Consider the following 57671-nt stretch of genomic DNA (forward strand, 5'->3'; position numbering starts at 1 on the left):
GAAAGCCAGGGAGGAATTGCTTTTATCATTTTATCCTATACCCAGAAGGATGAGATTTATTATCTCCCATTTGACCAGCTGAAACGGTTCTGGATACGGATGGAAGAGGGCGGGCGGAAAAGCTTTACCTACGAAGAGGTGGATAAAACCTGGCGGATAGGTCGGTTACGGGATATTTTCGTTCACTACCTGGAACTGATCCAGAAAGATTTGGATAGAAGAGATTGACAAGAACCGCTTTTTCCCCTATAATCGACTATACGTTATCAAATTATCACTTTACTACAAGAAAGTGATATAAAATGATAAACCGTGAAAATAATTTTCTTCACTGCATATTATAGCGGCTTATCATGGAAGATCGAAGCAGAAGACGGAGGTTATTATGGCAAATAAACTGTTACATACGCCGGATGGAGTCCGGGATATCTATGGAGTGGAGTGTACGAGAAAGGCTGCTGTACAGGAGAAGATGTTAAAGGTTTTTCATCTGTGCGGATATCAGGACATTGAAACTCCCACCTTCGAATTTTTTGATATTTTCAACGAATCCCGGGGAAGTGTCAAGGCAAAAGAGATGTTTAAGTTTTTTGACAGGGATAACCACACCTTGGTGCTGCGTCCGGATGAAACGCCTGCCATTGCCAGATGTGCGGCCAAATATTTTCTGGATGAGGATATGCCCATCCGTCTATGCTATATAGAGAGAACCTTTATCAATAATTCCAGCTATCAGGGCAGGCTTAAGGAAGCCAGCCAGACCGGAGTGGAGTTTATCGGAGACGATTCCGCAGATGCGGATGCAGAAATCCTTGCTATGGTGATCAGAGCTTTAAAGGCAGCAGGATTAACGGAATTCCAGGTGGAATTAGGTGAAGTGGACTTTTTTAAAGGGCTGATGGAAGAAGCCGGCATGGATGAGGAAATGGAGGAAGCCTTAAGACAGCTTATTGAAAATAAGAATTATTTTGGTGTAGAAGAACTGGTAATGGCCCAGCCTATTAACGCGGAGCTAAAACAGGTATTTTTAAAGCTTCCGGAATTGTTTGGCACCCTGGATCAGATCCAGGCAGCCAGGGAACTGACTTCCAATCCAAGGGCGCTAAAGGCGATTGAACGCCTGGAAGAGGTGAACCGGATTCTTGAATGCTATGGGCTTTCTGATTACGTTTCCTATGACCTTGGCATGCTGAGTCAGTATCAGTATTACACCGGAATTATTTTCAAAGCTTATACCTATGGGACCGGAGATTACGTGGTAAACGGCGGAAGATACGATAAGCTTTTGGAACAGTTTGGGAAAAATGCTCCTGCCGTGGGATTCGGAATCTCGGTGGATGAGCTTTTACTGGCCCTTTCCAGGCAGAAGATCGAGATGAAGGTTGATCTGGTGAACACCATGATCCTTTATGAGATAGAAGCCAGGGAAAATGCCGTCCGGCTTTCCAGCCATTTCCGGGAGTCCGGCATGGCGGTTCAGCTTCAGCGGAGGGATCAGGCCCGTTCCCTTGAGGACTATCAGGCTTACGCAAGGCGCCGGGATTTAAATAATCTGCTGTATCTGGACCAAAGCGGGTTTTCCGTAAAGGTCATGAACCTTATTCTGGACCGTACAGATGAGATACCTCTGTCGGAATATTTAAAATAATCGGGGGTACGTATGAGATATCTGACTTTTGCCCTGGCAAAGGGGCGGCTTGCAAAACAGTCACTTGAAATGTTTGAAAAAATCGGGATCACCTGTGAAGAGATGAAGGATAAGGATTCCCGGAAGCTGATTTTCACCAATGAGGAGCTGGGGATTCGCTTTTTTCTTGCGAAGGCCAGTGATGTGCCTACCTACGTAGAGTATGGGGCGGCTGACCTTGGCATAGTGGGAAAGGATACTATTTTAGAAGAAGGAAGAAAGCTTTATGAGGTCATGAACCTGGGGATTGGAACTTGCAGAATGTGCGTCTGCGGCCCACCATCGGCAGGAGAGCTTTTAAAGCATCATGAAAGGATCCGTGTAGCCACCAAATATCCGGCGATTGCCAAGGACTATTTTTACAATAAAAAACATCAGACCGTTGAAATCATAAAGCTTAACGGCTCCATTGAGCTGGCGCCGATTGTAGGGCTTTCCGAGGTCATAGTGGACATTGTGGAAACAGGTGCTACCCTTAAGGAAAACGGGCTTGCGGTATTGGAAGAAATCTGCCCCTTATCCGCCCGTATGGTGGTCAATCAGGTAAGTATGAAACGGGAGAATGACAGGATCACAAAGCTGATCCATGATCTGCGTACCTTGCTGCAGGAGGAGAACCGATGAGAATTGTAAAGCTTAACGAAACTTCCAGACAAAATATTCTCGGGGATCTGTTAAAAAGGGATCCTAATAATTACGGCGCATATGCCGACACGGTCCAGGAAATCGTGGAAACGGTGAAACGGGATGGAGATCAGGCAGTATTTGCCTATACAAAGGAATTTGATCAGGCGGAAATAAAGGCCGGAAACTTAAAGGTGACCAGGCAGGAAATTGAGGAAGCCATGAAAGAAGTGGATCCGGAACTTATAGAGATCCTTAAAAAATCCATGAAAAATATCCGCCAGTTTCACGAAAAGCAAAGGCAGTACAGTTGGTTTGACAGTAAACCGGACGGCACCATCCTGGGCCAGAAAATCACACCCCTAGAAAGTGTGGGCGTTTATGTCCCAGGAGGAAAGGCGGCTTATCCGTCTTCGGTCCTGATGAATATCATTCCGGCAGAAGTGGCAGGCGTGAGCCGCATTGCCATGGTGACTCCGCCCGGAAAGGATGGAAAGGTCAATCCTGTCACCTTAACGGCAGCTCATCTGGCAGGAGTTACCGAAGTTTATAAGGTGGGCGGAGCGCAGGCTGTGGCGGCCCTTGCCTTTGGTACGGAAACCATCCCTAAGGTCAACAAGATCGTAGGGCCTGGGAATATTTTTGTGGCTTTGGCGAAAAAGGCAGTTTACGGACATGTAAGCATTGACAGCATTGCCGGTCCAAGTGAGATTCTGGTGCTTGCAGATGAGGGCGCCAATCCCCGCTTTGTGGCGGCAGATTTATTGTCTCAGGCAGAACATGATGAGCTGGCTTCGGCTATTTTAGTAACTACCAGTATGGAGCTGGCTGAGAAGGTATCAGAGGAAATAGAAACCTTTACCCGGGAACTGTCCCGCAGAGAGATCATTGAAAAGTCCCTGGATAATTACGGCTATATCCTTGTTGCGGATACCATGAAGGAAGCCATCCAGGCTGTTAATGAGATCGCCCCGGAGCATTTGGAGATCATCACCAAAAATCCTTTTGAAGATATGACCAGGATTCATAATGCAGGCGCAATCTTCCTCGGAGAATACAGTTCTGAGCCTCTTGGAGACTATTTTGCAGGTCCAAACCACGTCCTTCCTACCAATGGAACGGCGAAATTTTTCTCAGCCTTAAGTGTGGATGATTTTATAAAGAAATCAAGCATTATTTATTACTCAAAGGAAGCGTTGGAAGAGATCCATGAAGATATCGAAGCCTTTGCCGAGGCAGAGCATTTAACCGCCCACGCAAACTCTGTGAAAGTACGCTTTTCCACGAAAGCAATGAGCAGTGCGGAATAGGACGGGCGAAAAATTTCGTCGTGCTTGCACGTAAGAAATTTCTCTTCCGGCCTATTCCATAGGGCGAATGCCCGTGAGCGAGTAAAACCGCAGGTTTTGCGAGCGCCACTGCGGACTCACCAAATTATAAAACATGAAAGAAGGTTAAATATGGGACGAAGTGCAGAGATTTCCCGTATAACCCGTGAGACAGATATCCGGCTGAGCCTTGATTTAGACGGCAGCGGAAAAGCTGACATCCAAACGGGGATTGGATTTTTTGATCACATGTTAAACAGCTTTGCCCGTCATGGCTTTTTTGACTTAACCTTGTCGGTAAAAGGAGATCTTGAGGTAGATACCCACCATACCGTTGAAGATACGGGCATTGTCCTGGGAACTGCCATCAAACAAGCCCTTGGTGATAAAAAATCCATCAGACGTTACGGCAGCATGATCCTTCCTATGGATGAAACCTTGGTCCTCTGTGCCATTGACCTATCCGGCAGGCCGTATTTAGGCTATGATGTTTTGCTTACAAGCGAACGGGTGGGGGAATTTGAGACAGAAATGCTGAAGGAATTTTTCTATGCTGTTTCATATGCCTCTGAAATGAACCTGCATATCAGAAAAATGGCAGGAGAGAATAACCACCATGTGATCGAGGGAACCTTCAAAGCATTTGCAAAGGCCTTGGATGAGGCAACATCCCCTGATCCGAGAATCACAGGGGTACTGTCTACAAAGGGAACATTATAAAGGAGAATCCATATGCAGCTTTATCCAGCAATTGACTTAAAAGACGGGCAGTGCGTCCGTTTGAAACAGGGAGAATTTAAGGAGATCACCGTATATTCCCAAAAGCCGGAGGAGGTAGCTGCCCTCTGGCAATCCCAGGGCGCCTCATTCCTTCATCTCGTAGATCTAGACGGGGCTTTGGCCGGCCGTTCTGTAAATGAAAAGGTGATCAAAAAAATAGCGGATACCGTTTCCATACCAATCGAAATAGGCGGCGGCATCCGAAGCGAAGAGGCAATCGAGTCCATGCTTTCCCTGGGAGTGGCCAGGGTAATTATCGGGACAAAAGCTGTTGAGAATCCGGAATTTATCCGGGACATGGTGAAAAAGTTCGGACAGGACCGGATCGTGGCGGGCGTTGACGCAAAGGATGGTATGGTAGCGGTGGAAGGCTGGGAAAAGATCAGCGGAATCACCGCATCAGAGCTTTGCAACAGGATGAAGGAATACGGCGTCTGCCATATCGTTTATACCGATATATCAAGGGATGGGATGCTGACGGGTCCTAATGTGGAGTACACGAAAAAGCTGACGGAAGAAACCGGAATGGATATCATTGCCTCCGGCGGAATGTCTTCCATGGAAGATTTAAGACAGCTTTATCATGCAGGTGTCCGCGGAGCCATCATCGGGAAGGCGTTGTATGAAAATCGGATCGATTTAAAGGAAGCCATAGAAGCCTTTGAAAAGCAGGATCATCAGGGGAGGATATGATGATGGAGTATAAAAAACTAATTGCAGGTTTTGGAATCCGGGAGGGGAAGGCAGTAAGGCTTGATGATCAAAAGACATGCTATGGGGAGAATCTTTTGACGCTGGCCTGTTTTTACGGTGACAGCGGAGCAGATGAGCTCTTTCTGCATGATCTGTCTGAGTCAGAGGAAGATCATGAACGGACAATCGGCCTTATGAAGGAGATTGCAAGGCTGTCTGATATTCCTGTGATTTTAGGGGGAAGAGTCAGACGGCTGGAGGATGTGAAGAAATACCTTTATGCAGGCGCAAAGGCAGCATTTCTAGACGTAAGCCTTGATGAAAATGTGGATTTGATGAAAGAGGCGGCGGACAGGTTCGGAGATGATAAAATTTATGCTTATCTACCGGACTGCTCGTATTTGGAGCGGACCAAGGAATACGCCCAGCTGGGTGCTTCCGTTATGATTCTGGGGGATGGGGTCACAGAGGAAAAACTCCAGGCTGTTTCAGCCTGTGAAGAGTCCTTTTTGATCACCGGCTGCGGGGAAGATGCAGATCTCTTTGCCTATGCCCTTGGAGTGGATAATGTGGAAGGCCTGGTGGGAAGCTTTGACGGAGAAGTGAACTGCATGGATTTGAAGCAGGATTTAAAAGCCCTGGGAATCGGAGTAGATACCTTTGAAAGCCCGGTAAGCTTTGACCAGTTTAAGCTGGGCGATGATGGTCTGATTCCTGTTATCACCCAGGATTACAGGACAGGAGAAGTGCTCATGCTGGCCTATATGAACGAAGAAGCCTTTCGCGAAACGCTTAAGACCGGCTGCATGACTTATTACAGCAGAAGCCGCAGAAGCCTTTGGCGGAAGGGAGAAACCTCCGGCCACTATCAGTATGTGAAGTCCCTGGACCTAGATTGCGACAATGATACGCTGTTAGCGAAAGTGAACCAGATCGGAGCCGCCTGCCATACAGGGGCTAGAAGCTGTTTTTATCAGAATCTGGTAAAGAAAGAGTATCAGGATATCAATCCCTTAAAGGTGTTTGAAGAAGTATTTCATGTAATCCTTGACAGAAAGACAAATCCAAAGGAAGGTTCCTATACCAACTATCTGTTTGACAAAGGTCTTGACAAGATATTAAAAAAGCTGGGAGAAGAGTCAACAGAAATTGTCATAGCAGCCAAAAATACAAATCCCGAGGAAGTTAAATACGAAATTTCAGATTTTCTTTATCATATGATGGTGCTCATGGCTTATAAAGGAGTATCCTGGGAAGATATAACCAGAGAACTGTCTAATCGCTAAGTAAAAAACGCTGGGAAGGCCGCTTGCTTTTCCAGCGTTTTTTGTGTACATAGAGCCATGGACAGCCTGATTGTTCCATGTTATAATTAAAAAATGGAAATTATGGGAGGCAATGGGTATGAAAGAACAGATGTCTGGCAGGATGAAACGGATGACGCGGATTTACCACTGGGTGTTACCGGTTATTTTCCTGTATATCACCGCCGTTTCCTTTTTTGGTGCAGGAATGGGCATGAAGCTTTTGGGAAATACGAAATCTGATGTGGAACCGATGGAGTTTCATGTGTATGATGGCGCAGATATTTACAGCAGCTTAAAGGCCCATATGATGACCTGGGAGTTTGCGTCGGATTTTAAGGAAACCAATCATTATTACTTTGCTTATGATGTAAACCTGCTTCCTTATATTGTACAGGTCCATGGGGACCTGCCTGAGAAATATTTACAGATCCAATCCTATTTGTACGATGAGTCCGAGGAAACACCGGAGCCTGCGGTATTTTACGGCATGTCGTCGCGCATTGAGGCTGATATCCGGGAGTATGCCATGGAAAGCTACAATGAGATGTGGGGAGAGAAACTTGTAACGGAGGATAATTTTTCGGATTATTTCGGAGAATACTATCTGGATACCACCAGAAAGCCGGCCTCCAATGCTTCGGAAACAATTTCTCTCATTTTTTCGTTCGGATTTCTGGCCTTCCTGGCAGGAACCTTGCTTTTGGTATGGAAGCTTAACAGCCGGAGGTTTAAGATAAGCCGCGCAACCTTAAAGTCATGGACGGGAGAAAGACTGCTTGCTTTAGACAGACAGCTTAATGGGGCCAGTACCTCCTCCTATGAAAAAGAACAGCTTTATTTGACCAATGATTATATCATTGCCAATGCAGAGGGATTTGATATTATCCCATATGATGCTGTTGTGCGGATTTATGATACCTCCTCTGCAACGGGAAAAAGGCTTATGGTTGAAACGAAGGATCAAAAATACCATACTCTTGCTATGGGGGGAAGAAAGAACAAGGATGGGTTCCAGGAACTCATCGGCCAGGTGAAAAGGAAAATTGAGGATAAAAAAGAGGAATTGCCGGAAAATATTCTGACAGGTGAATACCGCATGGATCCTGAACATGTGGATCCGGAAGCAATCCTTCAGATATCCGCCTCCCTTGATCAGAAGCCGTCCAATCCGTTCTTTGGCGTGATCGGGGCGCTGTTTGCCTCTCTTTTAGGAGTGGGGCTTTGGGTGCTCATCGGCCAGGTGGGGTTTGTTGCCGGAATAGCTGGGTTTATTATGCTTAAGCTTGCCTTAAGCGGCTATCAGAAGCTTGGAGGCTCACTGGATAAAAAGGGAGCCGTCATTTGTCTTATTGTAACAGCCGGAATGATCACCGGAGCCAATCTTCTGGATTATGCAGTATCCATGACAAGGGGATACTTCCAGTATGAAGCCAGTTTTGAAACCTTGTCCTATGTTTTCTCTAACTTTGGAAAGCTGATGTCCGATATGGATATGTGGAGAGGATTTTTCATTGACCTTGCCATTGGTTACGGCCTGTCCATATGGTCCGCGGCAGGAGCTATAAAATCCATTTTAAATATGGAAAAATAAATCTTAGAAAAAGAGGCGATTTGATTATGTTACAAGTATTAGATAATTTTTTAAAGTATATATCCTTTGACACACAGTCTAAGGAGGATATGGAGGCAGTTCCCAGTACGGAAAAGCAGCGGGTATTAGCCAGAGAACTGGCAGCCCAGCTTCAGACCATGAAGGCGGAGCATGTGATGGTGGATGAGCATAGCTACGTTTATGCCACCATACCTGCCACCATGGAAAAGCCAGTCCCTGTGCTTGGCTTTATTGCCCATATGGATACAGCACCTGCATATTCCGGGACGGAAGTGAAGCCGCAGATCGTGAAAAATTATGACGGCGGTGATATTCTGCTGAATAAAGAAACCGGACTGGTCATGAAAGCAAGTGATTTTCCGGATTTATTAAAGTACAAGGGGCAGGATATCATTACAACGGACGGAACCACCCTGCTGGGTGCGGATGACAAAGCCGGAGTTGCCGAGATCATGACTATGGCGGAGTATCTTTTATCCCATCCGGAGATTCCTCATGGAACCATCCGCATTGGCTTTACACCGGATGAAGAGGTTGGAAGAGGCGCAGATTTCTTTGATGTAAAGGGTTTTGGCGCAGATGTGGCTTATACCGTAGACGGCGGTGGCTTAGGAGAACTGGAGTATGAGAATTTCAATGCAGCTTCCGCAAAGGTCCGGGTGCACGGCTCCAGCATTCACCCAGGATCTTCTAAGGGAAGAATGAGGAATGCCCTGCTGATGGCTATGGAGTTCCACAATATGCTTCCAGCCTCTGAAAATCCTATGTATACGGAAGGATATGAGGGATTTTTCCACTTGGATTCTATGAGCGGAACGGTGGAAGAAGCCCGCATGGATTATATTATCCGGGATCACAGCAAAGAGAGATTTGAAGAGAAAAAGGCATTTATGGAGAGGGTGGCGGAATATCTCAACAGCCGCTATCATGCAGGGACCGTAGAACTTACCTTAAAGGACAGTTACTATAACATGAAGGAAAAGATCCAGCCTCACATGTACCTGATCGATATAGCAAAGACTTCCATGGAGGAAATCGGAATAGAACCTCTGATAACTCCAATCCGCGGAGGGACGGATGGCGCCCGTTTGTCTTATGAAGGGCTTCCTTGTCCAAACCTGTGCACCGGAGGCTATAACTTCCATGGAAAGTTTGAGTTCATTCCCGTTCAGTCCATGGAGAAGGTGGTAGAACTGCTTCTTAAAATCGTAGAGAAATTTACGGAAAGATAATATGCAGAGGGAATAGTACCCTGCAGCTCAGATTAAAAAAGCAGCTATTGACAAAGTAGGATTCTACTCGTATACCATTAGTAGAATTCTACTTTGATTTTTGGAGGTGATCTTATGCTTTCAGCCTTAAGTAAACCAAGTGCTGATTTTTATATACAGAGTATTGCGCTGTCCTTGCGCTATATGAACGATCAAAAGTTAGAGGAATTCGGCATAACGAACCAGCAAGCCCGGCTATTGGGGGGAATCAGCAGCAGTCTTTACGATGGAGCTAATATCAGCCGCAAGTTTTTGGAGGATATGATGCAGCTAAAAGGCCCATCGGTAACCAGCTTATTAAATGGCTTAGAGAAGAATGGCTTTATTATTCGTTATAGCCGTGAAGATGATGGCCGTGCAATGAATATCAAGGTTACTGAAAAAGGTGATAAGGTTTTAGAAGCGCTGCGTGACGTATTTAAAAGCACAGAACAACAGCTACATAGCGGTATGACGACTGCAGAACAGGAACAATTTTTGATGTTACTTCAAAAAGCTCATGATAACCTTTCACGGAGTAAGCGTTCAGGAAATACAAGGCCGGTAGATGCAGGGAAGGTATAAGCAGGCACATTGAGCGGTAGAAAATAAAGATGCTGCTTGCTATTATCTTCAGTGTTTGTGTAGAACTCTATATATTTTTTGATTACTTATGTAGGGTTCTACATATATATAAAACCTGCTTAATCCACTGGAAAGTTAGAAATTCAAAGCAAAAAACGTGCATTTTAGAACATAATATACTTTTTTGATAGAAATATATTAAAATAATAAAATATTGAATTTTTGTCTTTTTATATTTTTTTTGATTCGTAAAAAATACAGGGGTTAACAAGGAAATTACCGAATAGAATCATTCGTTTAGTAAGATATGTTAAGGAGTGATTAGAAGATGAGAAATCTGATAGAACTTACTGATTTGACAGTTAACGAGGTACAAAGGATTTTCAATATAGCTGATAAAATGAACAAAGGGGAATATGAAAAATGCTTTAAAGGAAAAACGATCATTTTATTTTTTCCATCTTCAAGCATACGCACCCGCGTTACTTTTGAGAAAGGGATATTTGATCTTGGAGGGCAATCTATTCTTTTCCCAAGTGATGCTTTAGATAAAAAAGAAGAGATAAAAGATGTAGTCAATTATCTGCATAATTGGGCCGATTGTATTGTAGTCAGGCACGCTGATATTGATTTGATTGCACGGATGGCAGAGTGTAATTTACTTCCAATCGTTAATGCTATGACCGGTGTTAACCATCCCTGTGAAATTCTTTCTGATTTATATTCATTATCAAAAATCCGAAAAGATTACCTTGATCTGAATTATCTGTTTGTAGGTGCCCCAGGGAATATAGGGAATGCATGGGCTGAAGCAAAAAAGGTATTAGGCATCAATATTAAGCAGTGTTGCCCAGCAGGGTATGAGATAAGCGGATTAACTGCTGAGCATGATATCAATAAGGCTATCGTGAACAGTGACATTATTCTTACAGATTCTTTGCCGTCAAAAGCGCTGTCTGACTTTTCGTCTTATCAGATAACGAACGAGCTTATGCAAAAAGCAAATGCCGGCGCTGTGTTAAATCCATGTCCTCCATTTTTCAGAGGTGAAGAAGTTTCCGCAGACGTAATAAATTCCAAATATTTTGCGGGATACAGTTTTAAGAAGCATCTTTTAATCATGCATCAGGCTATTATGTATTTTTCAATGTTCAATGACTGAAGGTCAGCCAGTTGCAAATCTTATTTACGAGGAGAAAAAAATTATGGAAAAAGAACTGCAATCACGAGATGATTGGGAGATGGAACTTTTTGTTGGGGAAAAATACTATTATTATAAAAAGCAATGGCAAGATAGAAATCCTAGCCAATCCTTTACAAGTTGGAACTGGGTTGCCTTCTTTTTTCCTTTTTACTGGTTGCTAGCAAGAAAGATGTATCGCAACGCATTCATTGTTTTCCTTGTCAGCATTTTTGCCTGGATCATTCCCTTTGGCGGGCTTGCTATCCATATTATTCTGGCTCTGTATGCAAATTACTTTTATTATCAAAAATATAATTTAACGAAGCAGGCGGTTCAAGGCTATCTTAAGGGAGAGGCAGAGGAATATTTAAAAAAGCACGGAGGAACTAATATTCCAGCCGTTTTTATTACTGTTTTTATTTTATTGTGCATTGTTTGTATTGGTATCGGAGTACTTATTTTCGTTGCAGGAAGTAAAGAAAATAAAGCTTCTGCCACTGTCGGGTCAACCTATGAAGTTTCCTCAGTTGGAGAGTCAACTTATGAGGGTTCCTCAATTGGAGAGTCAGCCCATGAAGTTGCATCTAGCGGAGAGTCAACCTATGAAATCACAACGAAAGGTAATGAGCTAACCTATACAATTCCTACATACCTCACGCAAAAGAATGACAGCGAAAGTGACCTGTATCTTGTGTCCGCCTCCGGTACCCAGATTGTGATGATAACACTTTATAATATTGACGACTTTTCAGAGTTGATAGATGAACAGTACTTTATAGATGCAGTTTCAGAAAATCTTGTGAGCTCAGATGACATCACAGAGATCAAAGAGGTATCAGATGCAGTTCTGCTCCCCTTAGACAGCCAAACACCTCAAATGTTATATTCTCTGATTGAAGAAGGTTCCGTTTTTTACGATTATATCACATGCACAAAAATCGGAGATTTTTATGCCCTTACTAATGTGGTCATTCGTCCCAGTCAATGGGAAAAGGATAAGCAGCATATTGCAGATATCATTTTAAGTGCAAAAGAACCTAATCATAGTTGATGATACTGTTCATATTTAGAGCCGTAAAAATGCCAATATACAAGCACCTCAATATAATATGTTGATTTAAGTAAATGTGAGTAACTATTAAGAAGGGTTGGTATTGTTGGAGGGATTGGTTAAGAAAAATGTATGAAAGAATGATGGATAAAAATATTCTGCCGGAAATAAACGACATTGAACGGCATATCGGTCTGAATGGTTGTAAGTACCTGCAGTTCTTAGAAGATGCATTAATGAAACGGTATGATATTCACCGTGAAATACGGTTTCCATTCGGTAATACTTACGGCTGGGGGTACAAATACTCCCATAAAACAAAACATCTTTGCTATACTTTTTTTGAGAAGGATGCAATCACAATCACCTTGCAAATAGGCGATAAAGAAGTACCGTTGCTCAATCAGGTATTAGCTACGCTTTCATCAAAAACGCAGTCCCTTTGGGAGAACCGCTATCCTTGCGGTAACAATGGCGGCTGGGTGCATGTCAGGATACTTTCAGAAGATGATTTAGATGATGTGATAAAGCTGATTGAAATAAGAAAGAAACCTCGCATTGTACAAGGTGAATAAAAAATGTAGATGATATTGACAATATTTATTCAAAGTGATACCATGCAGCTATGAGTTGGACTCGGGTTCCACTTGTAGAAGTTGTTATGGGTGATAAAACAGATCTCGCAGTGGCGGAGATCAGTTTATCGCTTAGGCTGTAAAGATAACCAGTGAGCGGATTGAGAATATCCGATTGACTGATATATTTTAATAAGCTAACAGCTAGTAGAAAGGATGGAATAAGAACTTTGAAACAATATTTTGTTATAGGCAGTTACACAGAACCAATTTTATTTGGAACAGGTGAGGTATTTCAAGGAAAAGGAAAGGGAATATCATTCTGTACATTTGAAGACGGCAAAATAGAAATAAAAAAAGAAATTGCCATTAAAAATCCTTCTTTCCTATGTGTAGATGAGATAAATAAAAAGATTTATGCAGTTAATGAGATGAAAGAATATTTGGGAAAGACCGGCGGCGGTATGACCCGGCTCACTTATGATGATGAAGGCAATATGAGCATAGAAGGAAGCTGGAATACTTTTGGGGAAGACCCTTGTCATATTGCAATTGGGCCAAACGGACAATTTGTTGCTATAGCTAATTATTCCAGTGGCTCAGTGACTGTATATCCAATTGATGAAAAAGGAAATGTTAAAAATGATTGCCAGTTATTTCAACATGAGGGCAGCAGCATTTATCAGTCACGTCAGGAAGGGCCCCATGCACATAGCTGTCTTTTTGCGCCGGATCAGGAACTGCTTTATGTCTCTGATCTGGGAATCGATAAGCTTGTAGCATATCGATATGAAGGAAGCGCTGCATATCCTGAGGCTGACGCTTCGGTTCGTGTACCTGCAGGAAGCGGCCCCAGATACGGAGAGTTCGGAAAAGATGGGAAGCATTTTTATTTGATTAATGAAATTAGTTCGCAGGTAATGCATTTTACATATGTTGCCGGCAAGATGGAATTTCAGAATGCCGTGAATACACTACCGTCGGATTTTGCCGGGAATAACACATGCTCTGACCTTCATATTACTCCAGATGGAAAATTTCTTTATGCATCGAATCGTGGACATGATAGTCTGGCATGTTATCAAATCAAAGAGGATGGAAGTCTGACATTCATTGAAAGGCAGTTTTCCGGTGGAAAAACGCCTAGGAATTTTGCAATTGACCTGACTGGAAGATATATTTTAGTTGGCAATCAAGACAGTGATACAATCACGGTATTTGAAATAGAAGATAATGGTCATATGAGTCAGGTAAACCAAATTAATACCGGGGCGCCTGTGTGTATCCGATTTTTTCAGCTGTAACTCTGGTTCAGTAAAATATCTATCTTGATTATAAAGAAGGTTTTAATGGAGATACACTCTATTGAAACCTTCTTTTTTATCTCTTATTCAAGCTTTTAATGCATAACCTGAATCCTCATAGCGATCCGATTTGAAGCAAATATGAGTTAATTGAGGACAAGACTTCATTTTACAATAGGGAAACACCTATATCATTGACTCAGAAAAGAAATGTTTCAACATCCGTTTTACCGCCTCATCCCAAAATTTCCAATCGTGTATCCCGCTCCATTTTTCAAAGGTAACCTTGTAAGGAAGATTTTGCAGATGCTGGTGAAGCCGTACCGATTCCGGATAAAGATGATCTTCTTTACCGCAGGCCATATAAATATCAGGGCGGGAGGGGGCGTCGGCATCCCGGGAGGCCAGGAAGAAAATATCATCTTCCGGAACCAGGTCACATTGTTCCCCGAAGATTCCCTGGAACTCCTGTTTTTTCGGATGGTCTTCCGGTGTTTCTGTTACATGCTTAAGAATATCCGTGACAGCGGAGATGGCTCCGCAGCCGGCATACCGGTCAGGATGAAGAAGGGCGGTTTTTAAGGCACCGTAGCCGCCCATGGACATTCCGGCAATATAACGGTCTTTGGAGTTGGTGCTGATATGAAACATGGATTCGCATAAATCCGGTAATTCTTCCGAAACATAGGTCTGGTAATCCAGTCCGTATTTCATGTTGCTGTAAAAGCTCCGGTTCACCTCCGGCATGATAATGGCGGTATTGTAAGCTTCTGCATATTGCTCCAGGCTGGTATAGCGGGTCCAGACGGAATAGTTGTGTGAGCGCCCGTGAAGCAGATACAGAGTCTTAACCGGTCGGTCCGTCCGGCAGAAATCCTGCGGAAGGATCGCGCAGACAGAAGTGACCATGCGGATGGATTCGGCTTTCAGCTCACAATGGAGAAAAGCCATATTATTTACCTGCCTGATACTGTTCCGTATACTCTTTGATAATCTGCTCACCGCCTGCAGCTTTCCAGTCCTCAATGGCGGCTTTCCACCCATCTAAATCCAACTCCCCAATTACATATTTGATTTTGGCATCATTGATCTGGTTTTCTAAATCTCCGCCGGTTTCCACATTGGTATCGGAGATGAACGGCAGTATTACGTTGTGTACTGCATACTGGGCATTTTCATTCATGAGACGGATGATCTTCTGGTTTAATTCCGGTTGGTTGTTTGCCGTTAAGTTCTGCGTAGTATAGAAAGGAGTAATCTGACGGATATCGTTGTATTTGCGGGCATAGATCTCGGACTGTTCCTTTGTCTGCTCTACACCTCCGTCCTTTACGGTATAGGATTCGCCCTCAATCCCCCAATTCATGCCGTCCGCCATTTCCGGATCGCCCAGTTTATCTAAGAAAGCCAACAGTTTTAACAGTTCTTCTTCTGTTTTGACTGCTGTTTTTGAAAATGCCAGGCCGCCGGTATATCCCTGGTAGCCGGTAATATGATAAGGCGCGTCAGGCTCTGCTTTTAACAGCTGGAAGATATCGGTCGTGGCATTTGGGTAAACGGCAGTCAAGTCGGTAACACGGGTTGCGGCGTCTTCTAAGTTTCCCAGAAACAACATGCCGGCGGCGCCGGATGTGAAGTTCTGCATTTCATCTTTGCAGATGGGGAAATCCTGATTGAATAAACCTTCGGAATAAGCCTGCTTAAACCATGTAAGGGATTTGGTGTAGGTATCATAATAGAATTCAGGCATAACATTTCCATTATCATCAATCCCCCAGGTGTTCGGCCCGCCCATATAGATGCTTAACAAGGTGGAAAAGCGGGGAAGTGCATTGTATTTTAAGGAGAAGCCGTAGGTGTCGTTTTTGCCGTTCTGATCCGGATCATTGTAGGTGAATGCATAGAGAACGTCGTGAAGTTCCTCTATTGTGGCCGGCATCTCCATACCTACAGCCTCCAGCCAATCCTGGCGGATGATTCCGCCTTCTCTGGATATTTCGCGCACCTTCGGTATTAAAACCTGCTGTCCGTCAATCTGGACATTTTTAAGAACCGTTTTATCAATCTGGCTTAGGTTAGGAAACCGGTCCAGGTACGGCCCTACGTCCCAGAACATTCCGGAGCGGACCGCGTTGACAAAACCGGCGCTTTTTACTTCGCGGATGGTGGTGATCTGCGGCAGGTCCTTGGAAGCGATCAGAGTATTGAGCTTCTCACTATAGGCGGACTGGGGTACCCAGGTAACCTTCACTTCAGAACCGGTATATTCGGATATTTTCTGTATCAGCGGATTGTCATCGGTGGGAGCCTCCGCACCGGTATAGTTTGCCATAAGCGTAATCAGCGGCAATGGATCTGCAGCGTCCTGGGATGAAAAAGTACTTCCTTCTGTCCTTGTCTGGCCGTCGGAAGAACCAGAGGCAGAACCGGCGGTATTCTTACCGCATGCGGCTGCAGATAATACCATGCCTGATGTAAGGCATACAAAAAGGATCTGTCTTCCTAACTTTACATTTTTTAATAAACCCATATAAACCTCCAAATTCGATCATGTTAGATCATTTTGTTTTTGTGTACACACTTAAATTGTAGTTATGGAGGTGAGATAAAGCAATAATCATCTTTACCCTGAAATTACCATGCGAAAATAAAATGGGATCATCAAAATACTCATTTTACAAAATACATACATGCTCATTTGCTTTTAAGGTAAGAAAATGAGCATGAGGGATAAAAATCATACAAGGTTTCTTGGATCGGTTGTGCAAAAGAGCGAAAAACAAGATTATTGAGTTATCCGTTTTGTATAAATATAATGTCAGTAGGAGATCTCCCAAAGCTTCTGTGAGCATGCTGACGAGCCGCTTACAGCAAGGACATGGAAACGTTCTTGTAGCAAACCATCAAACTGGATGCGAATCCGGAAAGGAGAAGATATGAAAATAAAGAGCGATTGGAAAAGAATCATGTCCTATAAGTGGCTGTATGTCATGCTGATCCCGGGCGTCGTTTATTATGCTCTGTTTAAATTTGGTCCTATGTTTGGTTTAATCGCTGCATTCAAAAACTACCAGCCGTTTCTCGGCTTTTTTGACAGCGAGTGGGTCGGACTTAAATACTTCATCCGTTTTTTTACGGATAAATCGTTTATGAAACTTTTAGGCAATACCCTGACCTTGTCACTGCTTAATCTGGCATTTTTCTTTCCTATGCCGATTTTAGTTGCATTGCTTCTGAATGAAGTGAAATGCGGCTGGTTTAAGCGGACCGTACAAAGCGTGGTCTATCTGCCCCACTTTTTATCATGGGTGGTAATCGTAGGGATTTCCTATACCTTGTTTACCTCCGACGGAGGAATTATAACGGAGGGCTTGAAGAAGCTGGGCATCGGACAGATGAACTTCTTAACCAGCCCCAGATGGCTTAAGCCTATGGTAGTGATACAGAACATATGGAAAGAAACCGGCTGGGGTACGATCATTTTCCTGGCTGCGCTGGCAGGAGTCAATATGGAAATGTACGAAGCGGCAGAACTGGATGGAGCCAGCAGGCTGCAGCAGGCATGGTACATCACATTGCCTGCAATTAAGACCACGATTATCACCATGCTGATTTTAAGATTGGGACATGTTATGGAATCCGGTTTTGACCAGCTGTATAATATGCAGAATGCGATGAACCGGGATGTGGCGGACGTATTTGATACCTATGTGTACCGCATGGGTCTGGTGAATGGACAGTTAAGTTATTCCACGGCGGTTGGCTTGTTCAAATCTCTGGTTGGGCTGTTTTTGGTTCTGACTGCGGACAAGATCTCTAAAAAAGTAGGAGAGGAAGGTATCTTATGAGGAAAGCGAGGCGATCCTACGGCGACAGGGTCTTTGATTTTATTGTTTACATACTGCTGGTGATCATAACGCTTGTTACGTTTTTCCCGATTCTCTACATTGTGGCAGGGTCTTTTGCTTCCGTAAAGGAACTGGCACTCAACCGCTTTCTCCTGATCCCAAAGGAGCCGACACTGGACGCTTACAAATATATTTTTTCCACCAGCACTCTCATGAGAAGTATGAGAGTAACGGTAATGGTGACCATTGCGGGCACCATCGTAAACCTGGTTATGACCTGCCTTATGGCATATCCGTTGTCCAGAAAGGAACTTCCCGGCAGAAGGCATCTGATGTATGCGGTTACTTTTACTCTGGTATTCAGCGGCGGAATGATCCCTACCTATCTGGTAGTTAATGGGCTGGGCCTGATTGACTCCTATGCTTCCCTCATCCTGCCGGGAGCGATCAGCAGTTTTAATCTGGTTCTGGTGAAAAATTTCTTTCAGGAGATTCCCCAGGACTTAATAGACTCCGCTAAGATAGACGGATGCAATGAAGCAGGGGTATTGGCTAAAATTGTTCTGCCCCTATCAAAGCCGGCCCTTGCGACCTTTACCATGTTTTACGCGGTTGGTCACTGGAATACCTTTCTGACCGCCCTGCTTTACTTAAACGACTCAAGGAAATGGACAATTCAGGTGTTGTTAAGGCAGATCGTGATCCTGGCCCAGGGTGGCATCGGAGATGAAGCTTCTATGGGAATGGAATTTGTCATTCCATCTCAGAGCGTAAAAATGGCTGTTATTGTGGTAGCAACCATGCCGATTGTATTGTTCTATCCTTTTATGCAAAAATATTTTGAGAAAGGAGTTATGGTAGGCTCGATAAAAGGATGAAATCCTTTATAATAGTACTGGGAGGTAAACAAATGAGAAAGAGAAAAAATCTATATTTTAGAAAAATATTCACAGTACTATTACTCATCGGGGTTTTACCGGTAGTTATTTTAATCATTGCAGTCAGAAGTATGACATCAGCCCAGATGAAAAGCTTGTATGAGGTACAGGCTTCTTCGATCCATAATAAAAGAAAACAGATTGAGGTCAGCTTGGAATATGTGGACAATTCCATGATACGGGGCGGTCTTAGCAGAGCCATCGTGGAAAGTGTAAGGAAGCCGCGGGAGGCAAGATATTTTCAGGATTTTAACGCCGCGGATGATCAGCTGAAGCTTTTAGGAGCGCTGTCCTTTCCGGTCGCAGATACCATACTGGTCAGCAGTCAACAAAGATGGGTCATGAGCCAGAAAAGCTTTCTGCCTATTTCAGAGTCTGTTTATGGCGAGTTGGTGGAGCAGCTGGAGAAAATTTCACAGTCTTCTTTTTGGCATTATGATGATTTATACATCTATCTGGTTGAAAGAATTCCGGTCAATGTCAGCACGGGAAACGGAATGCTGATCACGATCATCGATAAGAAAACGATTTACTATGAGCTTAATGGAGAAAATCAGAATGAGCAGGTGGTGATCCTGGATGCAAACGAAAAATGTATCGTGGGAGCAGCTGGAACAGAGGCAGTTGTGGAATATATAAAGGCCTCCCGTGAAAAATGGACGGCGTTGCAGGACGGTCAGCCTCAGCAGATTACCTTTTACAACGAAAACTATGTCTGCGCCGTATCCAGATCGGAGTTTAATGACTGGACGTACGTGTCCGTAATCTTAAATTCCGACTTAAAAAAAGGGATGGAGTCAGTCTATCACCTGGTATGGATTGTCATTGCCAGCATGATTTTTATTCTCTTAACGCTGGTTTACTGCTTTTCAAAGGTACTGTATCGCCCGATTGATGTGATCAATGAGCTGGTGGATAACAGTCTTTCGGAAGGGGACAAGAGGAAACTGGATTCCATCACATCTAAGGTCCATTATCTGGTAGAAAAGAATGTGGAACTGAAGAAACGGCTTTCGGACACAGAAGAATCTGAAAGAGAAATTTATTTAAGAAAAATATACCGGAATGAACCGGTCGCCATCAGCACGGAAGAATTGATTCGCCATAAGGTGATCACAGAGCCGATTGAAGGCCGTCATATTCATGTCATCGCAGTGAAATTCTACCTGACGGCGGAGAACAAAAAGGATGCGGAGATTTACCTCTTTGGGGTTAAAAACATCATTGCGGAATTGATGGGAACAGAGGACAGCTTTGTACCGGTAGCGGTTGACCAGGTGATTTATATCACCCATTATAAAGAGTACATGTCATCGGAGGGGGCTTTGCTTCAGCTTCAAAGAACCTGTGAGATGGTGGTTTTAGCCATTGCGCGGTATACAGGGCTGCAGGTCAATATTGGAATCAGCAGACAGGTGTTTTCGGCAGAGCAGCTTCCCACAGCGGTGGAAGAGTGTAAATCCGCGCTGCGAAAAGCGATTGGACGGTCAGGGGTTTGCATTTTCTCCGGCATCAATGAGGGAAAAGGAGTTGTGCTTTCAGAAATCCGGATCAAGCAAAAGCGCCTGAAGATTATTCAGTCGGTTCTGGAAGGAACAGAGGAACAGTGCAAGGATCATCTTGATGCATATTTTGAAAAACTGGATGGAGTGGATTACTATTTGTTTAAGCTTGAGGTCAACAAATTGTTATCCGATATTCTGGACTGCTATCATGAGTATTCCCTTCAGCCGGACTATGGAAAGATGAAAGAGATCGCGGATTTTGATATTACAAAAGATATCGATTCCATAGAAAAGCTGAAGCTGTATTTTTGGGAGTATTTCTTAAAACTTCTGAACCTCAAAGTAAAAGAGCCGACGGAGAGCCCGCGGGTGATTACGCAGATTACGGAGTATTTAAACCAGAATCTTGAAGAGGATATTTCTCTGGAACAATGCGCCAGACATTTTAATTATAATCCAAATTACTTGAGCCGGATGTTTAAAAAACAGTTTGGCAGGACCTATACCGAGTATGTCATTGATAAGAAACTGAAACGCTGCAAGGAACTGCTGTCAGGAACGGATTTGAGCATTCAGGAAATATCCGTTCGGCTGGGATACAACAGCCCCCAGAACTTCATTCGTGTGTTTAAAAAATATACTTTGATGACGCCGGGACAATACCGGAACCAGTTCAAAGGGAAGAAAGAGGAAAGCGAATAGCATTAGCCTGGAAAGGAAGGTTTAGATATGGGAAAAGTAAGATATGCACAGGTAGGAATCGGAGGACGTGCCAGGATGTATTATGAGGCATTGAGTTCGACGTATGCGGATTGCTGTGAACTGGTGGCTTTTTGTGATTTGAGCCAGACCAGAATGAATTACGCCAACCGCATGATCGGTGAGAAGTTTGGAAAGGAGCAGGTCCCAACATATCATTATACGAAATTTGAAGAGATGATGAAGGCAGAAACGCCGGACGTTGTGATCGTGACCAGTGTGGACCGGACCCATGATGAATATATTATAAAAGCGATGGAAATGGGTTGTGATGTGGTAACGGAGAAACCGCTTACCATTGATGAAAGGAAAGCTCAGTCCATCCTTGATGCACAGAAACGCACCGGACGCCACATCCGGGTGGCATTCAATTACCGGTATGCACCTCACCATACGAAGATCCGCCAACTGATTATGGAGGATACGGTGGGGGAGGTGTTTTCTGTTCATTTTGAATGGCTTTTAAACACACAGCATGGTGCGGACTATTACCGGAGGTGGCATAGAAATAAAGCCAACAGCGGCGGACTTTTAGTACATAAAGCGACCCACCATTTTGACCTGGTGAATTTCTGGCTGGGAACAGAGCCGGATACGGTATTTGCCTTTGGAGATTTGAATTTTTACGGACGCCATAACGCGGAAAAACGTGGGGTGACTGATTTTTATTACCGCTGTCATGGCAGTGAGGCGGCGAAGAAGGATCCTTTTGCCATTGATATGGAACGTAACCCGGTTTTAAAGGGGCTGTATCTGGAGGCGGAAGCGGACAGCGGCTATATCCGGGACCGGAGTGTGTTCGGGGATGATATCAGCATCGAAGATACCATGGCGGTAACCGTGCGGTATAAAAATAAGGCTATGATGACCTATTCCTTAAACAGCTATATGCCCTGGGAAGGTTTTCATGTTGCAATCAACGGTTCCAAGGGCAGGATCGAATATACGGCATTGGAGAAATCTTATATCAATGCCGGCGGAGACAAAAAGGAGGAGGGAGCGGCGAAATCCTATCAGATCCGGGTTTGCCCCATGTTTGGGAAGCCTTATGAGGTACCGGTGGAAAAAAAGGAAGGCGGACATGGCGGCGGCGATCCGGTGATGTTAGACGATTTATTCCTGCCGGGTAAAAATGAGGACAGGTTTCATCGGGCGGCGGATCATATAGCAGGCGTACAGTCCATATTAACCGGCGTGGCGGCGAACCGGTCCATTGCTTCAGGGCTTCCGGTGAAGATCGATTCCCTGGTAAAGTTTTAGGAGGATAGAATGTATAAAAAACATAAGGATTTTGCAGATTACCGCCCGGTTACTTCAGAGCAGCTGGATCTTGTCCTGGAAACACCGGTGCTGGATTTAACGGGACTTGACAAACCGATTGTGATTGACAGGATTGAGCTTTTATTCAACTGCGGTTTGTATTTTGTCAGAACGTCGTCAAAGGATGGATTGGTCGGAATTTCTGTGAGCAATGACCGGATCCAGTTCAGCTATCCCATACTGGAAAAGCTGATCGCCCCCTATTTTTTGCATAAGGACGCCAGGGACTTAGAAGCCCTCATAGAAGAAGTCTATGTATATGAAAGCAATTATAAGCTGGCCGGTATCCCTTATTATTCCTGCTTATCGGCGTTGGAACTGAGTATTCTGGATCTGCTGGCAAAGGCAAAGCAGGTATCGTTAGGCAGATTGTTCGGGGAACGGATTCACGATTCTGCCAATGTCTATGTTGCCAGTGGAAACCGCCATACGACGCCGGAAGAGGAACTGGAGATCCTTCGGGCGGAGGTCGAACGGATCGGTGCCAAAGCAATCAAATATAAGATTGGGGGCCGCATGAGCAAAAATAAGGATTCCATAGCCGGAAGAAGTGAGGAGCTGATCTATGGGACCAGAAGATTTTTCGGTGATGACATGATGATTCATGCGGATGGGAACGGTTCTTATGATGTGGAAACGGCGGTACATTTCGGACGTGTGATGGAGGAAATCAACGGATATTTTTATGAAGAACCTTGCCCCTTTGATGATCTGTGGGCGACAAAAGAAGTATGCGGCCGGCTTTCCATTCCCCTGGCATTCGGAGAGCAGGAAACCAGCCTGCGCCGGTTTAAGTGGTTGGTGGAAAGCCACGGAACCGATGTGATCCAGCCGGATATTCTCTATAACGGCGGACTGGTGCGGACGACTAAAGCAGCCAGGATGGCACAGCTTGCAGGCATGACGGTTACCCCTCACGTTTCCACCGGATTTTGCTTTGTATATATTCTGCATTTCTCCTCTTATACTCCGAATATCGGGAAGTACCAGGAGAATAAAAAGGGATTTGAAATTAGTAATGAGTTGTTGGGCGGGCAGTTGACCCTGTCCGATGGGCGTCTGAATATTCCGGATTCCATAGGAATCGGAATCTGCGAGGGCCATACCATATTGAAAAAAGCGCTGAAACTATTTGTACTGAAATAAAACGGGAGAACAAGAATATGAAGATGGTGATCATAGAGCCTTTAGGAGTTGCAGATGAAAGACTGCTTGAAATGGCAGGGTGTTTAAAGGATAAGGTGGAGATTGTTTATTATAACACCAGGACTTCTGATACGGAAGAATTGATTGAACGGGGAAAGGATGCGGATATCATCGTGGTGTCCAATCTGCCTTTAAATGCCCAGGTCATGGAAGGATGCAAAAATTTGAAGCTTCTTTCAGTCGCCTTTACCGGAGTGGATCATATCGCTATGGATGTGTGCCGGAAAAATGGAGTCACGGTTTGCAACAGCGCGGGATATTCTACCTGCGCCGTAGCGGATCTTGTGTTTGGTATGCTGATCGCCCTGTACCGCAACATCATTCCCTGTGACAAGGCCTGCCGGATGGAGGGAACAAAGGAAGGGTTGACCGGCTTTGAACTGGAGGGCAAAAAATTCGGCGTAGTGGGAACCGGAGCGATCGGACTTCGTGTTGCAGCGATTGCCCAGGCGTTCGGATGTGAGGTCTTTGCATACAGCAGAACAAGGAAGGAAGTGCAGGGATTAAAGTATGTCGATTTGGATTCTTTGCTGGCAGAGTGCGATATTATTTCACTGCATACACCGTTGAATGAGGAGACGAAAGGTCTGATAAATAAAGAAAAGATTGGTTTGATGAAAAAAAACGCAGTGCTGATTAATACGTCACGAGGTCCGGTAGTGGATTCAGAGGCACTTACAGAGGCACTAAAGGCAGGTACAATTGCAGGAGCATGTATAGACGTATTTGAAAATGAGCCGCCGGTAGCAAAGGAGCATCCGCTTTTGACAGCACCGAATACAATTGTAACACCGCATATCGCATTTGCATCAAAGGAAGCGTTGGTGAAGCGGGCAGAGCTTGTGTTTGATAATGTGGTTAAGTACTTGGCGGGAGAATTTCAGAACATAGTAAGATAAGATTCAGGATACGCCATTTATATTGGCGGGTAATGGCAGACGTTGATGGATTTTAGAGATAGAATAGATAGAAATGGCCACTCAGTTTGACTGATGTGGCCTTTTGCAATAAATATGAAAGTTAATTGAGGCCACATGGACTGGCCTTTTTTTCATGAGTCCAATTTTGCACAATGGTAAGATTGATAATTGTACACAACGGTTGTGGATTGGGAGTTGGTCCAATGGTATAATTTGCACATAACAAATTGCTTGATTATTACCGGTAAATGATAAGCATTAAAGGAGGTTACATTTGAAAAAGGATATGTTATTTCGGGATCTGGTTCAGCTGGACTTAGAAGCGGCGGACCAGACCGAAGTGTTTAAACGGCTGGCAGACATTCTGTTTAAAAAAGGATTTGTTAAAGAAACTTATCTGGATTCACTAAAGGTAAGGGAAGAACGCTATCCCACAGCACTGCCCATTAAGCCTTATCCGGTTGCCATTCCCCATACAGATATCAGCCAGATCATCCGGCCGTTTATTGCTCCTGTCCGGCTGAAAGAAGCTGTTGAATGGAGGGAAATGGCAAACAATGATGAAGTCCATCAAGTCAGATTTGTTTTTATGCTGGGATTTTTAAAATCAGATGAGCACATCGACCTGCTTCAGATATTGGTGGAGAATTTTCAGAATGAGGAATTAATGGAGCATTTAAACAATGCCAAAACAGCAGATGAATACTTTGAGCTGGTCTGCGGCATCAAGGGTATGGAATCGTAAGGATCCGTATGAAATCAGAGGAGGGTTTTGATCATGGGAATCAGAGTTATTGTAGCCTGCGGAAGCGGTGTGGCTACTTCACAGACAGTAGCAAGCAAGGTAAACCGCATGTTAAAGGAAAAGAAAGTGGATGCATTGGTGGAGGCGGTGGATTTAAAGTCTGTTGACCGTTATATGGACGGCAGCGCAGCTTATATTACCATAGTGAAAAATGCCAAGGAATATCCGATCCCTGTGATCAATGGAATCGCATTTCTCACAGGCATTGGGAAAGACCAGGAGTTTGATAAACTGTTAAAAGCAATTGCGGACTACAAAAAGAAGAATCTATAAATTTAGAGTTTGAAAATAAGGAGGTAAAGAGGATGCAGATGTTAGCGAATACTGTTAATTTCTTTCTGGGGCTTGGGGCTGCTGTATTTGTACCGGTAATTATTATCATAGCCGGATTAATTGTTAAAATGAAAGTAAAAGACGCTGTTTCATCAGGCATTACCCTTGGCGTAGCATTTTCCGGAATGAGCATGCTGATCAACTACATGACCGGAGTGATCACACCGGCGGCAACTGCCATGCTGGAGTTTTCCGGTATTGATCTTCCCATTACCGATGGGGGCTGGACCACAATGTCCACGATTTCCTGGTCCTGGCCTTATGCATTTTTAATGTTTCCCCTTTTAATCGTAATTAATATTATCATGCTTGCCATGAACAAGACGGATACCTTTAATGCGGATTTATGGAATGTATGGGGGAAAATCTTTACGGCAGTCGCAGTATATTACATAACCGGCAATGTAATCGCAGCGTTTATCGTTGCGGCAGTTCAGGTGATTTTTGAGTTGAAATCCGCTGATTTTCATCAGCACCGTATCAGTAAGCTTTCCGGTATTCCGGGAGTCACCTGTACTCATAAGATGGTTTTTCTTGCAGCACCTATGTATATTGTAGACTGTATACTTCGGAAGATTCCTGGACTCAACAAATCATTTAATGCAGAGGATTTAAAAGATAAGCTTGGTATTTTTGCGGAAAATCATATTTTGGGTTTCCTTTTAGGAATTATTTTCGGAGCTTTGGCAAGGTACGATTTAGCAGGGATATTAACCCTTGGAGTGCAGTGTGCCACTGCCCTCACCTTATTCCCGGTGATCTCAAAATACTTCATGCAGGCTTTGGAACCGATCTCCAACGCGGTTTCGGAATTTATGCAGAGCAAATTTGCAGACAGAGAGATGTATGTAGGGTTAGACTGGCCGTTTCTTGGCGGAGCCAATGAGATTTGGCTGGCTGTTATCTGGACAGTGCCTGTGACCCTTATTATGTCCTTTATCCTTCCCGGTAATAAGATATTACCTTTTGCAGGCATCATTAATATTGCCATTGCAGTGCCTGCATACTTGGTGTGCAGGGGAAACATCCTGCGCATGCTGATTCAATGTACTATTTTTACGCCGGTATTTTTATGGGTGGGTACTGCCTTTGCTCCCTTTATGACAGAGCTGGCAAATACCACAAAGGCCGTGGAGCTTGCGCCTGGGCAGATGATTTCCAACTCAAGCATTGACGGTCCTATATTTACGTATGCATTTTCACACGCGGTAAAGGCGCTGCAGGGAGATTTCCTTCCGTTAATTATTCTGGTTCTGTGGATCGTGTCCTTTGTGCTCTATTCAAGAAGCCTGATTCAGGAAAAGAAGGAAGACCTGGCAAAGGAAAGAGCGTAACATGAAAATCGGCCAACGGAATTGCTTGATTTTGAAAGAAATTATTAATCATAGTGCATCTGTCACAGGAAAGGCTCTGGAGGCAAAATTACATCTCTCAAGAAAACAACTGGAGTATGGGATTACTAGAATTAATGAATATCTGGAGGAACAGCAGCTGCCGATTCTGGAACGGGCAAATAACGGGAGGATCCTCATCCCAAATGAGGTCATAGAACAACTGGATTTCACGCACCTGGAACAGGAGAATCAGGATGTCTGGCTTTCTAAGGAAGAGCGGGGAGATATCATTCAGCTGATGCTGCTTACAAAACAGCAGGAACTATCGCTGCAGCATTTCATTGCTGAGTTAAAGGCCAGTAAAAATACGGTGCTGTCTGATTTAAAGCGCTTAAAGGAAGAACTGTCTGATTCAGGCATTCCGCTGACATACAGCAGGGAAAAAGGCTATCAGCTGGAAGGCCGGGAATATGATTTGAGGCAGCGGCTGTTCCTGGTACTGCGAAATATTTTGTCAGGACGGGGGCAGCAGGCAGTGGTTTTTCGGATCGGAAGGATCACACAAAAGCAGATGGAGCATATGCGCAATATGACGGAAACCATTGAAGGGGAATTGAAAACCCGTTTTACGGACGAAATGATCGAAGTGAACCGGTATTTTTTTGCCCTGGTGCTGAGGCGGATCCGGGACGGTATGGCTTTAGACACGGTTCCGGAAACCTTCCGTCATGTGGCAGGAACAAAGGAATATATGGTGATCAAATCCTGCCTGGCTGCCGAGGGCGTAAACAGCATTCAGGAAACCATGTATTTTACCGCCCATATCCAGAGCATGAAAATCAACACCCATTTGGAGGCTGTTGCAGGGCAGGAAGAGGTTTATCAGGCAGTGGAGGAAACCATCCGCAATTTTGAACGGATCGCCTGCATTTGTTTTGAGAATAAAGAGAATACCTTTCATTTGCTCATGAACCACAGCCTTCCTGCCCTGTACCGCATCAGATATAATTTTCATATCGGTCCCGATATTTCTGAATACGTGCTTCCTGCTTATCAGGAAGTACATGACATGGTGAAAAAGTCTGTGACGCCTCTGGAAAAAATAATCGGAATGTCTTTTCCGGAAAGTGAACTGGTTTATATTACCCTGATCTTTATTGCCCTTACAAGCAGAGAGGATGAAGAAGAGATAACAGACAGACGCCCGAGGGCGGTGGTGGTATGCCAGAACGGCATTACTGTATCCCACTTTCTTCTGACCTCATTAAAGCACACCTTTCCGGAAATCGACTTTCTAAACTATATGTCGGCGCGCCAATTCGATCAGTACGAGGAAGACTTTGACCTGGTATTTACAACAACGTCCTTAAGGACATCAAAAAAGCAGTTTGTGATCGAACCTTTGCTGGACAAGGAAAGAAGAAGGAAACTTCGTAAAAATGTGTTTGACAGCCTGAAAAGTTCAGGGGAGATCTTTCCCCAGGTAGAGACAATCCTTCAAATCATAAAAAAGCATACAAACGAAAGCGTGTTTCAGAAGCTGAGGATGGAAATTGACTCGTACATGGTACAGTCAGACCGGAGAGCAGGAGGAACCATAGAGAAAAGGAAACCGGAACTAAGGGAACTGCTGACAAGATCCAACATCAGGATCATTAAGGAACGCATGGGCTGGAAGGAAGCCATAGAATTTGCAGCGGTGCCCCTGCTGTATAAAAATATTATCAAATACCAATATGTTGAAACGATTATCTCTAATATTATTGAGCATCAGCAGATCATGCTAATTGCAGAGCATGTCATGATTGCTCATGCTGGAATCGATGCAGGGGTATATGATGTGGGATTATCCATGCTTTTGCTTCCCCAGACCATAATGGTAAATGATTACATGGAGGTAAAGGTGATTTTTGTGCTGGCAACTCCGGATTATGAGAGTCATTTGGCAGCATTAAACCAGTTGATCAATATTTTAGAGGATGAAAAGAAGCTGGCTTCCATGAAGGATGCCAAAACAGCAGATGACATTTTGGAATTACTATAGGCTGCAAAAATGAAATAGAAACGACGAGATTAGAATGCTTGAAACATTGAAAAAAGATGTATGTGAAATTGCAAAACGTGCTCAGAGAGATGGTTTATGCAAGCATAAATCCGGAAATTTCAGTGCACGGGATTTAGAAACCGGTTATGTGGTCATTACTCCAACCAGCGTTGACCGGGACTTGCTGACTCCAAGGGATATGGTAGTTATGGATCTGGAGGCCAGGGTTATTGAAAACTTATCTGGCTTAAGACCGACCAGCGAATCCCTGATGCATCTTATGATCTACCGACAGAGACCAAAAGCAGCGGCTATCGCCCATACACATTCTGCCTATGCCACCGCATTTGCCTTACTAAACAAGCCGATTCCGGCAGTTGTGTATGAAGTGGCTAACTTAGGCCTGACAAAAGCCCGTGTCCCTGTCGCTCCCTATGGACGTCCTGGGACCACCGGACTGGCGGACAGCGTCATTGAAAGCTGCCTGGAAGCAGACTGCTTTTTGCTGGAAAAGCATGGAGCCGTTGCAGTGGATGAACGTGATGTTTATGAAGCATTTTTAAAGGCCGCTTACATTGAAGAACTGGCAGAATTATATTATCTGGCATTGACCGCAGGCGGTGGAAAAGAGCCGGATGGTTTTGCTCAAGAGGAGCTGCAAAGGTGGGAATATCCGAAAGAGATATCGTTTCCCAATGTAAGATAAGGAGGAAATTTTCTGTCTGAACTATAGAAAGAAAGGAATTATATGAAAAAGATTATCAATCGCGCGGACACATTCGTGAAGGATACCATGGAAGGTATTATCTGTGCATACGGTGATAAGGTAAAGCTGTTACATAATGATTTTCAGGTGCTGGTTTCCAATTATCCGGCCAAGGAGGGAAAAGTCGGCGTAGTAACAGCAGGGGGAAGCGGCCATCTTCCGGTATTTTTAGGATATGTTGGGAAAGGGCTGCTGGACGGCTGTGCAGTAGGGGAGGTCTTTGCCTCCCCGGCAGCAGCTAAGATGGCTGACATGATCCGCGCCTGTGACAGGGGGAATGGCGTGCTGTGTTTATTCGGGAACTATAACGGCGACCGCTTTAATTTCAACATGGCTTGTGAGGAAGTGGAATTTGACGATATTCAGACAAAAGCAGTGCTTATAAAGGATGATGTTGCCAGCTCTTCTCAGGAACATGCTAAGAAGCGCCGGGGCGTTGCAGGCATGGTATATGCCTTTAAGATAGCAGGAGCAGCTGCCGATAACATGATGAACTTAGAGGAAGTGGCGGCTGTGACAACCAAGGCCTTAAACAACATCCGTTCTATGGGTGTTGCCCTGTCTCCCTGCATCGTTCCCAAGGCCGGAAAACCGACCTTTGCCATAGCAGAGGATGAGATTGAGATTGGAATGGGAATTCACGGGGAAGCGGGTATTGAGGTAAGGAAGATGATGACCGCCGACGAGATAGCGGAAACGCTGGTGAATACGATCACGAAGGATATGCCTTTGAAAGACGGGGATGAAGTGTCCGTAATGGTCAATGGCCTTGGTGGAACCCCTTTGGAGGAACAGTTGATTGTGTACAGAAAAGTGCATCAGATCCTTTCCCGTTTAAGAGTCAGCATAGGGGAATATGCTACTTCCATGGAAATGGCCGGCCTTTCTGTAACGATATTTAAACTGGATCAGGAATTAAAGGAATTGCTTCAGGCTCCGGCAGAAACTCCGTTTTATACCAATTCAAATAAATAGGGAGGTATATGGCATGAATCGGGAATCAGTAAAGGGAATCATGGAAGCGATCAGCAGGGAAATGTCTGCAAACCGGGATTATCTGGTGGAACTGGATCAGGTAAACGGGGATGGGGACTTAGGGATTTCCATGGACGACGGCTACCGGGCAGTGGTGGAATTTTTAAAAACTGCGGAAGAAAAGGATCTTGGGAAGCTTTTCCTGGCATGCGGCAAGGTGTTTAATGCCTCCGCCCCGTCTTCCCTGGGAACGATCACTTCTTTTGGCTTTATGGGCCTGGCAAAGGCGTTAAAGGGAAAAGAAGAGACGAGCTTTGAAGAGGCCGCAGGGGCGATGCTTTCGGCAGTGGAAAACATCATGGGAAAGGCGGAGTCAAAGGTGGGAGAGAAGACCATTCTTGATTCCCTGTATCCGGGAGCAGAGGCCCTGGTAACATATGCGTCTGATCCGGAAATGGCAGTGAGAGAAGCGGAGAAGGCAGCAGGACAGGGTTCAGAAGCCACACGGCAGATGCGGGCAGTTCATGGACGTGCCGCTTATTCGGCTGATCGCAGCATTGGCATTTTAGACGGCGGTTCTGTTGTTGGAAAATTGATATTTAAGGGGATTGCCGGTTATTATGGGACTAAGCAATAAAATATAATTATCAGGGGGAGTATTGATGTGAAAGCGTGAAACTGGCATTGTCGGTTTCACGCTTTTAAACATGAATGAAGGGATTCGGGCTTTCATTTGGCTTTACAGTATCCAGCCCAATGGACACAACTACCCTTGTACATGGTGAAGGAATGTACTATAATGTTAGGAGGCCATGGGCATTAGGAAGTAAGGAGATATTGGCATATGGGAAATGAATCAAATATAAAGTTTACTGACCACATCGGATTTCACATGCTTTTAGCTGCAATAGGCGGATTAATGGATGCTTATTCTTATGTTGACAGAGGCAATGTATTTGCCACCGGCCAGACAGGGAATTTCGTGCTGGCTGCAATTCGTTTCCTCTCAAAGGACTATAAAGGCATGGGGCAGGCATTTGTGCCCATCGTAGCGTTCTGGCTGGGAGTTTTTCTGGCAAGACATATTTTTTATAAAATTTATAATGAAAAACACACCCATTGGATATCGGGTATTTTATTTCTGGAAATTGCCGTATTGTTTTTGGTCGGCTTCATTCCCCACACCCTGCCGCACTTATTTGCCAATACGGCGGTGTCATTTGCTGCTGCGGTTCAATTTTGCACCTTCCGGAACTTTGGAGGGAATGCCGCATATGCACCGGTTTTTTGTACGGGAAATATGCGTTCCTGTGCGGAAATGTATTACGAAGGCTTTGTCAGAAAGGACAGAGGGTGCCGGAAAAGAGCATATCATTACACGGGAATCCTGTTGGCCTTTTTCACCGGAGCTCTTACGGGGGGCTGGCTATCTTTTCAGTTGGGTGAAAAGGCGATCTGGCTGGCCTGTGTGCTGTTGCTTGTATCCTGGATAACCGTTGGCATAGAAAAAAAAGGACAAAAAGCCGGCCAGCCCCTGCTTTTGTAAATAAAGGGATACCGGTTCCGGATACTGGGACATTTTAACCTCATCAAACAGCGAAGCGGTTTACGAATATCCGATTGACGAACAAAGTGCCCCATGGACCGCGGCCTTTTTCTGTGTCAATGGGTTTATACATATCCGAGTCCACAGGTAATTTTGGAGTTGATTAATCACCGAAAGTATCCTATAATTATGCAAAGTATCATTAAGAATGGTTCGTTGGGGAAAACAAAGCGGATGCAATGTCAGGCAATCGCTGGTTTTCATTGACAGCTTTATAACAGATAGCTACGAAATAGATTCATAAACTGCAAATAAAAAAGGAATGATCATGAGAAAACTAGCATTAAGCGATGAGATTTTATTGAGAATTGAAAAACCGGCCCGCTATATCGGCGGCGAGGTAAATATGGTAAAAAAAGACCTGTCTGCTGTGGACATCCGTTTTGCCATGTGTTTCCCGGATGTCTATGAGATTGGGATGTCCCACTTGGGAATGCAGATTTTATATGATATGTTTAATCGTAGAGAGGATATTTACTGCGAGCGCATCTTTTCCCCCTGGACGGATTTAGATCAGATCATGAGGGAGCAGCATATTCCTCTTTTTGCTTTGGAATCTCAGGATCCAATTAAAGAATTTGATTTTATTGGAATCACCCTTCAATATGAAATGTGCTATACAAACATCCTCCAGGTTCTTGATTTGGGACAAATCCCCCTTCACTGGGAGGACCGGACAGAGGAAGATCCTATTATCATTGGCGGAGGCCCGTGTGCTTACAATCCTGAGCCTTTGGCGGAATTCTTTGACATGTTCTACATCGGCGAAGGAGAAACCGTTTATTTTGAGCTTATGGACCGTTATAAGGAAAATAAGAATAAGGACGGAAGCCGCCGGGAATTTTTAGAGATGGCTTCAGAGATTGATGGTATCTATGTACCGGCTTTTTATGATGTATCCTATCATGAGGATGGCACCATAAAGAGCATGAAGCCCAATAATCCTCACGCAAAGGAAAAGGTAACGAAGCAGCTGGTTGTCACCATGGATGAGGCTTATTACATTGAAAAACCGGTAGTTCCTTTTATCAAGGTAACTCAGGACCGGGTGGTCTTAGAGGTCATGAGAGGCTGCATCAGAGGCTGCCGTTTCTGTCAGGCCGGTAATGTTTACCGTCCGCTAAGGGAACACAGCCTGGAATATTTAAAGGACTACGCCAGCAAGCTCTTAAAAAGTACCGGACATGAAGAAATCTCCCTAAGCTCGTTAAGCTCCAGTGACTATAGCCATTTAGAAGGAATTGTGAATTTCCTGATTGATGAATTTAAGGACAAGGGAGTCAATATATCCCTGCCATCCCTCCGGATTGATGCTTTTTCCCTTGATGTCATGAGCAAGGTCCAGGATATCAGAAAGAGCAGCTTGACTTTTGCCCCTGAGGCTGGTTCCCAAAGACTTCGTGACGTAATTAACAAAGGACTGACAGAAGAGATCATCTTAAAAGGAGCGGGAGAAGCCTTTAAAGGCGGCTGGAACCGGGTAAAGCTTTACTTTATGCTGGGCCTTCCTACAGAAACCGTAGAGGATATGGAAGGGATTGCAGAACTGTCGGAAAAGGTGGCGGAAGTCTACTATGAAATTCCAAAGGACCAGAGAAATGGAAAGGTCCAGGTGGTAGCAAGTTCTTCCTTCTTTGTTCCTAAGCCATTTACCCCGTTCCAGTGGGCGAGGATGTGCACAAAAGAGGAATTTTTGGAAAGAGCTTATATCGTGAAAGACAAATTTAAAAAGATGCTGAATCAAAAGAGCTTAAAATACAATTATCACGAAGCTGACTTGACGGTTCTGGAAGGCGTTTTGGCACGCGGAGACAGAAAAATCTCCACATTGATTGAAGAGGTTTATAAAAACGGTGCCTTGTATGATTCCTGGTCTGAGCATTTTAAAAATGATATCTGGATAAAAGCTTTTGAGACCTGCGGCCTTGATGCGGATTTCTATACGGTCAGGGAAAGGGACTTAGAGGAAGTGTTCCCCTGGGACTTTATTGACGCAGGCGTATCAAAAGAATTTTTAAAGAGAGAATGGCAGAATGCCATCAATGCGAAAGTCACCCCTAATTGCAGGGAGAGATGTTCCGGCTGTGGGGCTATGAATTTCGAGGGAGGAGTCTGCTATGAAACTGAGAATTAAATTTTCCAAGCAAGGCCCGGTAAAATTCGTAGGCCATTTGGATGTGATGCGTTATTTTCAGAAGGCCATGAGAAGGGCCGGGATTGATATCAAATACAGCGAAGGCTTCAGCCCTCATCAGGTCATGTCTTTTGCAGCACCTTTAGGAGTGGGTCTTACCAGCAATGGAGAATACATGGATATTGAAGTAAATTCCATGGAGGATTGCAAAACCATGGTGAGCCAGTTAAATGAAGTAATGGCAGAGGGAATCCAAATCATGGAATGCCATATGCTTGATGAACGGGCGAAAAACGCCATGTCTCTTGTTGCTGCCGCAGATTATACTCTGACGTTCCGGGAAGGAAAGCAGCCAAACGATTTGGAGGCATTTCTAAACGGTCTTTCGGACTTTATGGGACAGGATCATATCCTTATCACAAAAAAAACCAAAAAGGGCGAAAGAGAAATAGACTTAAAAGCTTTTATCTATGAACTCTCTGTACATGGAGAGACGATCTTCATGAAGATATCTGCGGGAAGCGCAGATAATATAAAGCCAGAGCTGGTGATGGAGGCTTATTATCAGTGGCTTGGACAGACCTGCCCGGAGTTTGCCTTCCAGATTCAGAGAGAAGAGGTTTACGGCAATAAGGTCGACGAGGAACATATAATACTTGTGCCTTTGGGGCTTATAGGAGAATCCCTTGAATAAGTTAATCATAACAAGATGGAACGGCTCGGTCATCACCCTTCTCCAGTCAGGAAAAGAGACGGTTTCAGTCAACATTGAACCGGAGGAAAACCAGTCCGTTTTGGGCAATATTTATATAGGAAAAGTAAATCATATCGTTAAGAATATCAATGCGGCTTTTGTAGATATTGGAGGGGGACAGATGGGATATTTAAGTCTGTCTGACGCCAGTATCCTCTTTGCTGACCAGAGGCCTTATAACGGAAAGCTTCGCCAGGGCGATGAAATCATCGTCCAGGTAGAACGGGATGCGGTGAAGACAAAGGCTCCGGTTCTCACCGGAAACTTAAATGTTACCGGCCGCTATTTTGTGCTGACCTCCGGAAAGAAACAGATTGGCTTTTCAACCAAGATCACGGATCAGGCATGGAAACAGGAGATGAAGTCCTATCTGGAATCCAGGAAGGATGAAGACTTTGGCATGATTGTCCGCACCAATGCCTATAAGGTTCCAAAAGAGGAACTGGAATCAGAACTGGTCCAGTTAATGGATTCTTTTAAAGAGATGCTGGACAATGCAAAGCACAGAACCTGCTACAACCTTCTGTACAGCTCGGCTCCTTCCTACTTAGCCGGCTTAAGGGACAGCCTTAAATCTTCCCTGGAAGCAGTCATTACCGATGAACCGGATATATACGAGGCTATAAAAGATTATCTTACCCAGTGCCAGCCGGAAGACCTGGGACTTCTTACAAGGTATGAGGACAATCTGCTTCCGCTTGGAAAGCTTTACCGGATAGAAAAGACTATGGATGAAGCTTTAGGGAAAAGGGTATGGCTGAAATCAGGAGGTTACCTGGTCATTGAACCTACGGAAGCCCTGGTAGTCATTGATGTGAATACAGGAAAGTATTCCGGAAAGAAAGAACTAAGGGAAACGATCAAAAAGGTTAACTTAGAGGCTGCCGAAGAAATCGGGCATCAGCTTCGGCTCAGGAATTTATCCGGTATCATTATTATTGATTTTATAGATATGGAGGCAGAAGAGGACAGGCGTATCCTTATGGATCGTCTGGAGGGGATTTTGTCCAAAGATCCGGTCAAAACGACCGTTGTTGAAATGACAAAATTAAATCTGGTGGAAGTGACCAGAAAAAAAATACGAAAGCCTCTTTATGAACAGGCATTGCAGATGAAGGAGAAGGTTTCATTATGAAAATCATAATAGTGGGTTGCGGTAAGGTAGGAGCAACCCTGGCAGAACAGCTGAACAATGAGCATCATGACATTATGCTCATTGATAAAAACGCAGATGTCATTAACTCTATTACGGAGAGAATCGATGTCATGGGCGTCGTGGGAAATGGTGCAGTTTATAAAGTACAGATGGAGGCAGGGATTCAGGAAACAGATCTTTTAATTGCCACAACTAATTCCGACGAGCTGAATATGCTTTGCTGCCTGATTGCGAAGAAGGCAGGAGACTGTCATACCATTGCCAGGATCCGTAATCCGGAATATCACTCTGAAATCAACTATATCAGGGAAGAGCTTGGACTTTCCCTGGCTATTAACCCGGAGATGGCTGCAGCCATGGAAATCGCCAGGCTGCTCCGGTTTCCATCTGCAATCAAAATCGATACGTTTGCCAAAGGCAGGATTGAAATCTTGAAATTCCTGGTGCCGGATCATTCCATCCTTCATAACATGAGGGTGCGTGAGGTTCTGTCGAAGCTTCATTGCAATGTGCTGATCTGTGCCATTGAGCATGGCAGTGATGTCATCATCCCAAGCGGAGAATCCGTCATGATGGCAGGGGACAAGATATCGTTTATCGCATCACCTGCAGAAGCCAACGAGTTCTTCAAACAGGCAGGGATTGATAACAATACAATTCGGACAGCAATGATGGTAGGCGGCGGAAAGATTACATATTATGTTGCAAAATTGCTGGAAAGTACAAAGATTAACGTAAAGATTCTGGAGCAGAATATGGAACGCTGCAATGAGCTGAGCGAGCTTCTTCCAAAGGCTATGGTCATTCATGGAGATGCTTCTGATCAGGAACTGCTGCTTCAGGAAGGAATCGGGCAGATCGATGCTTTCGCTTCTCTAACCGGTTTTGACGAGGAGAACATCATGCTTTCTCTTTATGCAGCAAGCCAGTCCAAGGCAAAACTTATTACAAAAGTAAACCGGATCGCTTTTGAAAATGTCATTGATTCCATGAATTTAGGCAGTGTGATCTACCCCAAGCTCATCACCTCTGAGACAATTCTCCAATATGTCCGTGCCATGCAGAATTCCATGGGGAGCAATGTGGAAACCCTCTATAAAATCGTGGCGGACAGGGCGGAAGCATTGGAATTCCGCGTGGCAAATGAGCCAAGTATCGTAGGGATTCCACTTGAAAAACTTGAGCTTAAAAATAACCTTCTTGTGGCCTTCATTAACCGGAAGGGACGTTTTATCAGCCCTCGCGGAAAGGACACCATGGAAGAAGGCGACCGGGTGATCGTAGTCACCACGGTGACCGGGCTCAATGATTTAAAAGACATACTAAGGTAGGAAAAGGCGAAAAAAGGTTATGAATAAAAAAGTTATCATCTATCTGATGGGCTGGATTTTAAATATTGAGGCAGTTTTTATGCTGCTGCCGTGTATCACTGCATTGATTTATCAGGAAACCAGCGGTTATTGGTTTCTGGCAGTTATGGCAGTCTGCGGAGGCACCGGGCTTATTTGTACCCGCAAAAAGCCTGAAAACATGGTTTTCTTTGCAAAAGAAGGATTTGTTACCGTTGCATTAAGCTGGATTGTCTTAAGTTTCTTTGGGGCAATGCCCTTTTATTTAAGTGGGGAGATCCCCAAATTTGAAGATGCAATGTTTGAGATTATTTCCGGCTTTACCACAACCGGATCCAGTATTTTACCGGATGTGGAGTCTCTTTCCCAATGCATGATCATGTGGAGGTGCTTTACCCACTGGATTGGCGGTATGGGTGTTCTGGTATTTATTTTATCCATCCTTCCTCTTGCCGGCGGTTATAATATGTATATTATGAAGGCGGAAAGCCCCGGTCCTTCCGTAGGAAAATTGGTGCCTAAGGTGAGGACGACCGCTAAAATCCTTTATAAGATCTATTTATTCATGACGGTGGTGCAAGTCATCCTTATGCTGATAGGAGGAATGTCACTTTTTGACTCACTGGCAATCAGCTTTGGAACAGCCGGTACAGGCGGATTTGGGATCAAAAACAGCAGCATGGCTTTTTATGAGAGTTATTATCTGCAGGGAGTTGTTACCGTATTTATGATTTTATTCGGTATAAACTTTAATGTGTATCACCTGCTTTTAACCCGTCATCCAAAAGAAGCCTTCCGCTGTGAGGAAGCAAGGGCATATCTGGGAATCATTGCGGCGTCCGTTTTATTTATTACCTTTAATATCCGCGGCAGCTTTGGCAGCCTGTTTTCTGCTTTTCATCATGCCGCATTCCAGGTAGCTTCGATTATCACCACAACGGGTTATTCTACTGTTGACTATGATTTATGGCCGGAATTTTCAAAAGGGATTCTGGTTGCTCTTATGTTTATCGGTGCTTGTGCAGGAAGTACGAGCGGAGGCTTTAAGGTATCACGAGTCGTTATCCTTTTAAAGGCTGTTAAAAAGGAACTGGCGTCCATGATCCATCCCAGAAGCGTGAAGATTATAAAGCTGGAGGGAAAGCCCGTTGAGCATAATGTGCTCCGGTCCATCAATACATTTTTAGGTGCTTACATCGTGATTTTTACGGTTTCCATCCTGCTCGTCAGTTTGGATAACTTTGATTTTACCACCAATTTCACAGCCGTAGTAGCAACCCTTAATAACATCGGGCCAGGACTGGCAGGGGTAGGCCCTCTCCAGAACTTCTCCAATTTTTCTGCTTTGTCCAAATATGTTATGATGTTTGACATGCTGGCGGGGCGTCTGGAGATATTCCCAATGTTATTGATTTTTGCACCTTCTACATGGAAAAACAGTTAAGAAAAAAGGCCGCAGATATTTGATATGCTTCCTTTAGGCAGACAGTTGAAATAATAAAACTGTCTATCTGGAAGGGAGCATATCATTTAAGCTCTGCGGCCTTGTTGCGTGGAGAGAATAATGAAATGTTACAGGATTCCCTTTGTGCTTTTTTCCGGAAGACTTTCATTTCTATTTCCGTTATGATTGCCGCAGTAGACTCCTTTCTTTATTGGTGCGAATAAAAATCCAAGGACGCAGCCCAACAGAAATGCTGACACGATTGAAAGTCGTTTTTCAGGTAAACTCCATTCTCTGTTAAAAAAGTTTCTCATAGTCTGATCTCCTTTCGTTTGCTTATGAAAAATGTTAAGCGCCGTAAACTGAACGCTCCTTATACGGATAGCATGTTTATGACAGAAGCTGGCAAATATGTGATTATTTATGCCCAACTGATTCTATTCGTATCCCCTTGTTTTATCGGATGGCTTCTATTATACTAGACGCCAGTAACAAATACAAGGAGATACTATGGTGCAGGCGGAAAAACCGACTATTTTTTGTTTAAAAGATATTGACAGAACAGTTTGAGAATGATATATTAATAAAGTATGCCGCACAATGAGGTAAAAAAGTTTCCATTTATTTGGAACACCACAGTTGGCGAGTAATGATAATAGGAGGTGCCATATGTACGCGATTATTGCAACAGGTGGAAAGCAGTACAAAGTAGCGGAAGGCGATATCATTAAAGTGGAAAAGCTTGGTGTTGACGCTGGCGAAGCTGTCACATTTGACCAAGTACTTGTTGTAAACAATGGTGAATTAGCAGTTGGTTGCCCGACCGTAGCAGGTGCTACCGTAACAGGTACAGTTGTGAAGGAAGGCAAAGCTAAGAAGGTTATTGTTTACAAGTATAAGAGAAAATCCGGATACCATAAGAAAAATGGTCACAGACAGTCTTATACTCAGGTTAAGATCGAAAAGATCAATGCTTAATTATGATAAGAGTAACCGTATTGGTTGATTCAGAACAGCATTATGCGGGAATCCAGATGTTGGGACATGCCGGTTTATCTGATGATCATCAGGATGGACAGGAACTTGTCTGTGCTGCAGTGTCAGCACTTACATTTAATATGACCAACAGCGTGGAACAGTTTACTGAAGATTCCTTTGAAGTGGATCAGGAAGAGAAGTCAGGTGCTTTTCATTTCCGTTTTACATCAAATATCAGTTCAGGATCACAACTCCTTATGAATTCTTTGGTATTGGGATTACAAGATATTGAAGAAGAATATGGAGAACCATATATTAAAATCCGATTTAAGGAGGTGTAAGTAATGTTAAGAATGAACCTTCAATTTTTCGCTCATAAAAAGGGTGTTGGTTCTACCAAGAACGGTAGAGATTCCGAGTCTAAGAGATTAGGTGCCAAGAGAGCTGACGGTCAGTTCGTGTTAGCAGGCAATATTCTTTATAGACAGCGAGGAACTCACATTCATCCAGGCATCAACGTAGGCCGTGGCGGTGATGATACATTATTCGCTTTAGTGGATGGCGTTGTAAGATTTGAGAGAAAAGGCAGAGACAAAAAGCAGGTTTCTGTTTATCCAAAAGCAATTAACGAATAATTGGACCGGCTTCATACCTTAGACGTATGGAGCCGTTTTTTAAAATACAGGACCTGCCTGGCTGCCTGTATTCAAAAATTCGCTGCTCATGCTCAATTTAGGGTTGAACCCTTTAAGAAAGGGGCTTAACCCTTTAAAGGAAGGGTTAAACCCTAATTTTAATCGAAAAGAAAGGTAACAGGTGAATGAATGTTTGCCGATAGAGCAAAAATATTTATAAAATCCGGAAAAGGCGGTGACGGTCATGTCAGCTTCCGGAGGGAACTTTATGTTCCATGCGGCGGTCCTGACGGCGGTGACGGCGGCCGCGGCGGTGATATTATATTTGAAGTAGATGAAGGCCTTAACACATTAAGTGATTTTCGGCATATTCACAAATATACCGCCCAGGACGGGGAATCAGGCGGAAAACGCCGATGCCATGGAAAGGACGGCGGAAACCTGGTGATCAAGGTTCCGGAAGGCACGGTGCTCAAAGATTTTGAATCCGGAAAAATTATTGCCGATATGTCCGGTGAGAACCGCAGGGAAGTTATATTAAGAGGTGGCAAAGGCGGACAGGGGAATATGCATTATGCAACTCCTACCATGCAAGCCCCCAAATATGCCCAGCCTGGACAGCCTTGCCAGGAACTTTGGGTACAGCTTGAATTAAAGGTGATTGCGGATGTAGGCCTGGTTGGTTTTCCGAACGTTGGAAAATCCACGCTTCTTTCCAGAGTCAGCAATGCAAAACCTAAAATAGCCAATTACCATTTTACAACCTTAAACCCACATTTAGGCGTTGTGGATATGGATGGAGGAAAGGGCTTTGTTATGGCTGATATTCCAGGGCTTATTGAGGGCGCTTCTGAGGGTGTTGGATTAGGACATGATTTTCTCCGTCATATTGAACGGACAAGGGTCCTGGTTCATGTGGTGGATGCCGCATCTACGGAAGGAAGAGATCCCATCGCGGATATCCATGCGATCAATAAGGAACTGGAGGCTTATAATCCGGAATTGATGGAACGTCCTCAGATCATTGCGGCCAATAAGACGGATGCGATATATGATGACGGTGAAGATCCGGTAGGAAAGCTTAAGGCGGAGTTTGAGTCTCAGGGTGTTAAGGTTTATCCTATATCTGCAGTAAGCGGTAAGGGCGTAAAAGAATTGTTATATGCTATTTATGAGCTGCTTCAGACCGTGAATTTAAGTCCGATTATATTTGAAAAGGAATTCGATGTTAAGAGCCTGGGTGTTGCACTTCTTCCTTATTCTGTGGAAGTGACAGAAGATGGAGTTTACGTGGTAGAAGGTCCCCGTATTGAAAAGATGTTAGGCTATACGAATCTGGAATCAGAAAAAGGCTTTACCTTCTTCCAGAAATTCTTAAAAGAAAACGGGATTTTAGATGAGCTGGAACAGGCGGGAATTAAAGAAGGAGATACGGTCCGCATGTATGGTCTTGAATTTGACTATTACAAATAGCAGAGGAGAATAATATGACAAGTAAGCAGAGATCCTATTTAAAGGGATTGGCGATGAATATAGATCCTATCTTCCAGATTGGAAAGTCCAGCTTGACACCTGAGATCACCAATGGGGTTGCAGAGGCACTGGAAGCCAGAGAGTTAATAAAGATTACGATACTGAAGAATTGCCTGGATGATGGAAGCAGTATTGCTGCAGTATTAGCAGAGAGAACTCACTCCGAGGTCGTTCAGGTGATCGGAAGAAAGATTATCCTTTATAAGCAGGCGAAAGAGGAACATAAGAGGAAGATCGTGCTTCCAAAATAATCCTGTTTCATTTTTGAGTCAGGGAGTCGAAGATTATGGGTAGAATAGGCATTATGGGCGGTACGTTTGATCCAATCCACAATGGACATTTAATGATTGGCGGACAGGCATATAAGGAATATGGCTTAAAAGAAGTCTGGTACATGCCTTCCGGACATCCGCCTCATAAAAAGAACCGTAATGTGTCAGAACCGGCTACCCGTCTTGCCATGACAGAACTTGCCATGAAAGATCATGAAGGCTTTGTCTGTTCGGATTTTGAAGTAAGGCGAACCGGAAATACGTATACGGCGCAGACGTTAAGATTACTGCACGAAGAATATCCGGAGCATTCCTTTTATTTCATCATTGGAGCTGATTCTTTATATGAGATTGAGAATTGGTATGAGCCGGACCAGGTGCTGACTCAGGCAGTCATATTGGCTGCCCGGAGGGAATATGAGGAAGCGGACCGTTCCATGGACAGGCAGATAGCTTATCTGGCCTCTAAGTATGGCGCGGATATCCGCACGCTTCACTGCGGGGAAATGGATATCTCTTCTGCAGAATTACGCAGCATGATTGCCAGGGGGCAGTCCATAGCAGACTATGTACCGCGGGAAGTCATAGAATATATCGAAGCCCACGGTTTATATCAGGAGTTGGAATCATGAAAGATCTGATCTTAGAGTTGAGAAATGATTTAAAGGGAAGATTAACTCCTTCCAGGTTTGAGCATACGGTCAGTGTATCATTTATTTGCACCGCATTGGCGATGCGCTATGGATATGATCTATATAAAGCGGAGCTGGCCGGCCTGCTTCATGATTGCGCCAAGCCTTATGGAGATGAAGATATTATCAGAAAATGCAGGAAACAAGAACTTCCATTAACTGACGACGAACTCAGGGCCCCAGTTGTGCTCCATGCGAAATATGGGGCATGGCTTGCAGAGCATAAATACCGTATCAATGACGAAGAGATCATAAACGCGATCCGATGGCATACCACCGGCAAAGCGGAGATGTCTATATTGGAAAAAATCGTTTTTACGGCGGATTATATTGAGCCCAGACGCGACAGAGCAGTGAATCTGGCTCTTGTGCGGTCTATGGCGTTTGTGGACTTGGATGAGTGTGTTTATCAGATCCTTAAGGAAACCTTGGATTATCTGGATGGAAAAGGCAGTTTTGTGGACTCTATGTCAAAGCAGGCATATGCTTATTATAAGCAGGTTCACGAAGAAAAGAAGGGAGAACAAGGATGAATCAGTCAGTTGAGATGGTTAAAACCGCTTATGCGGCTTTATCAGATAAGAAAGGGGAAGATATCAGAATTATTGATATCTGCAAAGTATCCGTAATGGCAGATTATTTTATTATTGCCAGCGGTAACAATGCAAATCAGGTACAGGCCATGGTTGACAATGTAGAGGAAGAACTTGGAAAAAAGGGATTTGTCTGCAAACAGATAGAAGGCTATCAGTCTGCTAACTGGATACTCATGGATTACGGTGATATCATTGTCCATGTATTTGATCGTGAAAATCGTTTGTTCTATGATCTGGAGAGAATCTGGAGAGATGGAAAGAAAATTGAGGCTGACGAATTGGAAGCTTTATCATAAGAACGGAATTTTATTGGGTAAAACGGCTTAACAGAATCTGTGAGCCGTTTTTTCATTGAAGTTTTCATTGCAGTATTCATTTTAGTATTCATTATAGTTCTCATTGCAGTTCTATAGAAGTATGAAACTGCTTATATTCTTGCTTAATCAGCATCGTCTTATTTTGTGTTTTATTTAATGTCTTGTTACAAGTCTTGTAATAATTGATTAATGAATGTTTTATTCAGGCCATGGTTAACATAATAATTTTATGTTAACCATGGCCTGAAATTACGTTTTTCAATTAATAATATCAATGAATCCCCAAACGGAATAAACCGATTACCTTACCCAGGATTTCTACATTCTCTACAATAATCGGATCCATGGAATCATTCTCTGGCTGCAGGCGGTAATGGCCCTTTTCTTTAAAAAAACGTTTTACAGTTGCGGAATCATCAACCAATGCCACCACAATTTCTCCGTTGTGGGCTGTCGGGCAGTGTTCAACAATAATCTGATCACCCTCAAGTATGCCTGCATTGATCATGCTGTTTCCCTTAACTTTTAACATGAAGGTCTCGGCATTTGGGAGAATATCAGCTGGTATGGGATAGTAATTCTCAATGTTTTCCTCTGCATAAAGAGGCTGTCCGGCCGCAACGGTACCAAGAAGCGGAACGTTTACAACTTCCCTGCGTGTCAGCTGAAAGCAATCATCTATGATCTCAATGGTTCTGGGCTTGGTTGGGTCTCTTCTTATGTATCCTTTTTCCTCAAGCGTCTCCAGGTGAGAGTGGACGGATGATGTTGATTTTAAACAGACCGCTTCGCAAATCTCCCTGACTGCCGGTGGATAACCCTTCTTTAAAATTGTTTCTTTTATATATTCCAAAATTTCCTGCTGTTTTGGGGTAATTCTCTCTTGCGCCATGGTACGGCCTCCTCACTCCTTATTCATTAAGACTATAGTAACATATGTTCGATTAAAATGCAAACCTTTGTTCGAAAAAAGTGCAAAATCAATTGACAAACGTATGTTCGTAATGGTATTATAATGACAGGAAAAGAACTTATGTTCTGTTTTGGATTGTTTTAAAGGAGGTATACGTGATGAAGCAATTAATTGTACTGTCATTGGTCGTTTTACTTGGTTCTCATTTTTTTGGCAATTCTATAATGAATGCCCTTGCCGGAGAGACGGAAATTCCGGTGTTAGAGAAGTATTATACAAGCATTGAGATCCAAAAGGGGGACAGCTTATGGAGCATTGCAGGAACGTATCTGGAGAACAGCGGTATGACCACTGCCCAATATGTAAAAGAATTAAAGAACATAAACGGATTAAAAGAAGATACTATACACAGCGGGCAGTATCTGACTGTCGTGTACTTTGCATCTGATCCAGGAGTGAGATAAATAGAAAAACCAGACAGCCACTATTTTAAATCCATTGATTTTATTGGAATTATATCTTAGAATAATAGAAGCGGCGTCTCTTTAAGAGACGTTAAACAGGTATTATTAAGTTCAGAATTATTCTTATAGTCAAAGGATTAAAAATAATTATGAAGATAACTTTTGGAATTTTGGCCCATGTAGATGCCGGAAAAACTACCTTTTCGGAGCAGGTATTATACAGAGAAGGGGTAATCAGGGCTCTGGGCCGTGTAGATGCTAAAAACGCATGTATGGATCATGATGATATCGAAAGGGCGAGAGGAATAACCATATTTTCGGATATGGCCGGCTTTACTCATGGCGATAATACCTATTATCTGATTGATACGCCTGGTCATACAGACTTTTCAGCTGAGATGGAACGGGCCTTGGAAGTAATGGACTATGCAGTCCTTATGATTAATGGCACAGATGGAATTCAGGGCCACACAGAGGCCATCTGGAACCTGTTGGAGCGTTATCATATTCCTGTTTTTTTGTTTATTAATAAGCTTGATGTGATCTCTGCATCTTATGAAAGGGTTTTAACTGAGATTCGAGAACGTTTTTCCGGCAATATCCAGGATTTTCAAGGCATTAGCCTTAAGAAGGGAAATGAGACTGCCCTGACAGATGATTTCATTGAGAATGTATCTGAATGGGATGAAACATTACTGGATAAATGGTTGAATGGAAGTATTACTTTTGAAGACCTAAGGCCTGCCGTAGTTTCTCAGATTAAAAACCGGAAGCTATTCCCCTGTTTTGGCGGCAGCGCTTTAAATGGAGAGGGGATAGAAGCATTTCTTAATATCTTTTATAGTTACACAGAAACTTCCTATCCGGTATCAGCGCCATTTAGAGGGAGAGTGTTTAAGATCCGTTATGATGGACATGGAGAGCGAATGACGTATTTGAAGATATTAAGCGGCATTCTCAATGTCCGGGATTCCTTATCAGCGGATGAGAAGGTTCATCAGATAAGGATATTTCAGGGAGAACGTTTTACGGCTCTTCAGACGGCTTCTGCAGGAGATGTGGTAGCTGTCACCGGGCTTCGGACTACCAGAGCAGGCCAGGGGCTTGGGGAGTGCTATGATACGGTAGTTCCGGCACTTCAACCCACCCTTCAGGCAAGAGTCCTGTACTCATCTGAGATACCTGACCGGGCAATCTTACAGATGTTTCACAATCTGGAGGAAGAAGAGCCTGGGCTAAGTGTGGTATGGGAAGAGTCTTTGCGGCAGTTAAAAGTGAATATCATGGGTAAAATTCAGCTTGAGGTTCTGGAACAGGTTGTGTTAGAAAGATTTCAGACAAAGATATCCTTTGGACAGCCAGAGATCATCTATATGGAAACCGTAGAGGAACCGGTTACAGGATATGGACATTTTGAACCACTCCGCCATTATGCGGAAGTAGCATTAAGGATAGAACCCGAAGAGCGAGGGAAGGGGATTACATTTGAGAGTCAATGTCATGTGGACAGGCTTGGGATCAATTATCAGAATCTGGTACGTACCCATGTGTTTGAAACAATTCATAAAGGAGTTTTAACCGGATCTGAGTTGACGGATATTAAGGTTATCCTGGTTGATGGAATTTCTCATATTAAGCATACTGAGGGCGGGGATTTCCGTGAAGCAGTATACCGGGCGATTCGCCAGGGTCTTATGAAGGCCCACAATCTACTTCTGGAGCCTTATTACAGCTTTACGATATTAATTCCTGATCCCCTAACAGGAAGGGTATTAACTGACATTACAAAATATTCCGGCCGGTTTGAAGCTCCGGTTCCGGATGGAATCGGAAGAACTGTAATAAGAGGTCAGGGTCCTGTTGCTTCATTTATGAATTACGGAGAAGAACTGATGATAATGACCGGAGGCAAGGGAAGTATATCTATGGTGTTTTCTCATTATGATAGATGTCATAATGAAGCCCAGGTTATTGATCATTATCAATATAATCCAAATGAGGATATTAATAATCCTTCTTGTTCCGTATTCTGCCAAAAGGGAACTTCGTTTGTAGTTAATTGGGATCGTGCAGAAGAATATATGCATACTCTTAAATAATTATTGCTAATTACTTTTATTCTTAACTTGAGTTGATGGATCATTGGTAAAGATTCTGAAGTCTGTAAAAGACCACATAAAAGCCACATAAAGAAAAACCACATAAAAAAAGTGGCAATGAATTGTTTGCCGCTTCAGGCTATCGACATTTATATGTTGATAGCTTTTTATATCTTTCATAAGCAATGAGCTATGATATAATAAACATTAGAAGGATAGGGTGAAAATAAATAATAAGATCAAAGGAGATACTATATGATTACATATAAAAAGTGGATAAGACATATTTCACACAATATGACTTAATCCCTATGCGTGTTCATGTTTCCAGTTATTATAAAATAGATAAAATTAATCGTGGGTTAGGTGGTTTTAATCTTGTTGAACCCCCTATAAACCCTTATTTAAAAGACTTTTGTACCGGCGAAGACGAAACTGTAATGCGTTGGGAAAGACAATGGGATATTTCAAACTTTTTTGTAGTACCGCAATAATAATATTTCCGGCAAAATTTCCGCCTTCCGCATCAATTTGTGGAGACAGCATTCCTCCCATACTATGACCTATTATAAATATTCTTTTAGAATCAATGGTTTTGTTTGTTAAAACAGAAAATGCATTGTATAATGAGTTTAATATGATATTGTGACGGGGGAAGAGTACATATGGTCAAATTAGAAGAAGTCTTCGGGGTCAGTAGAAAACCTGTGCTTAGCTATATTGAACGCCAGGAAGTTGATGGGTCATTTGAGAACGCACTAAGATCGGATAAACAAATAATAGTTTATGGTGCATCAAAACAAGGAAAAACTGCTTTGGTCAGTAAATATTTACCATATAGTGAATGCTTAGCTGTTAGCTGCAGTCCCAAAAGTCAAGTTTCAGATATTTATAAATCGATTCTTAGAAAACTTGGCATTGAAATTTTAACCGATAAGCAGAAAAGTAAGAGCGGAGATGTTGAAATTGGAGCTGTAGCAAAAATTAAATCTAAATTACCATTTTTAGCAGCTGCAGAGGTCGAAGGGTCTGCAAAAGTTAATGCATCAGCTGAACAGCAGCTTAATTATCGATCAATAGAGTTTAACCTAGAGCTGCCGCAAGACATTTTTGACTTGTATAAACAAGCTAATTCTGATAAATTTGTAATTCTTGAAAATTTTCATTATCTTTCCAGTGATGTTCAAAAGCAATTGGCGTTTGATTTGCGCACTTTTCAAGAGCTAGGATTAAGATTTATAATTTTAGGAGTATGGAAAGAGAAAAACAGACTTATTCAATTTAATGGAGATTTACAAGATCGGATTGCAGAAATACCGGTTGAGCCGTGGGATAACACAGAATTTATTAGCGTAGCAAAAAAGGGAGCAGAAGAGCTTAATATTGAAATTTCAGATGAAATATTACTAAGACTCTGCGAGGAATCAATGGGAAGCATAGGAGTTGTTCAGGAGCTATTAAAACTGTTATGCTTGGAGAATGGTATATTACAAAAGCAAGGACTTAGAAAACATATTGTTGACCAGATGACTCTTGATCACGCTATTACGGCAAAATGTGATGATTATTCTTCAAGACATGTTCGTGCATTGGAAGATATTGCGAAGGGGCAGAGGGATGTGAAAGATAAGGAGAAAAAGCCTCTTTTCTTGCCATACTACTTTGTTACTGCAATTTTAAGTCTGGATTTTTCAACTATTTTAATGGGTGTGCCACGTAAAAAGATAGAAGAAATAATTAAAAGCCGTCATCACAGAAGTGCCGATATAAGGCCAAGTGATATTGGGTATCTATTGAGTAGTTTGGCAAAATTACAAACAGCGAAGAAAATCCAGCCACCGTTGTTTGATTATGATATCTCTCAGCGTACTATTAATATAATTGATTCAACATTTTATTTCTTTTTAAAACATTGCGATAAAGGAGAAATAATAGAAAATATTGAAAATCCATTAGATTAAGTGACAAAATCAATATTGAGAAGTTCAAGATAATAATGAATAAATCTATCTATTTCGCCGCCTTGTTGTGTGCTTTTGGCGCAGATAGATAACCCCACAGTATGCTTATACTGCTGGGTTATCTATCTGCAATTTTTTTGCCAACATTTCAATATTCCCAATGAAATGGTTGACATTCTGCAACCAATAGAAAGCGGAGGTATTGTCATCGCATTTAAAGTATTTATCGTCTGCATGATATATATAGACAATTTTATTTAGCGCAATCGCTATTCCTAATTCTACATGTGTTCCTCTGCCCTGAGGAGTTAAGACAATCACGATATCGGCGTTCTTTACTCCATCGATTTCTTTTTGACCGACTGATTTCAGCGTTTCCATATTGGTTTCTTTGATTGATCCATGTACTGTCCAATCATAAGTATGTTCCCAACCGAAATTTTTTAACAATTCAGCAAGGTCTTGTACTTGTTCATAGTTCTCCAGTTTTGACGCTATATAAAATTTCACTTTTATCCTCCTGTGCAATTTTATAAATACTGTTCGTTTGACTTTTCGCCCTAAAGCAAAGCACGGAATTAAAACACTACTTTACGATTATACTACATTCTCCTATCTGAAACAACAAAACCTTTCCGTCCGTTACGCCTATCCAGACTGTCAAGGGGCGGGTAGTATTTTCCCGCAAAACATGCCCGGAATCTGCACTATAATACACACAAAGGGGAAAAACCGAAAAGAATAATCTCTCCCCATGGTAACTAAAATAAAGTACAATTTTTTTACCTATATTTTAAGTTACATTTTTATAAGTGAAATAAAATAGATTTTATTAATTTCACGATATTTTATTGTAAACACGTAGTCTGTAGGGTTTTATCCACTTTATTAAAAATGGACTTTATTTATAAATGGATAAAATAATTCATGCAGAATAAGGTTCAAAAATTGATCCTGAAGAAGGAGGAGGGAGGGGCGATAAAGTCCATTTTATCAAATGGTCAACCTGCCACGGCAAATATCATGTCCATATCTGTGACCGGAATTATATGGTAGACCATAATACTATCATAAAAAACTCCGTCATTTTAGCAGTTGAAAATTAATTGTTTCGTTTTTTACATTTCTCTTGGTGCTGCTCTGACCATGGGAGCATTGTATCAATAAAAGACAGATCTTTATTATCCATATTTTTGGGTTTCTCTGTCAGCAGGTGTACAAAATAATTTTAAGGCTTCAGAGTATCCAAATGCTTGGCACTTATAACGACTAGTAGGAGAGGTAACTGTTTTGTGACATATACAAAGTCGGTCAATATAGCTTTAACAAAAATAAGCTTAAGTGGCGCATTTTTTATTCTGAAAAATGTTGTAGGTTGAACCATTGAGATGCCTGGTGATATCATATGGATGGAAGTTTAAGAAAGTGGTGAGGCCAATGGTAAAATAGCTAAATGATTCTCTAAATACTCTAAGCATATTATATGACAAAATTATATATTAAAAGGAGATTTCAAAATGTGTACAAGTTTTGCAGTATACAGTCAAAAAAAAGCTATTTATGGTATGAATTTCGATGCTGATGATATTGAATTAAAACTAAAAGTCAATAGTTATAATGATATGAACTTATTTTACTTTTCAGGCTTATTAGATAATAAATACAGGGATATCGCTGGTTTTAATAGTGAGGGTCTTTTTATCTGTACTCAAGCAGTAGAATATAGTCCAGGTTTTAAATCAAGTTGTAACGAAAATGATTGGTTTACTTTTGATATTTTTGATGAGGCGCTAAAGAAAACAAGAAAAACATCTGAATTTTTTGAAATTCTTAATAAAAGAGTAATCTCGTATCCTAGAAATCCATTATTCCCAGATTTAGGGCTACATACTATTATCGCTGATAAAACTGGTAATGCATTTATTCTGGAAGAAGGAAATGATACAAATATAGTAAGTCCTAGTCATAATGATTTTATTATTATGACTAATTTTCCAAATGGGGATTTTAAGGAAGCAAATTATAATAAAGTATATGGTATAGGTGCTGATAGATATATTTGTGCTCATGAATATATTCATGATAATATTCATAGCTTTGGAATAAATGAAGCCTTTGAAGTTTTAAGTAAAACTAGTCAGGAAGATACTCTGTGTTCAATAGTATATGAACCATTAAAAAATGAAATTTATATTAGTTTTAAAAAAGATTTAAGAAAAAAATGGAAAATTTCTATTATCGAAAAAACAATCCAATCATTGGATGGATTTTTAAGCAATAATAAAATTCAATTTACAAATGAAGAAATATTTGTGAAGGATCTTATTAGCTTATATAAGTGAAAACCATTTAAATAAAGAAGATCAATTGGTAAGACTGATTTTTAGGGTATTCAAGAAAGCGTAGGAATAGCCACCCATGGCGATTTCTGGATAACAGGGCATGGTCATCGCCTAACAACATTTTCACTCTTCGGGCGTGCGCATGGGTATGCGTGCCAAACCGTCTCACCGGGCGTGCGCCGCAAAAGGGATAGGCTCTGCCGGTCCGGTTCGTCAGCTTCATGAAAGCAGGACGTTATAGGACGCTTGTATTACCAAAAGCGTTGTATTGAATCTTGCACCTACTGTAAAGGATATCGTCGTAAAAAACATCATTTTATGTAATAGAAGAGGAGCGGTCTGTGTTAGATCACTCCTCTTATTAGCTAAAATAAAGTACATTTTCATCTCTGGACAGGTAAAATATTTTTTTCACTTAATGCAATTTATGATGTTTTGAATGTATGGCCAGTAAAGGTTTCTCGAACTGCATCTTTATATTCTTTTAATCTTTTCATCAGGGAAATTTTCTGTTATACAAATCAAAAACTTGACAATTGTCAGATTTATACTATAATATTAGTTATATGTGATTTAAAAATCTATGTGATTTTTTAAATAATAAATAAAATAAGTTTGTATTAAAGAAATAAATTCAAATTTAATTCTAGGATAACTTATTTGAAAAACATTTTCTTTGAGAAGTATATTTTCTTTTGACAATTTATATTTTATTATGTTAAATCACATTGAAATTTAGGTAACAGGTTTTCATCATTGAATCATAAGATTTTAGATGATTGCCATAATATAATTATAAATCAAGGAGGCTTATAACTATGGAAAATACTGGAGTTATGAACGTTGAGTTAAGAAAAAGTACCAGAAAGGGTGACAATAATCAGTTAAAAAGAGAGGGATATTTACTGGGAAACATAGCTGGTAAAGGTGTTGATTCAATCTCAATAGCTGTTAAGAAAGATGTATTTAGAAGATCAATGAAAGAGTTTGGCCGGAATGGCATTTTTAAACTGGTTGTTCCTGATGGCCAGAGTTATACCGTAATGGCAAAAGAAATACACATTGAACCTGTTAAAAGCGAAATCTCTCATTTGGATTTTCAAATGGTATCTTTTTCGGAAAAAATCAAACAAGAAGTGGCTATAAAAATTTCCGGAGCAGAACTTCTTGAGTCAAAAAGATTGTTGATTAACAGTACCATAGATTCAGTTTTACTGGAGGGCTTACCTCAGGATATTCCCGATGAAATAGTAATTGATGTTTCTAATATGGAGGCTGGTGAAAGTATTAAATTTAGTGATATTAAACTTCCGGAAGGACTTACCTCAACTATTGATCCGGAACAAAAAATGATAACAGTTGTTGGCTCTAAGATACGTGAAGCAGTAGAAGGTGAAGAAGAGGCCAAAAGCTAAGAGGAATAACGGCATTCACTTTTCGTATGAAAATATTATAAGAGCCTGATGATAAAGGTGAAAAAAGAAAGCTCTAATTTAGATATTAGATGCTTTCTTTTTTTATAACAAAAAAATAAAGAGATAGATAGCAACTTCCCATTATATTTATATCAGGTCCTTACGAGCATGTGCCATGTCTTCTTACATATGACACATGCTCGCAGACCATTCGCCAAAGCTTTCAAAGTTCATCAAAAGACAAAAAGGAATCCTATAGTCTCTGGAGTAAAGCACCAAATAGGAAGAAGCATATTCCTTATGTTTTAAAAGCCATTATCCTTGATGATGTAAAACAGATTGTAGAGGAGATTATTATATACCAAGTAGAATAAGGAATGGAGACAGAATATATGATATTTTGGATGTATGACCAGTAAAATATTCAAAAGGGCGTTAAGCAGGTTAAGATTTGGCATTTGCCCTAGCTGAAATTAAATGATATATTTAGAAATGGTAAACTTTATAAAAGAATATCGGTTCGCTGTTTGTGACAATGACACTAGGAAGCTTATACTCTGAAAGCAAAGTATTTTGAGCAAAATTAAAACGCCGCTTTTCAGCGGCGTAGTCTTTTTGAACAAAACAGCAATTTCTGGTTTTTTACTTATACTTATGGGTTTATAAAATTTTTTAGTTACATTTTTTCCCGCAATTTCACCTTATTTCTGGCACTACGCCGGCGTTCATCCTCCAAAGCAGCATAGTGTTTTTTCGTAGTGTTAACATCTGAGTGTCCTAAAACGTCTGCAACCAGATAGATGTCCCCGGTTTCTTTATACAAGCTTGTTCCATAGGTGCTGCGCAGTTTATGTGGGGTAATCTTTTTTAAAGGTGTTACAAGTTTGGAATATTTTTTTACCAGATTTTCGACGCTGCGTACTGCAATCCGTTTCTTTTGAAGGGATAGAAAGAGTGCTTTTTCATGGCCTTCCTCAGGAATGACGAAACTGCGTTCGTCAAGATAATCAAGAAGGGCATCCTCAACTTCGGAACCAAAGTACACAGTGACTTCTTTTCCTCCTTTTCTATGAATCCGGATTCCACCATTTTTTAAATCAATATCATCTACGTCCAGACCGACACACTCCGATACCCGGATACCGGTTCCCAGCATGAGTGTCAATAGTGCGAGGTCACGGATCTTGGTTTTCGCATGATAGGCTTTTTGCTTCTCAGTTAAAGATTCCCCGTTTTCTACTTCATCGAGCAAAAGAGCTACCTCATCAATATCTAACCGGATAATATCCTTTTCATGCAGCTTTGGAAGCTGCACTAGAGAAGCAGGATTTGTTTGAAGCCGCTCATTCCGGTAATAATAATTATAGAAGCTTTTCAGAGAAGAGACTTTTCGCATGATTCCCCGCTCTTTGTTAGTTACCTCCTGATTTTTATCATTAAAACGGTATTTTAAATACTCCATGTATTCTTCAATGTCCACAACCCGAAGCGAATCCAGGTGGTCTAAAGTAATGTCCTGAACCTGAAGCTTGCCGATAACGGGGTTTTCCTTAATTAGAAAGTCAAAAAATACCCTTAAATCATAAGCGTAAGCGATCCTGGTCCGGGAAGAAGTGCGAGGTTCAATTCCCCTGAAGAAATCTCCGCAGAAATTGGGAAGTTCCTTAACCAATTGGCGCAGGTGCTTTACATTTTCAATATCTTTTTGTTGATGGTAGGAGAGAGAAGAACTCATAATTGGGCCTCATTTCTTTAAGTATTTGGATTGTAAATGATTTTTGAAAGACCAGTCATTTATATTTCCCTCATTAATTAGTTTTTCTATTTCAGACTTAATATATATAGTCTGATTCTTAGGTAATGGTGTTTAAAGAACTTTACATACTTTTGGTATAAAGAGAGTAAGTATTGCGAGAGCATATCAGAGTAATAGTAATCTAGGATATGAGAGATAAAGTTCTTTAAGTTATAAAATTAATTGTGTAATTAACAGTTCCATTGTTTTTCTCGCTAACTATTCGTTAAACTAGACTTTCGCGAATAGTTGAATGTATCTCTATCTTAGCACTTATTTTTATGAATGTCAATCTACAATCGCCTTTTATCTCATGTCGTATAACCGAAAAAAATCTTCTACTGTTTTATCGTCTTCCATTCGCTAAAATTCATTAATCATACAATATTGGTATTACCCTTAGTCCAATGATATTTATAAAAAATGATGTATTTTTCTGCACATTCCTTTACAATACGAATAAGGATCCATACTACTTAAATTGGTATAATAATTCAATCAAACTTCTCTACTGTAACTTCATTTGTAATAAACCGATATTTAAAACGCACTGCCATATTATCTTTCTCCGTGGTAAAATGTGCCTTATTGCTTGAGCCGCTTCTGGGATATTTATCTTCCTGATAGGTAGCTGACAACGTTCCGTAAGTCGCTACCGAATAATCATAAGTCCCTGCAAACGGCATCACCACAGACAGTGTATAGGTGTTGTCACCGATGTAATACATCCGGGTCACTTCGCTGTTGGAATCATTTTTTACTGCACCCACATGAGACTGAAAACTTCCATATACCACAATTTTCTCCGGCAGCTTCATTCCGGTCTTTTCATCATATACTTCTCCGGCTCCATAACGGATAAGCATCTCAGGATTGGCCGCTTTTTTTCTCAATTCATGTCCAGTGGCCCATAACCGCTTCGCAGTCTCCTCCTGACTGAACCCCATGGGGCAATCGGAACTCTTCCGGTTTATCTGATAAAAATTCTGACGGTCTGGTTCTCCGTTGTCAGCTCTTATTCCTGTAACCGCCCCATCTCCCAGCATCCGGCGGAATGGCAGTTCAAAGTAAGCATTGGGATTATTAATCTCTGTCCATTTGTAAGTATACTCCAGAAAATGATTTCGGCTCTCTTCTGGCTGATTGGCAAACCAGGCAATCTGATCATATCCCCACCAGTCCTTCCATGCCAGCTCTTCTCTTGAATAGGAATCCCGGTCTTCCACCGCTAAACCGCCCCAATTATCATACTCCATCAAATAAGGCATGGTGCCTGCCGACCAACCATTGGGATTTTCTCCGCCTTCACTGTAACCCTCTCTCACAAGCACCAGCTTCTCTCCGGGTACTTCCAGAAGCGGAACTCTGGTAAATGGCATTGCATGATAATCAAACAGCAGCTTTCCACGGATATTTACGCCATGGGTATGGGCATCTAAAAGCACCTTGTGCCGTCTCCCATGCACTCTGGCATATTCCCGTATCATGGCAAAAAGCCGCGCAGTCTTTTCCATACCCGGATCATGAGCTGTGTATAGATGCACCTGTCCCATATGCAAAGCTTCATAGCCACTGTCAATATATCTGGTTGCACGGTAATAAAACCACATCTGCGCCTCCCGGCGGGACAGATCCGGGATACCTCCATTTTTAGACGGATCTTCTCTGCGGCTTATATAACCTGAGGATTCATCCGTAAACAACGCCTCCTGCATCCGAAAGGTTCTCTCTTCTTGCTTTACCCCAAAGGCTTTAAATACATAGCCAGGTATCCTGATCTCCTCCATCCGTTCCACAATCCACTCAAACACGCTGGCTTGAAGAATAATCTCAGGATCCACAGCATGGACTTTTTCCGCCAGTTCCCTGGAAAGACGAAAATGCTCCTCGTCCTCCATTGGCATATACCAAATGCCGGATGCCCTTCCCAGAAATTTTACGCCCATCTCTTTGATCGCGCGCAGATCATCCGTAAGGGTTTTGCTTTCGAATAATCCCGCTGCAGTTACACAGCGGGATAAATAGTTCTCCAACACTTCCCTTGATATCGTTTCATAAAATACAAAATCCATTTATCGTTTCCTTTCTTACTGCCTTTCCAGAAATTTCACTATAGTAATGATGCCGGCCCCGCCGGCCCCCTCTCTCACTTCCTCAGTATCAGAGCGTATCACAGATGGCCCTGCCATATCCAGATGAATCCACCGGGTTCCCGGATCCACAAATTTCACCAGAAAGCAGGCCGCCACACTGGCTCCGGCGCCTTTTCCCGGTGCATAATTTGTCCGGACGTAAGTTCCTGCTTTCAGGGGCCGGGCTGCGGGTGATTTGAATTCTCATATTCACGGCTCCTTCTTTATTCCAGTTCCAGCAGCAATGTCTTTATTTCATAAGGCGTCAGCGGTACTTGAATCTCTCCCGGATTAAACGTTGTCTCCTCTTCCATCAGATTGCATTCACACCATTGTTTTACCGGCAGTCTGC

General features: G+C 42.6%; 55 protein-coding genes (2 of these 55 cut by a window edge). 46 read left to right on the top strand and 9 right to left on the bottom strand.

Translation table 11 applies throughout. The features are described 5' to 3' along the window. The 14 genes from RT269_RS01375 to RT269_RS01440 all read left to right on the top strand — a co-directional run. Nucleotides 1-228, top strand: partial view of a Holliday junction resolvase RecU gene (locus RT269_RS01375; RefSeq protein WP_313180214.1) — the end only. The gene continues 306 nt to the left of window position 1, outside the view; 228 of the gene's 534 nt are visible here — the last part of the coding sequence; the start codon falls outside the window, past its left edge; the stop codon is at nt 226-228. Nucleotides 229-385: 157 nt separating this feature from the next. Continuing rightward, nucleotides 386-1648 (top strand): ATP phosphoribosyltransferase regulatory subunit, encoded by a 1263-nt coding sequence (hisZ, locus tag RT269_RS01380; protein ID WP_313180215.1) that lies wholly within the window; start codon nt 386-388, stop codon nt 1646-1648. Between the two features lie 12 nt (nt 1649-1660). Continuing rightward, nucleotides 1661-2311, top strand: a complete 651-nt coding sequence (hisG, locus tag RT269_RS01385) for an ATP phosphoribosyltransferase (protein ID WP_100304717.1) — start codon at nt 1661-1663, stop codon at nt 2309-2311. Next, the gene (gene hisD, locus RT269_RS01390; RefSeq protein ID WP_313180216.1) at nt 2308-3621 is read left to right on the top strand and encodes a histidinol dehydrogenase; all 1314 of its coding nucleotides are present in this window, start codon (nt 2308-2310) and stop codon (nt 3619-3621) included. The genes hisG and hisD overlap by 4 nt, the downstream gene beginning before the upstream one ends. A 150-nt stretch (nt 3622-3771) precedes the next feature. Beyond that, complete coding sequence (gene hisB, locus RT269_RS01395) at nt 3772-4359, top strand: imidazoleglycerol-phosphate dehydratase HisB (RefSeq protein WP_313180217.1); 588 nt, start codon at nt 3772-3774, stop codon at nt 4357-4359. Nucleotides 4360-4371: 12 nt separating this feature from the next. Beyond that, nucleotides 4372-5112 (top strand): 1-(5-phosphoribosyl)-5-[(5-phosphoribosylamino)methylideneamino]imidazole-4-carboxamide isomerase, encoded by a 741-nt coding sequence (gene hisA, locus RT269_RS01400; protein WP_313180218.1) that lies wholly within the window; start codon nt 4372-4374, stop codon nt 5110-5112. Then, on the top strand, nt 5112-6398 hold the full coding sequence (hisIE, locus tag RT269_RS01405) for a bifunctional phosphoribosyl-AMP cyclohydrolase/phosphoribosyl-ATP diphosphatase HisIE (RefSeq protein ID WP_313180219.1): 1287 nt from the start codon (nt 5112-5114) through the stop codon (nt 6396-6398). The genes hisA and hisIE overlap by 1 nt, the downstream gene beginning before the upstream one ends. A gap of 118 nt (nt 6399-6516) precedes the next feature. Next, nucleotides 6517-8010, top strand: coding sequence for a hypothetical protein (locus tag RT269_RS01410; protein WP_313180220.1), 1494 nt, complete (start codon nt 6517-6519; stop codon nt 8008-8010). Nucleotides 8011-8036: 26 nt separating this feature from the next. After that, nucleotides 8037-9263, top strand: a complete 1227-nt coding sequence (gene pepT / locus RT269_RS01415; protein ID WP_313180221.1) for a peptidase T — start codon at nt 8037-8039, stop codon at nt 9261-9263. Between the two features lie 114 nt (nt 9264-9377). Then, nucleotides 9378-9866, top strand: coding sequence for a MarR family winged helix-turn-helix transcriptional regulator (locus RT269_RS01420; protein WP_313180222.1), 489 nt, complete (start codon nt 9378-9380; stop codon nt 9864-9866). A 328-nt stretch (nt 9867-10194) separates the two neighbouring features. Then, nucleotides 10195-11028: an ornithine carbamoyltransferase gene (locus RT269_RS01425; protein WP_313180223.1), complete on the top strand. Its 834-nt coding sequence runs from the start codon at nt 10195-10197 to the stop codon at nt 11026-11028. Between the two features lie 43 nt (nt 11029-11071). Further along, nucleotides 11072-12100 (top strand): DUF2628 domain-containing protein, encoded by a 1029-nt coding sequence (locus RT269_RS01430; protein ID WP_313180224.1) that lies wholly within the window; start codon nt 11072-11074, stop codon nt 12098-12100. A 128-nt stretch (nt 12101-12228) separates the two neighbouring features. Beyond that, entirely contained in the window at nt 12229-12675 is a 447-nt protein-coding gene (locus tag RT269_RS01435) for a DUF3788 family protein (RefSeq protein ID WP_313180225.1), read from the top strand. A 230-nt stretch (nt 12676-12905) separates the two neighbouring features. Then, on the top strand, nt 12906-13979 hold the full coding sequence (locus RT269_RS01440) for a lactonase family protein (protein WP_313180226.1): 1074 nt from the start codon (nt 12906-12908) through the stop codon (nt 13977-13979). A gap of 186 nt (nt 13980-14165) precedes the next feature. Here RT269_RS01440 and RT269_RS01445 read toward each other — a convergent pair whose 3' ends face one another. Both RT269_RS01445 and RT269_RS01450 read right to left on the bottom strand, forming a co-directional pair. After that, the gene (locus RT269_RS01445) at nt 14166-15023 is read right to left on the bottom strand and encodes an alpha/beta hydrolase (protein WP_313180227.1); all 858 of its coding nucleotides are present in this window, start codon (nt 15021-15023) and stop codon (nt 14166-14168) included. After that, on the bottom strand, nt 14932-16509 hold the full coding sequence (locus tag RT269_RS01450; protein ID WP_313180228.1) for an extracellular solute-binding protein: 1578 nt from the start codon (nt 16507-16509) through the stop codon (nt 14932-14934). The genes RT269_RS01445 and RT269_RS01450 overlap by 92 nt, the downstream gene beginning before the upstream one ends. 406 nt (nt 16510-16915) lie before the next feature. Between RT269_RS01450 and RT269_RS01455 the strand changes: the two genes are divergently transcribed. From RT269_RS01455 to RT269_RS01545, 19 genes are all read left to right on the top strand, one after another. Beyond that, nucleotides 16916-17827 (top strand): ABC transporter permease, encoded by a 912-nt coding sequence (locus RT269_RS01455; RefSeq protein ID WP_313180229.1) that lies wholly within the window; start codon nt 16916-16918, stop codon nt 17825-17827. Continuing rightward, nucleotides 17824-18705 (top strand): carbohydrate ABC transporter permease, encoded by an 882-nt coding sequence (locus RT269_RS01460; RefSeq protein ID WP_313180230.1) that lies wholly within the window; start codon nt 17824-17826, stop codon nt 18703-18705. Before RT269_RS01455 ends, RT269_RS01460 begins: the two co-directional genes overlap by 4 nt. A gap of 32 nt (nt 18706-18737) precedes the next feature. Further along, nucleotides 18738-20972: a helix-turn-helix transcriptional regulator gene (locus tag RT269_RS01465; protein WP_313180231.1), complete on the top strand. Its 2235-nt coding sequence runs from the start codon at nt 18738-18740 to the stop codon at nt 20970-20972. Between the two features lie 27 nt (nt 20973-20999). Then, nucleotides 21000-22289, top strand: a complete 1290-nt coding sequence (locus RT269_RS01470) for a Gfo/Idh/MocA family protein (RefSeq protein WP_313180232.1) — start codon at nt 21000-21002, stop codon at nt 22287-22289. Between the two features lie 9 nt (nt 22290-22298). After that, a complete protein-coding gene (locus RT269_RS01475; protein ID WP_313180233.1) occupies nt 22299-23495 on the top strand; it encodes a mandelate racemase/muconate lactonizing enzyme family protein in 1197 nt (398 codons plus the stop codon). A 17-nt stretch (nt 23496-23512) separates the two neighbouring features. Continuing rightward, on the top strand, nt 23513-24454 hold the full coding sequence (locus RT269_RS01480; protein ID WP_313180234.1) for a 2-hydroxyacid dehydrogenase: 942 nt from the start codon (nt 23513-23515) through the stop codon (nt 24452-24454). A 295-nt stretch (nt 24455-24749) separates the two neighbouring features. Continuing rightward, nucleotides 24750-25220 carry a PTS sugar transporter subunit IIA gene (locus RT269_RS01485; protein WP_313180235.1) on the top strand — a complete coding sequence of 157 codons (471 nt, stop codon included), beginning with the start codon at nt 24750-24752 and terminating at the stop codon, nt 25218-25220. Between the two features lie 33 nt (nt 25221-25253). After that, nucleotides 25254-25553 (top strand): PTS sugar transporter subunit IIB, encoded by a 300-nt coding sequence (locus tag RT269_RS01490; protein WP_025233041.1) that lies wholly within the window; start codon nt 25254-25256, stop codon nt 25551-25553. Between the two features lie 32 nt (nt 25554-25585). Beyond that, a complete protein-coding gene (locus tag RT269_RS01495; RefSeq protein ID WP_313180236.1) occupies nt 25586-26947 on the top strand; it encodes a PTS galactitol transporter subunit IIC in 1362 nt (453 codons plus the stop codon). A gap of 1 nt (nt 26948) precedes the next feature. Continuing rightward, complete coding sequence (locus tag RT269_RS01500; protein ID WP_313180237.1) at nt 26949-28991, top strand: BglG family transcription antiterminator; 2043 nt, start codon at nt 26949-26951, stop codon at nt 28989-28991. A 34-nt stretch (nt 28992-29025) separates the two neighbouring features. Next, on the top strand, nt 29026-29697 hold the full coding sequence (locus RT269_RS01505; RefSeq protein ID WP_313180238.1) for a class II aldolase/adducin family protein: 672 nt from the start codon (nt 29026-29028) through the stop codon (nt 29695-29697). A 42-nt stretch (nt 29698-29739) separates the two neighbouring features. Beyond that, nucleotides 29740-30732 carry a dihydroxyacetone kinase subunit DhaK gene (locus tag RT269_RS01510; protein WP_313180239.1) on the top strand — a complete coding sequence of 331 codons (993 nt, stop codon included), beginning with the start codon at nt 29740-29742 and terminating at the stop codon, nt 30730-30732. 13 nt (nt 30733-30745) lie between these two features. Beyond that, the gene (locus RT269_RS01515) at nt 30746-31369 is read left to right on the top strand and encodes a dihydroxyacetone kinase subunit L (protein ID WP_313180240.1); all 624 of its coding nucleotides are present in this window, start codon (nt 30746-30748) and stop codon (nt 31367-31369) included. A 207-nt stretch (nt 31370-31576) separates the two neighbouring features. Further along, the gene (locus tag RT269_RS01520; protein ID WP_313180241.1) at nt 31577-32278 is read left to right on the top strand and encodes a YoaK family protein; all 702 of its coding nucleotides are present in this window, start codon (nt 31577-31579) and stop codon (nt 32276-32278) included. 328 nt (nt 32279-32606) lie between these two features. Next, nucleotides 32607-34472, top strand: a complete 1866-nt coding sequence (locus RT269_RS01525) for a TIGR03960 family B12-binding radical SAM protein (RefSeq protein ID WP_313180242.1) — start codon at nt 32607-32609, stop codon at nt 34470-34472. Next, entirely contained in the window at nt 34456-35166 is a 711-nt protein-coding gene (locus tag RT269_RS01530) for a TIGR03936 family radical SAM-associated protein (protein ID WP_313180243.1), read from the top strand. Before RT269_RS01525 ends, RT269_RS01530 begins: the two co-directional genes overlap by 17 nt. Continuing rightward, nucleotides 35159-36361, top strand: coding sequence for a ribonuclease E/G (locus RT269_RS01535; protein ID WP_313180244.1), 1203 nt, complete (start codon nt 35159-35161; stop codon nt 36359-36361). Before RT269_RS01530 ends, RT269_RS01535 begins: the two co-directional genes overlap by 8 nt. Next, nucleotides 36358-37713 carry a Trk system potassium transporter TrkA gene (gene trkA / locus RT269_RS01540; RefSeq protein ID WP_313180245.1) on the top strand — a complete coding sequence of 452 codons (1356 nt, stop codon included), beginning with the start codon at nt 36358-36360 and terminating at the stop codon, nt 37711-37713. The genes RT269_RS01535 and trkA overlap by 4 nt, the downstream gene beginning before the upstream one ends. A 19-nt stretch (nt 37714-37732) precedes the next feature. After that, nucleotides 37733-39175 (top strand): TrkH family potassium uptake protein, encoded by a 1443-nt coding sequence (locus RT269_RS01545; protein ID WP_313180246.1) that lies wholly within the window; start codon nt 37733-37735, stop codon nt 39173-39175. A gap of 128 nt (nt 39176-39303) precedes the next feature. On the opposite strand, the gene RT269_RS01550 is transcribed toward RT269_RS01545, so the two are convergent. Next, nucleotides 39304-39489, bottom strand: a complete 186-nt coding sequence (locus tag RT269_RS01550; protein ID WP_313180247.1) for a hypothetical protein — start codon at nt 39487-39489, stop codon at nt 39304-39306. A 355-nt stretch (nt 39490-39844) separates the two neighbouring features. Here RT269_RS01550 and rplU point away from each other — a divergent pair, with 355 nt between their 5' ends. The 8 genes from rplU to rsfS all read left to right on the top strand — a co-directional run bounded on the left by rplU (nt 39845) and on the right by rsfS (nt 44177). Beyond that, nucleotides 39845-40153, top strand: coding sequence for a 50S ribosomal protein L21 (rplU, locus tag RT269_RS01555; protein ID WP_025233053.1), 309 nt, complete (start codon nt 39845-39847; stop codon nt 40151-40153). Nucleotides 40154-40155: 2 nt separating this feature from the next. After that, on the top strand, nt 40156-40494 hold the full coding sequence (locus tag RT269_RS01560; RefSeq protein WP_313180248.1) for a ribosomal-processing cysteine protease Prp: 339 nt from the start codon (nt 40156-40158) through the stop codon (nt 40492-40494). Between the two features lie 3 nt (nt 40495-40497). Beyond that, on the top strand, nt 40498-40788 hold the full coding sequence (gene rpmA, locus RT269_RS01565; protein ID WP_013272669.1) for a 50S ribosomal protein L27: 291 nt from the start codon (nt 40498-40500) through the stop codon (nt 40786-40788). 189 nt (nt 40789-40977) lie between these two features. After that, the gene (gene obgE, locus RT269_RS01570) at nt 40978-42261 is read left to right on the top strand and encodes a GTPase ObgE (protein ID WP_313180249.1); all 1284 of its coding nucleotides are present in this window, start codon (nt 40978-40980) and stop codon (nt 42259-42261) included. 14 nt (nt 42262-42275) lie between these two features. Continuing rightward, the gene (gene yhbY / locus RT269_RS01575) at nt 42276-42572 is read left to right on the top strand and encodes a ribosome assembly RNA-binding protein YhbY (protein WP_313180250.1); all 297 of its coding nucleotides are present in this window, start codon (nt 42276-42278) and stop codon (nt 42570-42572) included. Between the two features lie 35 nt (nt 42573-42607). Then, a complete protein-coding gene (gene nadD, locus RT269_RS01580; RefSeq protein ID WP_313180251.1) occupies nt 42608-43225 on the top strand; it encodes a nicotinate-nucleotide adenylyltransferase in 618 nt (205 codons plus the stop codon). Further along, the gene (gene yqeK / locus RT269_RS01585; protein WP_313180252.1) at nt 43222-43818 is read left to right on the top strand and encodes a bis(5'-nucleosyl)-tetraphosphatase (symmetrical) YqeK; all 597 of its coding nucleotides are present in this window, start codon (nt 43222-43224) and stop codon (nt 43816-43818) included. Before nadD ends, yqeK begins: the two co-directional genes overlap by 4 nt. Beyond that, on the top strand, nt 43815-44177 hold the full coding sequence (rsfS, locus tag RT269_RS01590; RefSeq protein WP_025233060.1) for a ribosome silencing factor: 363 nt from the start codon (nt 43815-43817) through the stop codon (nt 44175-44177). Before yqeK ends, rsfS begins: the two co-directional genes overlap by 4 nt. Before the next feature lie 292 nt (nt 44178-44469). On the opposite strand, the gene lexA is transcribed toward rsfS, so the two are convergent. Further along, nucleotides 44470-45090, bottom strand: coding sequence for a transcriptional repressor LexA (gene lexA, locus RT269_RS01595; protein WP_313180253.1), 621 nt, complete (start codon nt 45088-45090; stop codon nt 44470-44472). A gap of 179 nt (nt 45091-45269) precedes the next feature. On the opposite strand from lexA, the gene RT269_RS01600 reads away from it, so the two are divergent. The 3 genes from RT269_RS01600 to RT269_RS01610 all read left to right on the top strand — a co-directional run bounded on the left by RT269_RS01600 (nt 45270) and on the right by RT269_RS01610 (nt 49635). Continuing rightward, nucleotides 45270-45575, top strand: a complete 306-nt coding sequence (locus tag RT269_RS01600) for a LysM peptidoglycan-binding domain-containing protein (protein WP_331663877.1) — start codon at nt 45270-45272, stop codon at nt 45573-45575. 149 nt (nt 45576-45724) lie between these two features. Further along, nucleotides 45725-47674 carry a TetM/TetW/TetO/TetS family tetracycline resistance ribosomal protection protein gene (locus RT269_RS01605; RefSeq protein WP_313180255.1) on the top strand — a complete coding sequence of 650 codons (1950 nt, stop codon included), beginning with the start codon at nt 45725-45727 and terminating at the stop codon, nt 47672-47674. A gap of 665 nt (nt 47675-48339) precedes the next feature. Further along, a complete protein-coding gene (locus RT269_RS01610; protein WP_313180256.1) occupies nt 48340-49635 on the top strand; it encodes a hypothetical protein in 1296 nt (431 codons plus the stop codon). Between the two features lie 105 nt (nt 49636-49740). On the opposite strand, the gene RT269_RS01615 is transcribed toward RT269_RS01610, so the two are convergent. After that, a complete protein-coding gene (locus RT269_RS01615) occupies nt 49741-50145 on the bottom strand; it encodes a nucleoside 2-deoxyribosyltransferase (protein ID WP_313180257.1) in 405 nt (134 codons plus the stop codon). A 1007-nt stretch (nt 50146-51152) separates the two neighbouring features. Here RT269_RS01615 and RT269_RS01620 point away from each other — a divergent pair. Both RT269_RS01620 and RT269_RS01625 read left to right on the top strand, forming a co-directional pair. Beyond that, nucleotides 51153-51977 carry a choloylglycine hydrolase gene (locus tag RT269_RS01620; protein WP_313180258.1) on the top strand — a complete coding sequence of 275 codons (825 nt, stop codon included), beginning with the start codon at nt 51153-51155 and terminating at the stop codon, nt 51975-51977. An 818-nt stretch (nt 51978-52795) separates the two neighbouring features. Further along, entirely contained in the window at nt 52796-53392 is a 597-nt protein-coding gene (locus tag RT269_RS01625) for a 50S ribosomal protein L25 (RefSeq protein WP_313180259.1), read from the top strand. Between the two features lie 676 nt (nt 53393-54068). On the opposite strand, the gene RT269_RS01630 is transcribed toward RT269_RS01625, so the two are convergent. The 4 genes from RT269_RS01630 to RT269_RS01645 form a co-directional block, all read right to left on the bottom strand. After that, complete coding sequence (locus RT269_RS01630) at nt 54069-55127, bottom strand: tyrosine-type recombinase/integrase (RefSeq protein ID WP_313180260.1); 1059 nt, start codon at nt 55125-55127, stop codon at nt 54069-54071. 554 nt (nt 55128-55681) lie between these two features. Continuing rightward, entirely contained in the window at nt 55682-57259 is a 1578-nt protein-coding gene (locus RT269_RS01635) for a pullulanase X25 domain-containing protein (protein WP_313180261.1), read from the bottom strand. A 15-nt stretch (nt 57260-57274) separates the two neighbouring features. After that, nucleotides 57275-57496: a hypothetical protein gene (locus tag RT269_RS01640; RefSeq protein ID WP_313180332.1), complete on the bottom strand. Its 222-nt coding sequence runs from the start codon at nt 57494-57496 to the stop codon at nt 57275-57277. 47 nt (nt 57497-57543) lie between these two features. After that, nucleotides 57544-57671 carry the final stretch of an alpha-mannosidase gene (locus RT269_RS01645; RefSeq protein ID WP_313180262.1) on the bottom strand. Its footprint extends 3004 nt past the window's final position, so the window shows 128 of its 3132 coding nt (coding positions 3005-3132); its start codon lies off the right edge, out of view; the stop codon is at nt 57544-57546.

The sequence above is a fragment of the Lacrimispora sp. genome, assembly GCF_032078915.1.
Lineage (GTDB): Bacteria > Bacillota > Clostridia > Lachnospirales > Lachnospiraceae > Lacrimispora.

What these genes read in the sequence shown, in the direction of transcription:
- hisZ (WP_313180215.1), top strand. Translation starts at nt 386, where the DNA reads ATGGCAAATAAACTGTTACATACGCCGGATGGAGTCCGGGATATCTAT.
- hisG (WP_100304717.1), top strand. Translation starts at nt 1,661, where the DNA reads ATGAGATATCTGACTTTTGCCCTGGCAAAGGGGCGGCTTGCAAAACAG.
- hisD (WP_313180216.1), top strand. Translation starts at nt 2,308, where the DNA reads ATGAGAATTGTAAAGCTTAACGAAACTTCCAGACAAAATATTCTCGGG.
- hisB (WP_313180217.1), top strand. Translation starts at nt 3,772, where the DNA reads ATGGGACGAAGTGCAGAGATTTCCCGTATAACCCGTGAGACAGATATC.
- hisA (WP_313180218.1), top strand. Translation starts at nt 4,372, where the DNA reads ATGCAGCTTTATCCAGCAATTGACTTAAAAGACGGGCAGTGCGTCCGT.
- hisIE (WP_313180219.1), top strand. Translation starts at nt 5,112, where the DNA reads ATGATGGAGTATAAAAAACTAATTGCAGGTTTTGGAATCCGGGAGGGG.
- RT269_RS01410 (WP_313180220.1), top strand. Translation starts at nt 6,517, where the DNA reads ATGAAAGAACAGATGTCTGGCAGGATGAAACGGATGACGCGGATTTAC.
- pepT (WP_313180221.1), top strand. Translation starts at nt 8,037, where the DNA reads ATGTTACAAGTATTAGATAATTTTTTAAAGTATATATCCTTTGACACA.
- RT269_RS01420 (WP_313180222.1), top strand. Translation starts at nt 9,378, where the DNA reads ATGCTTTCAGCCTTAAGTAAACCAAGTGCTGATTTTTATATACAGAGT.
- RT269_RS01425 (WP_313180223.1), top strand. Translation starts at nt 10,195, where the DNA reads ATGAGAAATCTGATAGAACTTACTGATTTGACAGTTAACGAGGTACAA.
- RT269_RS01430 (WP_313180224.1), top strand. Translation starts at nt 11,072, where the DNA reads ATGGAAAAAGAACTGCAATCACGAGATGATTGGGAGATGGAACTTTTT.
- RT269_RS01435 (WP_313180225.1), top strand. Translation starts at nt 12,229, where the DNA reads ATGTATGAAAGAATGATGGATAAAAATATTCTGCCGGAAATAAACGAC.
- RT269_RS01445 (WP_313180227.1), bottom strand. Translation starts at nt 15,023, where the DNA reads ATGGGTGGAAAGCCGCCATTGAGGACTGGAAAGCTGCAGGCGGTGAGC.
- RT269_RS01450 (WP_313180228.1), bottom strand. Translation starts at nt 16,509, where the DNA reads ATGGGTTTATTAAAAAATGTAAAGTTAGGAAGACAGATCCTTTTTGTA.
- RT269_RS01455 (WP_313180229.1), top strand. Translation starts at nt 16,916, where the DNA reads ATGAAAATAAAGAGCGATTGGAAAAGAATCATGTCCTATAAGTGGCTG.
- RT269_RS01460 (WP_313180230.1), top strand. Translation starts at nt 17,824, where the DNA reads ATGAGGAAAGCGAGGCGATCCTACGGCGACAGGGTCTTTGATTTTATT.
- RT269_RS01465 (WP_313180231.1), top strand. Translation starts at nt 18,738, where the DNA reads ATGAGAAAGAGAAAAAATCTATATTTTAGAAAAATATTCACAGTACTA.
- RT269_RS01470 (WP_313180232.1), top strand. Translation starts at nt 21,000, where the DNA reads ATGGGAAAAGTAAGATATGCACAGGTAGGAATCGGAGGACGTGCCAGG.
- RT269_RS01475 (WP_313180233.1), top strand. Translation starts at nt 22,299, where the DNA reads ATGTATAAAAAACATAAGGATTTTGCAGATTACCGCCCGGTTACTTCA.
- RT269_RS01480 (WP_313180234.1), top strand. Translation starts at nt 23,513, where the DNA reads ATGAAGATGGTGATCATAGAGCCTTTAGGAGTTGCAGATGAAAGACTG.
- RT269_RS01490 (WP_025233041.1), top strand. Translation starts at nt 25,254, where the DNA reads ATGGGAATCAGAGTTATTGTAGCCTGCGGAAGCGGTGTGGCTACTTCA.
- RT269_RS01495 (WP_313180236.1), top strand. Translation starts at nt 25,586, where the DNA reads ATGCAGATGTTAGCGAATACTGTTAATTTCTTTCTGGGGCTTGGGGCT.
- RT269_RS01500 (WP_313180237.1), top strand. Translation starts at nt 26,949, where the DNA reads ATGAAAATCGGCCAACGGAATTGCTTGATTTTGAAAGAAATTATTAAT.
- RT269_RS01505 (WP_313180238.1), top strand. Translation starts at nt 29,026, where the DNA reads ATGCTTGAAACATTGAAAAAAGATGTATGTGAAATTGCAAAACGTGCT.
- RT269_RS01510 (WP_313180239.1), top strand. Translation starts at nt 29,740, where the DNA reads ATGAAAAAGATTATCAATCGCGCGGACACATTCGTGAAGGATACCATG.
- RT269_RS01515 (WP_313180240.1), top strand. Translation starts at nt 30,746, where the DNA reads ATGAATCGGGAATCAGTAAAGGGAATCATGGAAGCGATCAGCAGGGAA.
- RT269_RS01520 (WP_313180241.1), top strand. Translation starts at nt 31,577, where the DNA reads ATGGGAAATGAATCAAATATAAAGTTTACTGACCACATCGGATTTCAC.
- RT269_RS01525 (WP_313180242.1), top strand. Translation starts at nt 32,607, where the DNA reads ATGAGAAAACTAGCATTAAGCGATGAGATTTTATTGAGAATTGAAAAA.
- RT269_RS01530 (WP_313180243.1), top strand. Translation starts at nt 34,456, where the DNA reads ATGAAACTGAGAATTAAATTTTCCAAGCAAGGCCCGGTAAAATTCGTA.
- trkA (WP_313180245.1), top strand. Translation starts at nt 36,358, where the DNA reads ATGAAAATCATAATAGTGGGTTGCGGTAAGGTAGGAGCAACCCTGGCA.
- RT269_RS01545 (WP_313180246.1), top strand. Translation starts at nt 37,733, where the DNA reads ATGAATAAAAAAGTTATCATCTATCTGATGGGCTGGATTTTAAATATT.
- RT269_RS01550 (WP_313180247.1), bottom strand. Translation starts at nt 39,489, where the DNA reads ATGAGAAACTTTTTTAACAGAGAATGGAGTTTACCTGAAAAACGACTT.
- rplU (WP_025233053.1), top strand. Translation starts at nt 39,845, where the DNA reads ATGTACGCGATTATTGCAACAGGTGGAAAGCAGTACAAAGTAGCGGAA.
- RT269_RS01560 (WP_313180248.1), top strand. Translation starts at nt 40,156, where the DNA reads ATGATAAGAGTAACCGTATTGGTTGATTCAGAACAGCATTATGCGGGA.
- rpmA (WP_013272669.1), top strand. Translation starts at nt 40,498, where the DNA reads ATGTTAAGAATGAACCTTCAATTTTTCGCTCATAAAAAGGGTGTTGGT.
- obgE (WP_313180249.1), top strand. Translation starts at nt 40,978, where the DNA reads ATGTTTGCCGATAGAGCAAAAATATTTATAAAATCCGGAAAAGGCGGT.
- yhbY (WP_313180250.1), top strand. Translation starts at nt 42,276, where the DNA reads ATGACAAGTAAGCAGAGATCCTATTTAAAGGGATTGGCGATGAATATA.
- nadD (WP_313180251.1), top strand. Translation starts at nt 42,608, where the DNA reads ATGGGTAGAATAGGCATTATGGGCGGTACGTTTGATCCAATCCACAAT.
- yqeK (WP_313180252.1), top strand. Translation starts at nt 43,222, where the DNA reads ATGAAAGATCTGATCTTAGAGTTGAGAAATGATTTAAAGGGAAGATTA.
- rsfS (WP_025233060.1), top strand. Translation starts at nt 43,815, where the DNA reads ATGAATCAGTCAGTTGAGATGGTTAAAACCGCTTATGCGGCTTTATCA.
- lexA (WP_313180253.1), bottom strand. Translation starts at nt 45,090, where the DNA reads ATGGCGCAAGAGAGAATTACCCCAAAACAGCAGGAAATTTTGGAATAT.
- RT269_RS01600 (WP_331663877.1), top strand. Translation starts at nt 45,270, where the DNA reads ATGAAGCAATTAATTGTACTGTCATTGGTCGTTTTACTTGGTTCTCAT.
- RT269_RS01605 (WP_313180255.1), top strand. Translation starts at nt 45,725, where the DNA reads ATGAAGATAACTTTTGGAATTTTGGCCCATGTAGATGCCGGAAAAACT.
- RT269_RS01610 (WP_313180256.1), top strand. Translation starts at nt 48,340, where the DNA reads ATGGTCAAATTAGAAGAAGTCTTCGGGGTCAGTAGAAAACCTGTGCTT.
- RT269_RS01620 (WP_313180258.1), top strand. Translation starts at nt 51,153, where the DNA reads ATGTGTACAAGTTTTGCAGTATACAGTCAAAAAAAAGCTATTTATGGT.
- RT269_RS01625 (WP_313180259.1), top strand. Translation starts at nt 52,796, where the DNA reads ATGGAAAATACTGGAGTTATGAACGTTGAGTTAAGAAAAAGTACCAGA.
- RT269_RS01630 (WP_313180260.1), bottom strand. Translation starts at nt 55,127, where the DNA reads ATGAGTTCTTCTCTCTCCTACCATCAACAAAAAGATATTGAAAATGTA.
- RT269_RS01635 (WP_313180261.1), bottom strand. Translation starts at nt 57,259, where the DNA reads ATGGATTTTGTATTTTATGAAACGATATCAAGGGAAGTGTTGGAGAAC.